Annotated in this window: 47 protein-coding genes; 14 read left to right on the top strand and 33 right to left on the bottom strand. The window is 64.2% G+C overall.

Annotation, left to right across the window (positions count from 1 at the left end):
- Positions 1 to 250 precede the first annotated feature (250 nt).
- The 5 genes from WEA80_00730 to WEA80_00710 all read right to left on the bottom strand — a co-directional run bounded on the left by WEA80_00730 (position 251) and on the right by WEA80_00710 (position 2151).
- A complete protein-coding gene (locus WEA80_00730; GenBank protein MEX1185099.1) occupies positions 251 to 715 on the bottom strand; it encodes a hypothetical protein in 465 nt (154 codons plus the stop codon).
- A gap of 146 nt (positions 716 to 861) precedes the next feature.
- Complete coding sequence (locus tag WEA80_00725) at positions 862 to 1149, bottom strand: hypothetical protein (GenBank protein MEX1185098.1); 288 nt, start codon at positions 1147 to 1149, stop codon at positions 862 to 864.
- Between the two features lie 6 nt (positions 1150 to 1155).
- On the bottom strand, positions 1156 to 1371 hold the full coding sequence (locus WEA80_00720; protein ID MEX1185097.1) for a type II toxin-antitoxin system HicB family antitoxin: 216 nt from the start codon (positions 1369 to 1371) through the stop codon (positions 1156 to 1158).
- A 279-nt stretch (positions 1372 to 1650) separates the two neighbouring features.
- On the bottom strand, positions 1651 to 1908 hold the full coding sequence (locus WEA80_00715) for a hypothetical protein (protein MEX1185096.1): 258 nt from the start codon (positions 1906 to 1908) through the stop codon (positions 1651 to 1653).
- Between the two features lie 24 nt (positions 1909 to 1932).
- Entirely contained in the window at positions 1933 to 2151 is a 219-nt protein-coding gene (locus WEA80_00710; protein ID MEX1185095.1) for a type II toxin-antitoxin system HicB family antitoxin, read from the bottom strand.
- 310 nt (positions 2152 to 2461) lie between these two features.
- Between WEA80_00710 and WEA80_00705 the strand changes: the two genes are divergently transcribed.
- From WEA80_00705 to WEA80_00675, 7 genes are all read left to right on the top strand, one after another.
- Positions 2462 to 3010: a hypothetical protein gene (locus tag WEA80_00705; protein MEX1185094.1), complete on the top strand. Its 549-nt coding sequence runs from the start codon at positions 2462 to 2464 to the stop codon at positions 3008 to 3010.
- Positions 3011 to 4041: 1031 nt separating this feature from the next.
- Positions 4042 to 4656: a BglII/BstYI family type II restriction endonuclease gene (locus tag WEA80_00700; GenBank protein ID MEX1185093.1), complete on the top strand. Its 615-nt coding sequence runs from the start codon at positions 4042 to 4044 to the stop codon at positions 4654 to 4656.
- Between the two features lie 52 nt (positions 4657 to 4708).
- On the top strand, positions 4709 to 7180 hold the full coding sequence (locus tag WEA80_00695; protein MEX1185092.1) for an SIR2 family protein: 2472 nt from the start codon (positions 4709 to 4711) through the stop codon (positions 7178 to 7180).
- A gap of 120 nt (positions 7181 to 7300) precedes the next feature.
- The gene (gene dut, locus WEA80_00690) at positions 7301 to 7768 is read left to right on the top strand and encodes a dUTP diphosphatase (protein MEX1185091.1); all 468 of its coding nucleotides are present in this window, start codon (positions 7301 to 7303) and stop codon (positions 7766 to 7768) included.
- Complete coding sequence (locus WEA80_00685) at positions 7765 to 8232, top strand: nucleoside deaminase (protein MEX1185090.1); 468 nt, start codon at positions 7765 to 7767, stop codon at positions 8230 to 8232. Before dut ends, WEA80_00685 begins: the two co-directional genes overlap by 4 nt.
- A gap of 3 nt (positions 8233 to 8235) precedes the next feature.
- Positions 8236 to 10119, top strand: coding sequence for a DUF2779 domain-containing protein (locus WEA80_00680; protein MEX1185089.1), 1884 nt, complete (start codon positions 8236 to 8238; stop codon positions 10117 to 10119).
- 412 nt (positions 10120 to 10531) lie between these two features.
- On the top strand, positions 10532 to 10729 hold the full coding sequence (locus WEA80_00675; GenBank protein ID MEX1185088.1) for a hypothetical protein: 198 nt from the start codon (positions 10532 to 10534) through the stop codon (positions 10727 to 10729).
- A gap of 20 nt (positions 10730 to 10749) precedes the next feature.
- Here the strand turns inward: WEA80_00675 and WEA80_00670 are convergent, their stop codons facing one another.
- From WEA80_00670 to WEA80_00660, 3 genes are all read right to left on the bottom strand, one after another.
- Entirely contained in the window at positions 10750 to 11073 is a 324-nt protein-coding gene (locus tag WEA80_00670) for an XRE family transcriptional regulator (protein MEX1185087.1), read from the bottom strand.
- A 277-nt stretch (positions 11074 to 11350) separates the two neighbouring features.
- Positions 11351 to 12274: a hypothetical protein gene (locus tag WEA80_00665; protein ID MEX1185086.1), complete on the bottom strand. Its 924-nt coding sequence runs from the start codon at positions 12272 to 12274 to the stop codon at positions 11351 to 11353.
- The gene (locus WEA80_00660; protein ID MEX1185085.1) at positions 12261 to 12836 is read right to left on the bottom strand and encodes a DUF6036 family nucleotidyltransferase; all 576 of its coding nucleotides are present in this window, start codon (positions 12834 to 12836) and stop codon (positions 12261 to 12263) included. Before WEA80_00660 ends, WEA80_00665 begins: the two co-directional genes overlap by 14 nt.
- A 156-nt stretch (positions 12837 to 12992) precedes the next feature.
- Here WEA80_00660 and WEA80_00655 point away from each other — a divergent pair, with 156 nt between their 5' ends.
- On the top strand, positions 12993 to 13250 hold the full coding sequence (locus WEA80_00655; GenBank protein ID MEX1185084.1) for a hypothetical protein: 258 nt from the start codon (positions 12993 to 12995) through the stop codon (positions 13248 to 13250).
- On the top strand, positions 13247 to 13654 hold the full coding sequence (locus WEA80_00650) for a type II toxin-antitoxin system VapC family toxin (GenBank protein MEX1185083.1): 408 nt from the start codon (positions 13247 to 13249) through the stop codon (positions 13652 to 13654). Before WEA80_00655 ends, WEA80_00650 begins: the two co-directional genes overlap by 4 nt.
- 51 nt (positions 13655 to 13705) lie before the next feature.
- Here WEA80_00650 and WEA80_00645 read toward each other — a convergent pair whose 3' ends face one another.
- The 11 genes from WEA80_00645 to WEA80_00595 form a co-directional block, all read right to left on the bottom strand.
- Entirely contained in the window at positions 13706 to 14038 is a 333-nt protein-coding gene (locus WEA80_00645) for a hypothetical protein (protein ID MEX1185082.1), read from the bottom strand.
- Positions 14039 to 14093: 55 nt separating this feature from the next.
- Positions 14094 to 14501: a PIN domain-containing protein gene (locus WEA80_00640; protein ID MEX1185081.1), complete on the bottom strand. Its 408-nt coding sequence runs from the start codon at positions 14499 to 14501 to the stop codon at positions 14094 to 14096.
- 13 nt (positions 14502 to 14514) lie between these two features.
- Positions 14515 to 14748: a hypothetical protein gene (locus tag WEA80_00635; protein MEX1185080.1), complete on the bottom strand. Its 234-nt coding sequence runs from the start codon at positions 14746 to 14748 to the stop codon at positions 14515 to 14517.
- A 110-nt stretch (positions 14749 to 14858) separates the two neighbouring features.
- Entirely contained in the window at positions 14859 to 16628 is a 1770-nt protein-coding gene (locus WEA80_00630; GenBank protein ID MEX1185079.1) for a glycoside hydrolase family 9 protein, read from the bottom strand.
- A gap of 12 nt (positions 16629 to 16640) precedes the next feature.
- A complete protein-coding gene (locus tag WEA80_00625; GenBank protein MEX1185078.1) occupies positions 16641 to 16985 on the bottom strand; it encodes a type II toxin-antitoxin system PemK/MazF family toxin in 345 nt (114 codons plus the stop codon).
- A gap of 9 nt (positions 16986 to 16994) precedes the next feature.
- Positions 16995 to 17234: an AbrB/MazE/SpoVT family DNA-binding domain-containing protein gene (locus tag WEA80_00620; GenBank protein ID MEX1185077.1), complete on the bottom strand. Its 240-nt coding sequence runs from the start codon at positions 17232 to 17234 to the stop codon at positions 16995 to 16997.
- A 152-nt stretch (positions 17235 to 17386) separates the two neighbouring features.
- Positions 17387 to 17713: a BrnA antitoxin family protein gene (locus WEA80_00615; protein ID MEX1185076.1), complete on the bottom strand. Its 327-nt coding sequence runs from the start codon at positions 17711 to 17713 to the stop codon at positions 17387 to 17389.
- A 320-nt stretch (positions 17714 to 18033) separates the two neighbouring features.
- Positions 18034 to 18273 (bottom strand): hypothetical protein, encoded by a 240-nt coding sequence (locus tag WEA80_00610; GenBank protein ID MEX1185075.1) that lies wholly within the window; start codon positions 18271 to 18273, stop codon positions 18034 to 18036.
- Positions 18274 to 18315: 42 nt separating this feature from the next.
- Complete coding sequence (locus WEA80_00605) at positions 18316 to 18690, bottom strand: type II toxin-antitoxin system VapC family toxin (GenBank protein MEX1185074.1); 375 nt, start codon at positions 18688 to 18690, stop codon at positions 18316 to 18318.
- Positions 18687 to 18959: a type II toxin-antitoxin system Phd/YefM family antitoxin gene (locus tag WEA80_00600; GenBank protein MEX1185073.1), complete on the bottom strand. Its 273-nt coding sequence runs from the start codon at positions 18957 to 18959 to the stop codon at positions 18687 to 18689. Before WEA80_00600 ends, WEA80_00605 begins: the two co-directional genes overlap by 4 nt.
- Before the next feature lie 186 nt (positions 18960 to 19145).
- A complete protein-coding gene (locus WEA80_00595; GenBank protein MEX1185072.1) occupies positions 19146 to 19628 on the bottom strand; it encodes a hypothetical protein in 483 nt (160 codons plus the stop codon).
- A gap of 287 nt (positions 19629 to 19915) precedes the next feature.
- Here WEA80_00595 and WEA80_00590 point away from each other — a divergent pair, with 287 nt between their 5' ends.
- Positions 19916 to 20647, top strand: a complete 732-nt coding sequence (locus tag WEA80_00590) for a CsgG/HfaB family protein (protein MEX1185071.1) — start codon at positions 19916 to 19918, stop codon at positions 20645 to 20647.
- A gap of 22 nt (positions 20648 to 20669) precedes the next feature.
- On the opposite strand, the gene WEA80_00585 is transcribed toward WEA80_00590, so the two are convergent.
- The 5 genes from WEA80_00585 to WEA80_00565 all read right to left on the bottom strand — a co-directional run bounded on the left by WEA80_00585 (position 20670) and on the right by WEA80_00565 (position 25188).
- Complete coding sequence (locus WEA80_00585; protein ID MEX1185070.1) at positions 20670 to 21002, bottom strand: metalloregulator ArsR/SmtB family transcription factor; 333 nt, start codon at positions 21000 to 21002, stop codon at positions 20670 to 20672.
- The gene (locus WEA80_00580) at positions 20999 to 22441 is read right to left on the bottom strand and encodes an MBL fold metallo-hydrolase (protein MEX1185069.1); all 1443 of its coding nucleotides are present in this window, start codon (positions 22439 to 22441) and stop codon (positions 20999 to 21001) included. Before WEA80_00580 ends, WEA80_00585 begins: the two co-directional genes overlap by 4 nt.
- Positions 22442 to 22457: 16 nt before the next feature.
- Positions 22458 to 23054: a rhodanese-like domain-containing protein gene (locus tag WEA80_00575; GenBank protein ID MEX1185068.1), complete on the bottom strand. Its 597-nt coding sequence runs from the start codon at positions 23052 to 23054 to the stop codon at positions 22458 to 22460.
- A gap of 259 nt (positions 23055 to 23313) precedes the next feature.
- Positions 23314 to 24549: a DUF1343 domain-containing protein gene (locus WEA80_00570; GenBank protein ID MEX1185067.1), complete on the bottom strand. Its 1236-nt coding sequence runs from the start codon at positions 24547 to 24549 to the stop codon at positions 23314 to 23316.
- A gap of 207 nt (positions 24550 to 24756) precedes the next feature.
- The gene (locus tag WEA80_00565) at positions 24757 to 25188 is read right to left on the bottom strand and encodes a hypothetical protein (GenBank protein MEX1185066.1); all 432 of its coding nucleotides are present in this window, start codon (positions 25186 to 25188) and stop codon (positions 24757 to 24759) included.
- Positions 25189 to 25516: 328 nt separating this feature from the next.
- Here WEA80_00565 and WEA80_00560 point away from each other — a divergent pair, with 328 nt between their 5' ends.
- Positions 25517 to 26110, top strand: coding sequence for a hypothetical protein (locus WEA80_00560; GenBank protein ID MEX1185065.1), 594 nt, complete (start codon positions 25517 to 25519; stop codon positions 26108 to 26110).
- Between the two features lie 177 nt (positions 26111 to 26287).
- Here WEA80_00560 and WEA80_00555 read toward each other — a convergent pair whose 3' ends face one another.
- From WEA80_00555 to aspA, 8 genes are all read right to left on the bottom strand, one after another.
- Positions 26288 to 27121, bottom strand: a complete 834-nt coding sequence (locus WEA80_00555; GenBank protein MEX1185064.1) for a cytochrome c oxidase assembly protein — start codon at positions 27119 to 27121, stop codon at positions 26288 to 26290.
- Positions 27121 to 28278: a M20/M25/M40 family metallo-hydrolase gene (locus tag WEA80_00550; GenBank protein ID MEX1185063.1), complete on the bottom strand. Its 1158-nt coding sequence runs from the start codon at positions 28276 to 28278 to the stop codon at positions 27121 to 27123. The genes WEA80_00555 and WEA80_00550 overlap by 1 nt, the downstream gene beginning before the upstream one ends.
- 327 nt (positions 28279 to 28605) lie before the next feature.
- Positions 28606 to 28998: a cytochrome C oxidase subunit IV family protein gene (locus WEA80_00545; protein MEX1185062.1), complete on the bottom strand. Its 393-nt coding sequence runs from the start codon at positions 28996 to 28998 to the stop codon at positions 28606 to 28608.
- A gap of 11 nt (positions 28999 to 29009) precedes the next feature.
- Complete coding sequence (locus WEA80_00540; protein MEX1185061.1) at positions 29010 to 29645, bottom strand: cytochrome c oxidase subunit 3; 636 nt, start codon at positions 29643 to 29645, stop codon at positions 29010 to 29012.
- A 147-nt stretch (positions 29646 to 29792) separates the two neighbouring features.
- On the bottom strand, positions 29793 to 31691 hold the full coding sequence (ctaD, locus tag WEA80_00535) for a cytochrome c oxidase subunit I (GenBank protein ID MEX1185060.1): 1899 nt from the start codon (positions 31689 to 31691) through the stop codon (positions 29793 to 29795).
- Positions 31692 to 31701: 10 nt separating this feature from the next.
- Positions 31702 to 33006 carry a cytochrome c oxidase subunit II gene (coxB, locus tag WEA80_00530; protein MEX1185059.1) on the bottom strand — a complete coding sequence of 435 codons (1305 nt, stop codon included), beginning with the start codon at positions 33004 to 33006 and terminating at the stop codon, positions 31702 to 31704.
- 96 nt (positions 33007 to 33102) lie between these two features.
- Positions 33103 to 35481: a protein kinase gene (locus WEA80_00525; protein ID MEX1185058.1), complete on the bottom strand. Its 2379-nt coding sequence runs from the start codon at positions 35479 to 35481 to the stop codon at positions 33103 to 33105.
- A gap of 56 nt (positions 35482 to 35537) precedes the next feature.
- Positions 35538 to 36956 (bottom strand): aspartate ammonia-lyase, encoded by a 1419-nt coding sequence (gene aspA / locus WEA80_00520; GenBank protein ID MEX1185057.1) that lies wholly within the window; start codon positions 36954 to 36956, stop codon positions 35538 to 35540.
- Between the two features lie 191 nt (positions 36957 to 37147).
- On the opposite strand from aspA, the gene WEA80_00515 reads away from it, so the two are divergent.
- On the top strand, positions 37148 to 38248 hold the full coding sequence (locus WEA80_00515; protein MEX1185056.1) for a N(4)-(beta-N-acetylglucosaminyl)-L-asparaginase: 1101 nt from the start codon (positions 37148 to 37150) through the stop codon (positions 38246 to 38248).
- Between the two features lie 248 nt (positions 38249 to 38496).
- Here WEA80_00515 and WEA80_00510 read toward each other — a convergent pair whose 3' ends face one another.
- Complete coding sequence (locus WEA80_00510; GenBank protein ID MEX1185055.1) at positions 38497 to 39528, bottom strand: isoaspartyl peptidase/L-asparaginase; 1032 nt, start codon at positions 39526 to 39528, stop codon at positions 38497 to 38499.
- 280 nt (positions 39529 to 39808) lie between these two features.
- On the opposite strand from WEA80_00510, the gene leuS reads away from it, so the two are divergent.
- Both leuS and WEA80_00500 read left to right on the top strand, forming a co-directional pair.
- Positions 39809 to 42262: a leucine--tRNA ligase gene (leuS, locus tag WEA80_00505; GenBank protein ID MEX1185054.1), complete on the top strand. Its 2454-nt coding sequence runs from the start codon at positions 39809 to 39811 to the stop codon at positions 42260 to 42262.
- Between the two features lie 233 nt (positions 42263 to 42495).
- On the top strand, positions 42496 to 43260 hold the full coding sequence (locus tag WEA80_00500) for a PDZ domain-containing protein (GenBank protein ID MEX1185053.1): 765 nt from the start codon (positions 42496 to 42498) through the stop codon (positions 43258 to 43260).
- Positions 43261 to 43417: the final 157 nt, after the last annotated feature.

Raw genomic sequence — 43417 nt, 5'->3', positions numbered from 1 at the left:
CGGGACTCGAGCGAGATCCACGTGGTGATGCCGACGATGAAGAGGAAGAACGGGAAGATGAGGTCGGTCGGCGTCCACCCGTGCCACTCGGCGTGCCGGAGCGGCGGATAGATCGCGCCCCAGGAGCCGGGCTGGTTGACGAGCAGCATTCCCGCGATCGTCATGCCGCGGAAGACGTCGAGCGCGAGGATCCGTTCGCGGGGTCCGGTGGGTGCTACCGTGCTGATGATTTCGGGCGTGGTCGTGGGGGTCAGAAGAGCTTGAGGCCGGCGATCGTGAGCACGGTCATTACCCAGAAGAGGAAGTTCCAGCGGACCTGCCTGGTTGCCTCTTGATGGATTTCCACGCGCAGGTTGGCGAGCCCGGTGCGCCCGTCGGCCAGACCGGCTGCCGTTTCGCCGCGGATGTTGGCAAATCCCGTCTGCATCTCAGTGCGTAGCTCCGCGAGGCCGGTACGCAGTTCCGTGCGCAGCTCCGCGATCTCGGCACGCAGCTCTGTACGCAGCTCCGCCAACCCACCGCGAAACTCGGCAGCCAGGCGCGTGCTCTGGGCGTCGAGTTCGGCGCGCAACTGGCTCCAGTTGCGATCGTTCGCGTCGCGGAGATCGTTGCGGAATTCAGCGTCCACGGCGTTCAGCCAGGTAACGAGCTCATTGGTGACATCGTCTCCGAGCTTCTCGTAGAAACTGCTGGACAGCTTTGCGGTGACCGGCATGCGGGGTTCCTGATGGCGGAGCCCGCAATTGAACTATAGGCCGAGCGGTGGCCCGCATCAACAACTTTCGCGGAGGAGCGTTCGACCGCCGAGCTGGTTTGCGCGCATGGCGCTACTACCCGGCTAGTGGCGACCGCGGAAGTCTTTTACAGAATATCCGCAGCCACTAAAGCCAGCACCGTAGTGGCCCAGAAAAAGAACATCCAGCGGCGTTGCTCACGGAAGCATGCTCTCATGTCGGCTTTGAACAGCTCTACCTCGTCGGAAATTGCGGATCGACCTGGGAGGATGGGGATCAGCTCCGAGCGTAATTCCGCCAGTCCCCTCCGGAATTCGGCGGTCAACCGCGCGCTCATTGCGTCCATCTCCGAGCGCATCCGATCCCAGTTGCGATCGTTCGCTTCGCGCAGCTCGTTGCGAAATTCCGGGTCCATTAGGCCTTATTCGGCTACGGTGACAAACGCCGCAGTCGAGGAAGCCTTGGGGATAGGCTGGCCCTCCTCACGCAAACCCTCGAGATGGAGCTCGATCGCCTCACGCGCATTTCGCTCCGCCTGCGCTTTTGTTCGACCTGTTGATACGCAGCCGGGCAAATCGGGGATGTAAACACCGTAGCCGGTTGTAGTACGTTCCATCACGACCAGATATTGATTCATCTCTACCTCCTTGGGAGGTCGCGCCTCAGTCCAGCTTTCTTGAGGATACTCCGCAGCATTCCCGGGGACAAGTCATCCCGCGGCCGACCCGGAATCGTTACTACGGCCGAGCGAGTTGGGTGTTTGAATTGCCGGTGGCTTCCTTTTGTCCGAACGAGCTCCCAGCCATGGGCTTCCAAAAGGCGAATGATCTCGCGAATCTTTGTTGTAGCCACGCCGCATGGTGCATGAACATCGCGGCGGGAGCGTCATCATTCTTCTTCGCCTATCAGCCATTGCCTAGCAACTGATCCCCTTTTGCTCAGCCATGAATTGCACGAGCTCCTGCGGACTCGCGCGTTCGAGTGGTGGAAGGCGCTCCTCCTCATAGGCAGCGATGAGGATGCCGAGAAGCTCCATCCTGTCGTACGCCGGGGTGCCCTCCTTCGGGTCCAGGTCAGCCAGGTAGTCGAGCTCGTTGACAGTCTCCTCGAATTCCTTTGCGGTACGAATGGGCCGGCAGATGGGACGTGCCGGGGCTGCGGGCCGAAGCGTCACGAGTTCTCTCCTCGATTCCGCACGTTACGCGGCGACGCTCACGTACGCCGCTATGGACTGCGGCTCCGGGACCGCGAGTCCGTCCTCGCGCAGTCCCTCGATGTGCATCTCGATCGCTTCCCGCATGCGCTTTTCGGTCGCCGCGCGGGTCTTGCCAGCGGCCACGCATCCCGGCACATCGGGGGAGTACGCGGAGAATCCGGTACCCGTCGGCTCGATTATCACGAGAAAATTCTTCGTCATGTTCTCTCGCTCACGCAGGTTTGCCTGCTTGAGAATACCAGCCAGCCTCTAAGAAGCCAACTCGGCGGTTCTCGGGCCGACGACCGAGGCCTTGCCGGGTTTGGACTGGTGCCGACGCCGCTACTACCTGTAGTAGTGGCGCCCTAGGTGCCGTTGGACGACTTTGATTTGGTTGGATCGTCCGGCGCGGCGTGGTCGAGCCATGGCTCCGAGCATTGCCCGCGGCAAGACGCCAGGCCGCCGCGGGTGGGCAATAAGGGTTTAGGGTCGCTAATTTGGGCGTTGGAACCCTAAAGACCCGGAGCACGCCATGGCCGTTGGGCACAGCACCTTTCGCGAAGGAATCTTCGCCGGCTTCCTCGGCGCGACGGTTATAGCGGTTTGGTTCTTCATTATAGATGCGATCAACGGGCAGCTGCTGTTCACGCCCGATCTGCTCGGCGCGGGACTGCTCGGGATCTTCGGCGTGCCGTCGGAGCTGGATTCGACGTTCATGCACGTGGCGATCTACACCGTGTTCCACTACGCGGCGTTCGCGCTGGTGGGGATCCTGGTGGCGGTGGTGATTCACCAGGCCGAGCGTACGCCGGGGATCCTGGCCGGGTTTCTGGTGGGGTTCGTGGTGGTGGAGATGGGGTTCTACATGTTGAGCGCGCTGCTGTCGGAGTCGCCGCTCGGGCGACTGGCTTGGTGGCAGGTGTTGGCGGGGAATCTGTTAGCCGCGGCGTTGATGGGGTGGTACATGTGGCGGCGGCATCCGAAGCTGGGTGGGGAGTTCAGGGATGCGTTGGAGGGGACGGATGAGCGGTCGGGCTTGAATGATAAACCGACAGGATCGTCCATTTCGACGCACCGATAGGCCGCACCTTCTCGATCACGGAGCGATCATTTCGATGCCTTACGATGCAATGAGTTTGCGTATGTCAGATACATGGCGACGCCTACTTCGGACGTCCAACCTCTTCTTGGGGATATCCTCGTCAGAGCGGAAGGAGGACACTCGATGAGGTCTTCAGCCGTTCGCCGCCTGCATCGAGACAAGGACGTTGTCATTGATTGTGCGGACAATCTCTCGTTTATGCGGCCGCTACCGGACGAGAGTTTTGAATTGATCGTTACGTCCCCGCCGTATGACATGGGGAAGGCCTATGAAAAGCGACGCAGTAGGCAAAACCCTCGTGCCCGCCTTGAGGCGTACGTCGCATCTCAAGCGCAAGTAATCGCAGAGTGCGTACGTTTGCTGTCTCCGAGCGGGTCAATCTGCTGGCAGGTAGGGAACCATGTTACTGAAGATGGCGAAGTCTTTCCGTTGGACATAGAGCTGTATCCCGCTTTTCGTCATCATGGTCTGGTACTGCGTAACAGAATTGTCTGGCACTTCGAACACGGACTCCACTGCTCGAAACGATTCTCGGGAAGGCATGAGACAATCCTCTGGTTCACTAAAACCGATCGATACACGTTCAACCTTGATCCTGTGAGAGTGCCTGCCAAGTACCCTTTCAAGAAAGCGTTCAAGGGGCCCCGGAAAGGACAGCTGTCGGGTAACCCCTTAGGGAAAAATCCCGGAGATGTATGGGTAATTCCCAACGTTAAGAGCAACCACGTGGAGAAAACCGTTCACCCTTGCCAGTTTCCCGTTGAGCTTGTCGAACGACTCGTCTTGTCGATGACCCACCCAGGAAACGCGGTATTTGACCCTTACATGGGAGTAGGATCATCCGTGATTGCCGCGATCAAGCATGACCGTCTTGGGTACGGCTGTGACACGGAGCAGAGTTACGTTGACATCGCATGGGAACGCATTCACGCGTTTCGCGCGGGTGAATTGAAGACACGTCCGATGGATCGACCGGTATATGACCCGCGCCTGCCCCGAGGGGGCCACAAGTGAGGCTTGTTGAGGTCTACTCGCACCTCAATGGAAAAGAACACATTCTCGTCCACAAGAAGCGTCTCTGGGGTGAGATTGAATCCGTTATAAACAAGGTCGACGCGAAAGAATGCCGCACGAAAATCTCAAAGGAAAAGCGAAAAGCTACGCGAGGCCTCCTTTATAGCCCCATCGAGTTGAATCGCGCGTTCAAGAGGGAATTACACGCGCGTGATTGGCATGAAGATCGGGTGTCCTATTGGGTGACTTCTAATGCAGAACTCGTCGTCCAGACAATGAACATGCCTCCCGAACAGCAGAAGGCGGAGCTTATCGCGAACGGAATCCAACCGATATTCTCATATAACCAGACCGACTTCGTTAAGAACAGAATCCACATCGAAGTGCAATTCGGAAAATACTCCTTCGTTGCGTACGATTTATTCGTCAAGCATGTGGCGTTCTTCGTTGGTAGAAAGATTGACGTTGGAATTGAGATTTTACCGATGAAGGAGTTGCAGGAATGCATGTCCTCGGGTGTGGCATATTACGAGGGCGAATTGTACAACCTTCTCCGCGGAGGGCGGTCGAATCCCGCGGTTCCCTTAGTGATGATTGGCGTCGCCCCTTAGACGCTGTCGCAAAGCGCGGAGCGGTACCGCGCGCCTCCTGTGGAGTAGTGTGATGTCGAAAGGCGACGCCATTCCGAGAGACGTCATAAAATATCTGCGTGAACGTGCGAGGCGCGGCGACACCATTTTGTTCCTCGGCGCTGGTTTCTCACAAGCCTCATTCAACGCTTCCGGGAAATCATTGCCTCTCGGACCCGAACTGCGAGCGGGACTTTGGGCCATATGCTTTCCGACCGAACCGTTTGATCCCGAGTCAAGGCTACAAGACCTCTTCGAACAAGCGCTAGCTCGGCATGCCAAAGACCTTAGGGCCTTTTTGGAACGAGAGCTAAGTGTGGAGGCAGCGACTCTACCGCCGTGGTACGCCAATTTCTTCGCACTTCCTTGGTACCGCGCCTACACGCTCAACGTCGACAATCTTCCCGATACCGTTAACCGCCAAGCAACCTTCGAACGCCCGTTACGGACGGTTTCTGCTATGAAGCCCTTTGAACGGGTTTCCAGTCGTACTCCAGCCGCTGAGCTCGAGGTCGTACATCTTAACGGCAAGCTTGAGGACGCTCCAGATGGTGTAACATTCTCGACCACTCAATATGCGGAGCGGCTGGCTGGCCAGGAACCGTTGTATGCGCAGTGTGCCGCCGACGTTCTCGCGCGACCGGTGGTATTTGTAGGGACGCCGTTGGACGAATCGCCGCTGTGGCAGCACGTGGAGTTCCGGCGCAAGGGCAAAACGCGTGGGCGGGAGTTCCGACCGCGTTCTCTGATCATTACACCATCGTTGGATCGCGCGCGGAAAGAACTTCTCGAAAGACAATTCAACGTCGAGCACCTTCCCGTAACGGCTGAAGAGTTCGCGTCGCTGCTCCAACAGGAGGTTGCCGACGTTTCTGCGGAAGGCTTGAGTGTTCTGCGCAGAAGCTTTTCCAGGAGTGAAGAAATCAAGGAGGTACCAAGGGTTGGACGCCTTTCTGCGGACGAAAAGAATGTTGTCGGCGAGTACCTGCTCGGAAGAGCTCCTTCGTGGGCCGACATAAGAGAAGAACGCGCAGCTCGACGGGAGATAGACGACGAGCTCGCCGATGTTGCAAGGTCGATGCTTACTGAAACAGATACGCCGCGTGGCGTTTTATTGCTCACGGGGACAGCTGGGTCAGGAAAATCGACGGCTGCTATGACCTTAGGTCTCGCGCTGACAAACACTGGGATGGAAGTTGGTTGGATAGACACTGACATAGATATCGCTCCTTCGAGTATCCGGGCGTCAATGTTGAATCGCCAACGACCGCCTCTGTTGATTATCGATGATGCCGATCGGTATGGAGCAGAAGTACCGAACATGGCTGCCGAGATAGCGCAGGGAATTGGCTTTCCCCTCGTCATGCTTTGTGTTCGATCTGGCCGAGCTGACCGAATCGCAGATCGGCTCGAGAGTCTCAATATTCCTACGAAAGAAATGAACATGCCGCATCTCGCGGACCGGGATATCGACGGGCTTCTGGAAGCGCTCCACGTACATCACCGGCTCGGCGTGTTGAAGGGAATGTCACGTAGGGAGCAAGTCTCAGCATTCCGTGAGCAGGCCGGACGGCAGTTGCTGGTGGCAATGCTCGCCGCGACCTCAGGCCGAAAATTCGAAGAGCGAATCTCTGATGAAATGCAGGGCCTCGATGTGGATGCGCGAGCAGTGTACGGTCTCGTAGCTGTGGCGACGGCTCTACGGTTTGGCTTGACGAGAGACGAAATCCTCTTGGCTGTTGGATATGTCTCAAACGCAACGCTACAAACGCTCGATACATTGCAACGCCGGGGCTTAATCATTCAGGTAGGATCCGGCGAACTCCGAGTTAGACACCGGGTTATCGCTGAAGTTATCGTCAAGTCGATGTCCGCTGACGGCACGTTAGCACCTACGCTGACCGGTCTATGTGTCGCAGCTGCAAGTAAAGTAGGACCTACTACGCGCCGAAATGATAAGGCCTATCGCCGCGTCAAGGCGATGATGAACCACGATTGGATATTTCATGAAATTGGTTGCTCATCCGCGAAGCAGCTCTACAATGACATCGAGACTTTGATGTCTTGGGATTACCATTACTGGTTGCAGCGGGGCAGCCTAGAGGTTGAATGCGGGGACCTCGCGCTTGCCGAGAACTTCCTCAACCAAGCGATGGCTTTGAACGAGGAGGATTTCCTCGTTCAAACCGAATATGCGTATCTTCAACTCCGATTGGCTGTGGGAGACCCATCTGCCGAAGGCGCGAGAAAGTCCCTGGGTGAGGGATTCGCGCTAATTGAGCACGTCATTCGCACACGCGGTGCGTCCGATCCCCACCCGTATCACATATTGGGGAAGCACGGATTAGCATGGAGCCGCAGGGGCGATGTCACCACCTCCGAGAGGGAAGAGCTGCTAATCTTCCTCGTTCGAATGGTGGATGCCGGCCACAAAAATCACCCTCGAGACGAGCGGTTACGCGAGCTTTATGTGGAACTGCAAAATGAGAGGCTAGGCGTGTCATAGGCGCGCACTTGATACGCCTGAGTAACGCCAAAACGCAATTGTACGAGGGCATCGCTATTGTCAGAGATTCGGAACGCACAAGTAGCGATCGCCATCGCATTCGACCCACTCGCCCCAGATGTGCAGCTCCCGCGGCGAGCGACGAATGAATCAGCAGGGTATGACTTGGCTGCTTACTTGTCGGGCGGTGCTGTCCGCGTTGCGATCGGTGGCAGTGAAGAAAGTCGTGAGATATCAAACGTCAACGGCCGGACATCGGTTACGCTCCAGTCTGGCGAACGGGCGCTGATTCCGCTTGGCTTCAGGGCCCGCATTCCCTCCGGGTATCACGGCGAGGTGCGCCCACGCAGCGGCGCGGCGTTCAGGAAGGGAATCGAGATTCCCAACTCGCCCGGGACGATCGACTCAGATTACAACGGCGAGTGGATGGTTCCCGTGAAGAACGGTGACACAAAGCCGATCACTATCGAGCACGGCGAGCGCATCGCCCAAGTGGTATTCGTGAAGCACGTCGAAGTCGAGTTTGAGCACGGCGAGGTGGGTCGGACGACGGATCGCGACGGGGGATTCGGATCCACGGGGAAATGACAGCGCTTGGGCACGACGAACAGCATGTCTTCATGCGGGCGGCGTACGAGCAGGCCCTCAAGTCATATGATGAAGGGGGGCTGCCCATCGGAGCGGCCATGGTTGAGAAGGGAGCCATCATCGCAGTCGGGCACAACCGCCGAGTGCAGGACGGAGACCCGATCGCGCACGGCGAGATGGATTGCCTGCGCAACGCCGGCCGGCGGCGGGACTACGCCGGGGTCACCCTCTACACGACGCTCAGTCCATGCATGATGTGCTCGGGGACCATTGTCCAGTTCGGAATCAAATCAGTCGTGATCGGCGAGGCGCGGAACTTCCCGGGCAACATCGACTTTCTGCGGCAGCACGGCGTGGACGTCGTCGTCCTGGACGATCCGGACTGCATCGAGCTCATGGCGCGCTTCATCCGCGAGCGGCCGGAGCTGTGGTACGAGGACATCGCCGGGCGCGATAAGTTCTAACGCATGAGCCCGACTGAATCCACGGAACGCGCTCCTCGGCCCCGTACGCTCTCGAAGTCCGACTTTACCCTCGCCCTCACCTGCGAGGCCAAGCTGTTCTTCCGCGAGAACGGCTACCCCGACACGCGCGACGACGACGCGTACATGCGCATGCTGGCGCAGGGCGGGTACATGGTGGAGGCGCTCGCCAAGGAACAGCATCCCGGGGGCGTGCAACTGGAATACCACCGGGATCCCAATCGCGCTTTTGAGGAAACGCGCACGCAGCTCGCGAAAGAACAAGTCACGCTGTTCCAGGCCACGCTTCTCTGGAACCGCAGACTGGCGCGCGTGGACATCCTGGAGAAGAGCGGCGACACGCTGCGGCTGATCGAGGTCAAGTCCAAGTCGTTCGACGGCGCGGAGCACTTCGCGAGTCTCGCTGAGGGCAAGAAGGGATGCTTCCGCACCACCAGAAAGCCGTTCGGTCTGCGATCCGAATGGAATCGCACCTTCGAGGACCTCGTCTACCAGACGCTGATTCTCGAGCGCCTCTTTCCCGATCTCAAGATCGAGCCGCACCTCGTCCTCGTTGACAAGAGCAAGCGGTCAGGCGTAGACGACGTCACCAGCCTGTTCGATATCGAGCGCCGCCTCGACCGGGACGGAACCTCGACCGTCCACACGGCCTGCTTCATCGGTGACCGCGCGTTGCTGCCGAAGCTGGACGTGTTGACTCAGGTGGAAGTCGCCGAGGAAGTTGACTTGCTGCGCGACGAAGTCGATCTCGCCGCGAGCCAATTCGAGCGGCTGTTGGACGAGCCGATCGAGAGCTACAAGCGGCCGCATGGCTCGCAATGCGGCAAGTGCGAGTTCAAGCAGGCGGATACGGTTCCGCTGAGCGGCTTTCGCGACTGCTGGGGCGAGCTCGCCGACGCGGAGCCGCACGTGCTCGAGCTGTTCAGCATCGGCAAGGTCAAGAGCGCGGACAAAAAGATGCCGATGATCGAATGGCTGGTGAGCGCGGGCAAGGCGTCGCTGTTCGACATCCCGGAAGATGCGCTGGTCAAGGCGGACGGATCGGTGGGACCGGTGGCGGAGCGCCAGCGCCGGCAGATCAGCTGCGCCAGGAGCGGAGAGATCTGGGTCGGGCCGGAGCTCGGTCAACGAGTGTCGTCTGTCACGTACCCGCTGCACTTCCTGGACTTCGAGGCGTCGCGCTTGGCTTTGCCGTACCACGCCGGCATGAGGCCGTACGGACTGGTGGCGTTTCAGTGGAGCTGTCACACGGTCGCCGCGCCTGGCGCCGCGCCGGTGCACAGCGAGTGGCTGAACGCCGAGCATCGCTGGCCGAACGAGGAGTTCGCGCGCACGCTGCGCGCGGCGATCGGCGACTCGGGGAGCGTGCTGACCTGGTCCGGCTTCGAAGGGACGACTCTCGAGAAGGTGGCCGAGGAGCTGCCGAAGTTCGGGGTGGAGGACCCCGAGCTGGTTGCCTGGCTCGCCGGCGTTAAGGCCGGGCGAATCGTGGACCTGGAACAGTGGGCGCAGCGGGACTTTCATCATCCCGGCACCCGCGGCCGCACGTCCATCAAGCCGACGCTCGACGCGATATGGCGCACGGACGACAGGATGCGCGCCGAGTTCGAGGGGTGGACTGGGATGCGCGCGGACCCCGGTGCGGATCCGTATGCTTCGCTCCCGCCCATCGAGATCAACGGCGTGCCGCAGGACGTGCACGAGGGCACGGGCGCGGTCCGCGCGTACGAAGCGATGATGTACGGCGTGGAGAAGAACGATCCGGCCGCGAAAGCCCAGTGGCGCGAGCTGCTGCTGCAGTACTGCAAGCTCGACACGCTCAGCATGGTCCTGATCTTCGAGTACTGGAGGCGTGAGGCATGCCGCTAGCTGAGCGCGGCTCGCTCAGCACGCGCATCGCATGAAGTCGCGACCAGGAGCAAGGGCGATCAGCGTCGGCTCAAGGATCTTGACGAAGGGACCAGAAAGTCGTACTGTTGGGGTGCGCGGTGATTTCACCGACTTGTTGGACCGCGCGGGCTACCACATCCAACTAAGTCGCGGCACAAGAGACCCGCGACGACGATTGTCAGACGCGGGTTTTTTTATTTGCAGTAACTGAAATTCGGCAGCCTCCGCCTTCGGCTGCCAGCATGAAGATGACGGGGAGAGATCGGCTTGATGATCCGTCAGCCAGACCGTAGTCCTGCTTCAATCCTGAAGCATACGGTGGCAATGCCGCCCGGCGCAGCTAGCCGGAACCATGCGCGATCAGGCGGGACCTAATCGAAAGGACGACATCATGAAAGACCCGGTCTCCGACGAGGCGCGCGAAGCCTATGCGCGTCCGCATCTCGCGCTCGCAGAGAGGGAGCTCCAGTGGGCTTTGGCGGCTACTGACACTCCACAGCTCGTAGAAGAGATCCTGGAAGCACGGATAACTTCAGCTCAGGAGTACCTCCAGCAGTGGGCGCAGTCCGCGATCACGTGGGTCAGCTGAGCTGAGCCCGAGCGGTGACGCTAGGCGCGAGTGTCCTCGAGATCGGCGAATTGTGTGATGCGTACGTTCCCCTCGGGAAAGTGGGCCACGATCTCCAGCGAGCCCCCCAACGCTTCGATGTATTTCCGAAGCGTGCTGACGTAGGTATCGGTGCGCTTCTCCAGCTTGGATATCTCCGGCTGGGAAACCTCCATGGCGGCCGCCAGCGTCTGCTGCGAGAGCTCCCGGGCTCGACGCAGCTCGGCCAGCGCCATGCTGTCGAGCATCGCGGCGGTTCGCGCCGCGGCGCGCGCCTGGCTCGCGGGGCTCATCTTGGCCCGCAGAACGCTGAATTTCCTAGTCATCGATCAACCCTCTTTCCGAAGCATCTCCAAATGATCCTCGTATAGCCTGACAGCCGCTGGGATCATTCTGCCGTAGAAACGATCATCTCCGGCCCGAAATCGTCGGTATGCTTGATGTCGCATGTCATAGAGAGAATATGTGCATAACGGCATAAATGCAATCACCGTTGTCACGCGTAAGGCATCCTTCGGGCGCATATCCGCGCCGAGTCTGCGCTCTTACATCGCTTGCGACGCTGGCGAAGTGAGAGTTGTGGTTGCGGTCGTGCACGGGCGTTTAAAGGTTGTTGAGCCAAACTGTTGTTGTGCCCGTTATTCCATCAAGCGAAGGCGTTTGGCGAATCTCGGAGTGATTGAAGAGCTCAGCTTCGGCTGTCAGGAATTGCGAGTGGTCCCGTAGCAAACGACTCAAGACCAAGTCACGCAGGAACTCCGGGCCCGATAACAAATCCTTGCGATTCTCGAGCAACGCGATCACCCACAGGAAAGTTTGGTGTGCGTACTTCCACTGCGGCAATCGATCGATCTCTTGAGACAACAGGTTGTAGGTTCTACTCCAGCCAATCGCGTAGCCCGGGTCGGCTCCCTCCGTCACACTTAGTGCCCCCGCCGCACCGAGCACGTCTAACGTGCGTTTGACCGCAGTGCGATTGTAACCGAGAGCGCGCGCGATCTCACCGGCGTCTGAATAATCTTGCGGATCTCCTTTACGGAGGAGAAACGCGACTATATCAGCTCTCAACCCCAAACCAAAAAGGGCGCGCATGCGAAGTAGGAAAGCCGAAGGGCGATCAAGTGGCACGACCGTGCTCTGTTTAGGGGCACGCCGCATGAGATCCGTGGGGGGGGTACCAGGTCCGGCAAGAGATCGCCAGCGAAAATCCTGGCCTTCCTTGACCATTACATGCGCCAATCCAGGTAGCTGCGCTGGAACGCCCGCCGGATAGTCGCGGGCCAGATTATTCAATCTTTGCACGCTTAAGTGCGCGCTGTTCGTCGCGCACCAGCTGACGAGCGCGTCCGCGAGGCGTGGCTCGCGTTCGACCATTGCGAGGGAACAAAGTACGAGGGCCTCCGGGTCGATGATGCTTTGCGTCGCAGCGGATTCCTGGCGAGCGGCCGGCGCACCGAGTTCGTGCCATTGGCGCCACAAGAGATCCAACAGGGCATCGGCGACCGCAGGGAAGCTAGTGGTGGACATCTTCCATCACGCTCGCAACCACTGCATCTATCAAGCGCGGGAACTCAGGCCCCGCGTCCTGAGTTTTCGCCCACTCCGCGGCCGAAAGTATCTCGTCGGATACCGGCGACAGCGCGACTAAATCGCTGTAATGAACGCCCCTCGCTGGCCAGTGATCGGCCGTTGCAAACAACTTCAGAGTGACAAGGTCCTTGCGGCTCGCGAGTCCGACACGGAGCGGCTTGAAGTCGAGCCACGTGAGTCTTTCACGAAACCCAGGCGGCAATCCATACCGCATCTGAAGTGACGGCCCAGTGTTGAGCCAATCCTCCGGGAGCCGGAGAGAGGCAGCGACTATGGCAACGCCTTCCAGTAGAGCAGGTGGGAGGTCGTTCGGCGCCACCAGCGCCCCGCCCTCCTCAACCGCGATAACGTCCGCGTCCGTAGTGGTGCGCGACACCAATCCGAGCAGATTGAGGGCGGCTCCTCCTACGATGACGAGACGGAGCTCCGCAGCTCCGACTGCTTCGAGATACTGTCCGAGGCGCCTGAACGCCTCTTCAAAATCGGAGCGGGTTCTCATGGTTACTATAATAGTAACGATAGCTGACTATTATAGTCAAGACTAACAACTATAATAGTGATAGCGCGCTTTGGGGATCGCTTGCCTGGAGGCTCTGGTCGAGATGGCAGAGACGCCAGGCTTAGTCTCCTGCAATAAGTATCTTATACTCATCACATGAGTAAGCGCCTGCAAGTCGTCCTCGAGGACGCCGAATACCGGGACCTGGAGCGATGGGCCCGCCGGCAACGCACGACCGTGTCCGCCGCGGTCCGCCGGGCGCTGCGCGAGCTGCAGCGGTCCGAGCCTACGCGCGAGCCGCAACGCAAGCTGCAGGTAGTGCGCGAAGCCGCGCGTCATGCATACCCGGCGCCCGACATTACACAGATGCTCGCTGAAATCGAGCGTGGATACGTGGGCGGTGAGGAGAAGTGATCTTCATTGACTCCAACATCCCGATGTACCTCGTCGGCTCCAGCGCGCGCCACCGCGCCGAGTCACAGCACATGCTCGAAAGCGCGATCGCGAACGGCGACAGGCTGGTGACGAATGCAGAAGTGCTGCAGGAGATCCTGCACCGGTACGCCGGCATCCGACGACTCGACGCCATTCAGCCAGCGTTCGACGCGCTGCTGGGCGTGGTGGACGAGGTGTTCCCTGTGACCGAAGTGGACGTGGACCGGGCGAAAACCATTTTGCTCGGGAGCGCCGGCGAGCGGTCAGCCCGCGACGCGGTCCATCTCGCCACGATGGAGCGACACCGCATCCCGCGGATCATGACATTCGACACCGGCTTCGATGGGTATCCAGGGGTGACCCGAATCAGCCCCGGCGCGTGACGACTGATCCGCGGTTCGCCCTGGCGCTGGCGTTGGGCCGGAAGTCTTCGCTTACCGGCGGCGCTTCTTCTTCTTTGCCGGCGGGGGCTCGTTGATGAACTGCATGTTGACCGCCGCGAGATCGTTCGCGAACCAGGCTATCAGCCGGCCGGTGAACTTCTCGGCGAGATAGAACAAGTCCGCGGGAGTCTTCGGCCGCACGTGCGCCACCAGCACTCCGTCCGCGTTCGAGATCTGGATGTAGCCGCCCTGCGGACGCTGCACGTGCTTGATGCGCGTCTTCGCCTTGTTGCTCCAATTCCACGTGGCCGCGTCCTTGATGCGCGAGCGCAGCAGGCGGTACGCATCCTGGCCGGGCGCGGGGATCACTTGCAGTACGAGCATTGGCAAGCCTCCGATGCTGAAGGTTGTACTGTGACGGCTTGAGCTGACACGGCACTCAGGCGGGAATGACCTTGATGCCCTCCTGGCTCCGGAAATCGTCGTCGAAAGTCGCGACGAAACCGGGGCGATTTCTGCGAGCGACTGCAAGGATCGCGGCATCCACGAAGCTCAGCTCGCCAGTTACCTGCTGCCGAAACCCGGAGAATGCCTCGAGAAAGATATCCGAGCAGGGAACGAACTCGACCTCTCGCGCCTGCAGGAGCGCGGTGCCCACTCCCGTCGCGACTTTCAGGTGGGTGCGCGCACGCAGCACGGTGACCACTTCGAGAAAAACGTACTCCAACAGGAGCGCTTGGCCCCACTCGCCGCCGGCGAGGCGGACCATCGCGCGCGCGGCCGCCGCATGATGCACGTCGCGCGTGTTGTGATACGCGATCAGAAAGCTCGAATCGAGAATAATCACGCGAGGGCCGAGCTCACCGGCCGTAGGCGACCGCGTCTATTTCGGTGCTCAGATTCTCGTTGCCGTCCGGGTATGGCTCAGGGACGAGATCGCGCAGGCTCCCGCTCCTGGGCAGCGCTTCGGGCCGCGCGAGATACACCCGAATGGCGTCCGATACCGCCTCGCCCATCGTCTTGCCGCCGAGCGCGGCCTGGGCCTTCAGCTTCCGGTACATGCGCTCATCGAGGTTCCGGATCGTCGTATCCATAGAACCATAGTAACACACTGATGTGTTACATGCAACACAACGCTGGGTGGCTCAGCTCGATAATTCAATCGGCTGTCGCGAGTAGGTGCGACGCCTATTCCGCTCCTACATCAACGTTTCGTTGTCGCCGCCATCGCCGCGAACAGGTACGACAGGTTCGCGGTCCCGTCCATGATCGGCTCGTTGGTCGAGTAGTCGCCGAGGTCGTCGTGGTACACGATGAACCCGGTGTTGAAGCGCGCGTACTCGTCCGGCTTGAGCAGCCGGATCCCGCGCAGGTTCTCATAGATGGAGCGGTACACGGGCCCGTCGAGCAGGCCGCCGAGCTGGGTCTGCACGCCGAGCAGGTCGGCGACCTGGGAGTGGGGCTTCTGCCCCCACACGCCGCCGTTGGGAAAGCCGATGATCATGGACGTGCCCCACGGATTCACGCCGAGGAGCCAGTCGAGCGCGGCGACTTCGTATTCGCGGAAGCGCTCGTCGCCGGTCATCTGCCGGTACAGCAGCGCCTGCGTGGCGAACGAGGCCATGAGGTTGTTGGAGCACCAGATGAACGGGATGCCGACCCTGAATCCGTTGCCGCCGCGATCCACTACGGCTTGGAGTCCGCGGCGGTAGTACTCCGCCATCGTCGCGCGATCGGTGGGTGGAGCGATAAGAGAGATCTCGTAGTGCCCGTTGTTGTGCCAGGGGAACCACTGGTAGTGCCGCGCGGTGTCGGCACCCATCCACGGCGTCACTGGCTCGCGCGTGGCGAAGCGCACCGCGTCCCGGATGTAGCGTTCCTCGCGCGTCAGCGCATGCAGCTGCGCTGCCGCGAGCTCCATGTCGTCCACCCAGTTGTCTTCCTCGTAGAAGTAGGGCGAGCGGCCGGGCGCGGTCTGACACACGCCCGGAAAACGAATGCCGACGTCGTACGCGAGGATTGCCTTGTTGCGCAGTCGCTCGGCGAAAGTGACATCGTGCTCTCGCAATAGTGACGCGCCCAGCGCGAAGGCTGACGCGTATTTGCCGGCGGTTGACGCGAGTCCGTCGGAGCGGTTCTGCCCGGTGAACAGCCCCTGCGGCTTGCCGGTGCACGGATACACGGGACGCCAACTGCCCTTCCCCCAGCCGTAGTCCGACGAATCGGTGTGCGGCAGATCCCAGTACGAGTGATCGCGATCGTCGGCGAGCTGGTTGAACACGATCAGCTCGTCCGTCGAATCCTCCGCGGGGAACATCTTCGCCAACCAATTCAGCCCGTGCCGCGCTTCGTCGAGCACGTCGGCGATGCCGTTGGCGCCAGGCCTCCCCCACGCGTCGAACTTGTCGGCGAACGCGTGCGGGTTGTCGCGGTACGCCATGAGCAGCATGAACGTCGCGTGAGCGGACGTCGCGACGTACTGCAAATAATCCGCGGCGTCGGCCCAGCCGCCCTGCACGTCCTGATATTGGCCGGTGCGCGTGGGGTGGTCCACGATGAGCGCGTCGTTGTTGTGCACCCACGTCTGGAACAGCGGGTTCCAGCCGGAGCGCTGCTGCCGCATGTAGTACAGCAGCGTGTCCGCGGCGCCGGCGTACGCGTCGCGCGCGATGCGCACGGGGCGCGACTCGATCCCGCCGGCAATCAGCCTGTACGTGCCTTCTCGCCGGAGCGCGGAGAAGTCGAGGCGGAAGGTCGAGCGGCAGGACGCGAACGAGCCGGTGGCGTGTGCCGGGCCGCTGTGCACACGACGGTTGCGAGCGTCGCGGACCTCGAAGGTGGAGAAGCTCGCAAAGTCGAGCGAGCAGATGACGGCGACTTTAGGAGCGTCGGGGAGGTAGCCGACCTGGTTGGTGCGGATGAAGCTGTTGCTGTCGGGTGCCACCAGGGAGAGAAATAGGAGAGCAGCGTTCATCGCGAAACGAACCTATTCCTGGTGAAGCAGCGCGGCGAGCTTCGCAATCACTTCATCGACTACGGGTTTAGGTAAGGGACCGGCGCGCACCACTGAGCGCCCTACCCAGTCGAAAGATCGGGGCTGATCGGCCAGAACGGCCCCCTCGATCGGAAGCCCACTCGGCAGCACGACCTCGAAAGGAAATCCCTTTATCCGGCTGGTGATCGGGCATACCAATGCCAGACCCACCCGCTTGTTGTATGATCGTGGAGAGATGACCAGCCCGGGGCGCCGGCCGAGTTGCTCGTGGCCGGACGTTTGGTCGAAATCCAGCCAAACTGCGTCGCCCCGCTCCGGCACGTAATTGCGCGCCATCCTTCGATCCTACCAGATCTCCTTGCCGACTCTGTCACCCCAATCCACCAAGGAGTGGCGATTGGACTCGGTAACCTTCTCGAGCATGTCCTCGAGTTTCCAGGCCGGCGGCGCAGGCCGGATCACGATCGCATCATTCTCGATGGCGATCTGCACCCGCGCATCCTCGGTCATGTCCGCCTGGGCAGCGAATGCCTTGGGGATCCGCACAGCCAGGCTGTTTCCCCAGCGTTGAATGGTGGTAATCATCGGGTCTCCGGCTGGTATCTACAATGAATATACGTAGCTGGATCCGCTCCCACAACCGTCACCGAGGGCGCGTCGAGGGAATCATTGCCGCGCGAAGTCGGAACTGTTCGTGTCGGGTGCCAGCGCGGCGAGAACCAGCTACGTCAGCTGCCTTACCGCGTCCGGGCATGACGCGCCGCGCCCTTCTCCAGGAGGTCGTGCATGAAGCTTTGATACGATTCGCCGCGGTCCGCGGCGATCGCGCGGATGCGCTCGAGCAGATTCGGGTTGATCCGGAACGAGATTGGCACCTTCGTGGCGTCGCCTACGGGTGGCCGGCCGATAGGCCGCATGGCCCGGAGCTGCTCATCCGTCAGTGGTGGAATGTCAGAGTAGTCGATCTCGTCGTCCGGAATCGGGTTCTCTTTGGTGCTCTCGCGCCAGGCGCTCGCGGCCGTTCGCCTGCCGCGCGCTGATGATCCTCGTAATTTCGCCTTCATCGCTCACCTCCTGGTGTATGCGACGGTGACTGTACGGCCATCCGAAAGCATTCCAACAACCAATCGACGCGGCTCTACCTGTGAATGTTTTTCGTCAGCCGCATCTAAAGCGCTCGGATCACTGAAGACTCGTGTAGCCTCCTCAAACGAGATCCCGTGCTTCCTGAGATTCCTCTCGGCCTTGGCCGGATCCCAGGAAAACATTACTTATGTATAGACGTAATAACAAGCGCGGGCATGCCGGGAGCATGGCCGCGAGGGCCTGAAGGGCCATCATAGAACTATTTCGCTCGGAAGCCATCACGAGGCAGCCTGGTTGCCTAGCTGAGCCGGTACAGAATGGAGAGTACCAGGGTCCCGGTCCCGATGGCCATCAGGTACAGCGGCCGCGCGAATTCACGATCCCGCTTGTCCGATTCGACGGCGGCCCGGATGGCGCTCAGCTCGCGGCTGATGTCCCCGAGGTGTCGGGCGATCGACGAGCTGTCGTTTGCGATGGTCCGCAGGTTGTCGAGCTCGTACACCGTGAGCGATGACTCATGCGATCTCGATGCGAGCATGCCGTTGGTGGCTCCGGGGATCCCCCGACAGCATCCCAGGAGCTAGATCAAAAGCAGCGGGACCTCATACCGCTCCAGCTGCCTGTCCCTCGTCATGAGTGTCAGCCCTCGCACCCGCGCCTGCGCGACGAGCATCCTGTCGAACGGATCGGGATGATGGGCCGGCAGGCTGGCGTATTCCGCGACATCCGCGAAATCGAGCGTGGTCGTAATGAGACCGGACTCCAGCACGGCCTCCTCGATATTGGCGGGAGCGCGCAGCTTCCCCGCGGCGGCGTTCAGCGCGATCTCCCAGACGGACACGACGCTCACCACTACGGTCCGGGCGCTGGTGAGTATCTCGCGGGACGAGCGCTTGAGCCGCCTGTCTCCGGCGAGCACCCACAGCAGGACGTGCGTGTCGAGCAGCAGCCTCACTCGTCGTCCGCGCCGCCGTCGAACCAGCGCTGGATGTCCGGCGGGAGCGGAGCATCGAAGTCCGCGGGCACGGTGAGCTTGCCCTTGAGAACCCCGAACTTGATACCGCGCCCGGGGAGGGGAGCGAGCCGGGCCACCGGCTTCCCCCGCCGCGAGATAACGATCTCCTCGCCCTTCGCCACCTGGTCGATCAGGTCGGAGAAGTGGGTCTTGGCCTCATAGATATTGACTGTAGTCTTGCGGCGGCGCGGAGCAGAATCCTTTCCCATGGTGGGAAAGCTATCTGCCGCGGGCAGAGTTGGTCAAGTTGGTCAGGTTACTGGAATGCGGAAGGGGAATCCAAGTAAGGAGTGTGGCAGTTAAGAGGGGTCAGTCGGGAGTACTCCGAACTGACCCCTCCAAACTGCCACACTCCTTACTTGGATTCCCTGTCAACATCCCCTGAAGCTTTGCTCTTAAGGCCGTGGCCTCGACTTGGGATCCGTAAGCGTATTCGAATCGATCGACAGTTTCTCCCACCACTCGTTCCCCGTCAGCTGCCGATCCCGGAGCTTACGCAGAGTCGGCTTCTCCCCCCGCTCCCTCGCCTCGCGGTAATCGAGAAACTCCTTGTTGGTCGCCGGGTCCTGCAGGTCCCGCGCGTACCCGCCGCGGCGCACGTGCGCCTTGAAGCTGTCCCAGCGGTCCTTGTTCCTGAACCGCTTCTGCAGCATGTCGTTCGCGCACGTGTCGCACACCATGTACTCGGCGGGCGGCTCCCACAGGTACGGCTTGGAGTAGTCCTCCACGTGCGGCTTGGTCGGCGTGTCGGGATCGCCGCACAGCTCGCACTCGGTGTGGCGCATCTGCAGGTTGCCGGACTGGAGCAGGCGCGCGCGCTCGGCCTCCTTCTCGTCCCGTTCCTTGCCGGAGTATCCGTTGTAAGGGTTGTAGCCCACTGAATGGCCTCATCTTTTGGAGTGTGCTGCGTAATATGCCTTAGGGGACGTCTGAGTGGTCAGGGTCCTGGGATTTGGACGGGGGATCCAAGTTTGGAGTGTGACAGTGGGGAGTTTGACAGTCAGAAGTAGTCACTCCCGACTGATCCCTCCAAACTGCCACACTCCGTACTTGGATTCCCCGTCCAAATCCCAGGGGTCCGCCCGCAAGGCTACGTAACCCTACGTATGGGCCGCCCTCTCCAATGGGGCTAATCTCCGGCCGCACCACTCAACCGGAGATGACAATGAGCTCGATTCGTACGCTTTTCGCCGCCCTCGCGCTCGCTCCCGCGGCGATTTTCGCGCAGGAGCAGCCGTCGCGCCCATCCATCACTGTCGGCGCGTTCGAGTACGGCACTGTCGCCGCGCAGATCGCGAGCGACCGCGGGACGCGCAGACGCCTCGAAAAAATGGGGATCCGCGACGGCGCCAACTTCGCCGAAGCACTCGGCATCGGCGCGGCCGACCTCATCATCGAAGAGCTGATGAAGACGGGCGCGTTCCGCGTCCTCGAGCGGAGACAGCTCGACGCGATCAGGCAGGAGCAGTCGATCCAGCCCGACTCCATCACCAGCGCGTCGCCGACCCGCGTCACGCGCGCCCGCTACATCGTGTCGGGCTCGGTCACCCGCCTCGGCTTCGAGGAAAAACACCTCGGCGGGCTCGCCGGACGCGCGGCGTCGTCGGTATTCCTCTACGGGCTCGGCGGCAAGAAGAACAGCACGTTCGTGAATCTCACCGCGCGCGTGATCGATTCGGAGACGGGCGAGATCATCGCGAGCTTCACCGGCGAAGGCAAATCCAGCAAGGGCTGGGGCGTCACCGTGTTCGGCATGGGCGGATGGGGACTCGGCGGAGCGAAGATGGGGACCAACAACGTGCGCGAGTCGGCGATCGGTGAAGCGACGGCCGAAGCCGCTGCTGGGATAGCGGAGCGAATCGGACAGCTGCGACCAACGCTGGCGGCCGGGGTGTAATCCGGCCGCCGGCACGGAGTCGCTATCCGGCGCGGAGCATGCGCTCGACGCCGCGCATGCGCGACTCGATCCGGCCGCACATCATGTCGCACAGCCGGAAGACGTCCTTGTCCGCGAGCCGGTAGTACACGAACAGCCCGTCCTTACGCCGCGCGACGAAGCCGAGCGCGTGCAGGATCTGGAGGTGCTTCGACACGTTGGCCTGGCCGAGCCCCGTCTCCTCGACGAGGTCGTTGACGGAGACCTCGCCGCCGCGGAGCGCGTGCAGGATCTGCAGCCGCGCGGGCTCGCCGAGCACGCGGAAGCGCGCCGCGACCAGCTCCATCAACTCGGGAGACATCTCGCCGTTCTTCACGCCGCGCTCCCGACCGGCACTTCGCGCTCCACGGAATTGCCCGCGGCCTCCCAGCCGACGATTCCGCCGGCGAGATTGACGACGTCCTTCACGCCGCGCGCCTGGAGCAGGCTCGCCGCGATCACGGAGCGCGCGCCGCTCTGGCACTGGAGCACGACCGGCCGGTCCGCGGGAATCTCGTCGAGCCGGTCGGTGAGGTAGCCGAGCGGAATGTTCGGCACGCCGGGGATGTGTCCGGCGTCCCACTCGGAGCGAGCGCGCACGTCTATCACGTTGACCGCGCCGGTTTTCATCCTCTTGGCGAGCCTGGACGAATCTTCCTGCGCGACGGTGTCGAGCTTGCGACCGCCGGCCGCCCACATCGCGACGGCGAAGCTCGGGAAGTAGCCGACGACGCGGTCGAGGCCGATCATCGCGAGATCGCGCGCGGCTTCGGCCGCGTGCGCGTCGTCGGCGATCAGATAGAAATTCCTGTCGTACGGGACGAGCCACCCCGCCCACGTGTTGAAGCTCTTGCCGAGCGGGATGTTGATCGTTCCCGGCACGTGTCCGCGAGCGAACACCGGCGCCGGTCGCGTGTCGATCATGAGCGCGCCCGCCTCGAGCGTCTTGCCCAGCTCTTCCGCGGGCAGCTGTTCCGGCTCGCGGAACCCGCCGAGCACCGGCGGGCCTTCCTTGTTGATGCGCTTCATCTGCGCGAAATACTTCGGCGGCTCGGGCTGGCCCTCGAGCACCGCGCTGACGAACGTCTCTTCGTCGTCGATGTCGAATGCCCAGTTGAAGCGGCGCTCGTAGCCCACGGTGCTGTGCGGCACCGCGCTCAGCCCCTTGCCGCACGCCGAGCCCGCGCCGTGCCCCGGCCAGATCTGCAGCCAGTCGGGCTGCTCGCGCTTGAACTTCTGCAGGCTGGCGAACAGCGTCCGCGCGGCGGCGTCCATCGTGCCCGCGACTCCGGCCGCCTTCTCGAGCAGATCGGGCCGGCCGACGTCGCCGACGAAGACGAAGTCGCCGGTGGCCGCGGCGATCGGCTCGTCGGCCGCGGCGGTGTCGGTGACGAGAAAGGTCAGGTGCTCGGGCGTGTGGCCCGGGGTGTGGAGCGCCATGATGACGACGTTGCCGACCTTCATCGTGTCGCCGTCGTGCAGCAGCTTCGCGCCGTCATGTTTGGCGAAGGCGTACTGCCAGTCCGCCCCGCCCTCGGCGGAGAGGTACATCGTCGCGCCGGCCGCGGCCGCAAGCTCGCGCGTGCCGGACACGAAGTCGGCGTGGATGTGCGTCTCGGTGACGTGCGTGATCTTCACGTTCTCCGACTCGGCCGCGCGGATGTACTGCGCGGAATCGCGGTTGGGATCGATGACGATGGCGGTGCCCCTGGCGCCGCAGCCGATCAGGTAGCTCGTCTGCGCGAGCTTCTCGTCGTAGAAGCGTTTGACGATCATGGCTGGTCTCCTGTGGTCAGCTCGTCGCCGGCGCCGCGGGAGCGCGGCCGGATGCGAGCGCTCTGACCATCGCGGGAACGTCGCAGGACGCGCGGTTGTAGGGAAGACGCGAGAGGAGCAGCGCCATTCCGCACTTGTCGGTCACGCCCGCGAAGACGAGGCCGGAGCCGACGCCCGCCGGGATCAGCGCGAACGCGGGGTTCACCAGGAAGCCGAGGATTCCGCCGGTGGCCGCGAGCGAGCCCGCGACGATGCGGACCTGGCGCTCGAGCGACAGGCGTCGCTTGCCGCCGCCGATCGGGAGACCGGCGCCGACCCACGCGTTCATCCCGCCCTCGAGCACGTGCAGGTTGGCCATGCCCGCCGCCTTCAGCGCCGCTTCGGCTCTGCGCGCGCGGCCGCCGGACTGGCAGACAAGGATCACCGGAGCGGACACCGCGGAGATTTCGACGGAGTGCTCGGACAGCGTATCGAGCGGAACGTTGTAGGCGCCGCGGATGTGGACGGACTCGAACTCGCCGGGGGTGCGGACGTCGAGCACGCGGACGTCCGGGCGGGCGGACGTCAGGGTGGCGAGGTCGGTCGGGGACAGTATGGGAGCAAGCGTCTGCATGGCGGGCTTCGGGATCGTGGGTAAATCAAGTATATCACTGAATAGTAATATAGATCGCGTGGGAAGGCAAGCAGGAGAAAAAAACAGGGTTGGGTGACAGGTTGTTGGTTTTGGTTGTGGTTAACTACTGGTTACGGGTTGACGGTTGGGCAGTGACGGCGGACCAACCGGCAACCATCGACCATCAACCGGTCTTCAACCAAAATCAAGACCTATAACCTGTCACCCAACCCTGTAGTTCAGCTCAGAACCGCATTCGTCAGCGGTACAGTCTGTACGGCTCCACCCGCTGCCGGAATCGCGCCGATTCCGTTTCCCAGCGGGCGAGCAGGTTGTCGATCGCGCCGGACTCGACCGCGCGGCGGAGCGCGGCGCTGCCGGACAGCCGCTCGATCCCGGTATCGCGCCAGCGGAAGTCGCGCGCGTGCCGCGCGTATATCGCGCGCAGCATGTGCGCGCCGACGTCCACCGGTCGCACGGCGTTCCGATCGGTGACCGTGACCTGGATCATCGGGATCGTCCGGCCGCCGAACTTGGCCGGCCGCTCGATCGCGCGGGACGTGGAGTCGAACCGTACTCCGGGCAGGCGCTTCGCGTTCAGCTCGCGCGCGATCGCGCCCGCGTCGAGCCACGGCGCGCCGATCAGCTTGAACGGCGCGTCGGTCCCGCGCCCTTCGTTGACGTTCGTCGCCTCGAAGAAGACGGTGCCGGGATACAGCAGCGCGGCGTCGAGGTCGCGGATGTTGGGCGACGGATTGCGCCACTCGAGTTCCGTCTCGTCCCACCACATCGACAGCCGGTAGTTCTTCATCGGGACGACAACGGCGTCGGAGTCTATCAGCCCGGTGCCGATCAGGTACCGCGCCATCTCGCCCGGCGTGAGGCCGTACCGCAGCGCGACCGGGTACAGTCCGGTGAACGACTTGTACCGCGGCTCGAGCACGCCTCCCTCGATCACGTCCGCCCGAATCGGATTGGGCCGGTCGAGCACGACGAACCGCTTGCCCGCCTTCTTCGCGGCCTCGGCGGCGAGCGTCATCGTCCACACGTAGGTGTACACGCGCGCGCCGACGTCCTGGATGTCGTACAGCAGCACGTCCACGTTCTCGAGCATCGCCGGAGTCGGCGTGAGCGTCTCGCCATAGAGGGAGAACATCGGAACGCCGGTGGCCGAGTCGACGGTGGACGCGACCTTCTCGCCCGCGCGCGCCACGCCGCGCACGCCGTGCTCGGGGCCGAAGATTGCGGTGAGCCTGACGCCGGGCGCGCGGTGCAGGAGGTCGATGGAGCTGGTGCCGGCGCGGTCGCGGCCGGAGTGGTTGGTGATCAGGCCGACGCGGAGTCCGCGGATGAGGTGGAGGGAATCGCTGAGGAGGACTTCGATCCCGGGGATGACTCCGGTCAGCTCCGCCGGGGCCGGCTCGGCAGCTTGTGCCGTGTTGAGAGTGGTCGGTTGACCGTTTTGAGTGGCGGGCGGAGTGCCGCAGCTCAGCACCCCGGCGGCGGCAAGGAAAAACGCTGCGTGCTGCGTGCTGCGTCCTAGAGAGTATGTCGCGCGGCGCGAGGGTGTGCGGTGCCACAGACTTCTAAACCCCGGTCTTTCGATGCCAGTGGGTTTCCGGACGCTGACGCTCGCCCGGAATCCTGCTAGGACGCAGCACGCAGCACGCAGCACGCAGCGCTCTTCCGTGCGGACTCGCCGTTACTGGACGGTGAATGTTGTGCTCATCCCCTTCTCCCGATGATTCCCCTGACTGTCCGTGATCGGGCAGTACACCGTGTACGTGCCGGGTGTGAGCGTCGGTGTCAGTGTCGCGGTGCCGCCGGGGGGGATGGGAGCGCTCTTCCACTCCTGACCGTTGCCCTCTATCTCGAACGCGTGCGTGTACGTGCCCTGGTTCATCGCATGGAAGTTGAACGTGCCGGGCGCGACGACGCCCTGGCTGACAACGACGCTCCATTCGGTGAGCGGGACGTGGATCACGGCGGTGTCGCTCGTGGCGGTCGGGGCGGGTGTCGCCAAGCCTGCCTGTGTGTCGATCGCCGCCGAGTCGGCGGCCGAATCGTCGGTCCCCGCGCACGCCGCGAGCGCGAAGGCAAGAGATAGTGCGGCGAGCTTGCTGGTGGTTCTCATCGTCCCTCCTGGAGGTTCGGAGCTGCTTCGGCTCGGTCGGATGCTCTGGTTCCACGCACGCATTCCATCAGCCCTTCAACGGAACGTAGTGCAACGACCGGCGTCACGGAGAATCCCGGGTCATCCGTGCTCCCGATCGCTTTCGGAAAGAACCGATTGCACGGATCGCACCAGTACGAGCTAGACTTCCGCCATGAAACAGAATCTGATCAAATGGGGCGCACCGCCAATCATTGCGGTGGTTATCGCGGGCTGCGGGGGCGAACGGAGCGGCCCGGACGCTACGAATGTCTCTACGAGCCACCCTGCGGGTCCGGCAACCGGCGCCGTGGCGGGCGGGTCCGACCTCTGGTGGCGGAACGAGACGCATCGCGAGCTCGACGGCGACGAGGAGAACGCCGAGCGGCTGGTCGCGACGGTGAGCAAGGGCCCGCTGGACTCGACGATGGTGCGGCTGGAGATCCGCACGTCGAAGGACCGCATCCTGTACCGGCACGAGTGGCCCGCGGTCTCCTACATGAAATACGACGCGCCCGGCTCGGCGAAGGATTCCGCGGCGGTGCTGCGCGCGGCCGAATTGCAGCTCCGGAAGATCTTCGCCGACTCGGCATTCATCGCCGGCTCGGCCGCGCCGCGCTACTCGGGCAAGACCGAGGCGGATCTGGACGCGATCCGGTACGACATTGCCGAGCACGAGTACCGCGCGGCAAAATCGCTGAAGCTGTGGGAGCCGCTGCCGGCCGGCGCGTACGACGAGCTCAACACGCTCGCGCGCGCGGTGCCGCCGGCGCGCATCCAGACCGTGGCCGCCGAGACGCGCGCGATGCCCGCGTTCTGGTACTACGCGGGCGGTGAAGAAACGTACGTGGTGGCGTGGAGTACGAGCGAGGGCAGACTGGTCCGCATCGCGTCCTGTTGCTGAGGGTTCCATGTGTCCCCCAGCGCGCCACCCTGACGGGCACGAGCGCAGTCGGGGCCAACGGACATCGGCGCTCCGAGCCGGACTCTCCGAATCCCCGCGCGCGCCCTAACAACCGAGTGGGTCGAGCGCGCGTAGAGGATGCCCGCCTCTCACCCCACGGACGCAGATCAAGACGAATCACTCGCTTTTACCGACAACCGGAGCCCAGCCGATCTGCGCGGCGGCGGTGGAGTCTTCGCCGCGCTTGACCCACTTGAAGAACACCACGGACATGATCGCGTAGAAGAACAGCCCGCCGGGGATCCACATGATCAGCCCGCCGATGTGCTGGTCGAGCATCGGCGAGATCCCCCAGATGCGCGGCGCGGCGGCGTAGGCGGGGTACAGCACCGTGTCGGCGAGCGCGATGTAGATCGCGACGACCGACATCGGGATCACCATCAGGAAGCAGTACAGCATCTGCCCGGGATACGACAGCCGCGGCAGCTCGGGCAGCGGGCTCATGAGCGGCCACCACATCAGTGTCGCGGTGATCATCATGGACAGGTGCTGCGTGATGTGCACGTTGTGGTTCGCCATCGCGGCGTTGTAGAACAGCGGCATGTGCCAGAGCGCGAGCACGACGTTGAACAATACGTAGCAGGTGATCGGGCGCGTGAGGAAGCGCGCGAGCGGGCCGACGCCGCGCACGGCCAGCAGGGGCCGCAGCATCCCGCCGCGCGTGCCCGCGATCAGCAGCGGCGGCACGGCGAGCGTGAGCAGGAGGTGCTGCACCATGTGCGCGCTGAACAGATAGAAATCGCTCAGGTCGTGGATGGGACCGTTGAGCGACAGGAAGATGATTGCGAGCCCGGAGAAGAACGAGACTTTCTCGGCGAGGTTCGGCCGCTCGAACCGCCACGCGTACACGTACAGGGCGCCGAGCGCGACGAGCCCGATGACGGTGCTCCAGTGGATGCTCCAATCCTGCCAGGTGAGCGCGGACAGGGGATGAAGGAACAAGACCGGCATCAACGCACGCCCGCGAGCGCCAGGGTGAGGAGCAGCGCCCACTGCGGGCCCAGATACGCGTCGGGCGTCGCGATCCAGCTCTCGTTCAGCGAGTGCGCGCCGCGACCGATGCCGCCGCCGTCGATCGTGATCGCCGGAATCCCGCGCGACATGGGGAGGTTCGCATCCGTGCTCGACGCCCCGGTCTCCGAGGAAAAGCCGAGCGTCCGTCCCGCTTCGAGCGCGGCGCGAACTATCAGCGCCGTGTCGGGCTGCGTTGCCGCGGGGCGGATTCCGATCGTGTCGATCTTTACGTTCAACGCGACGGACGACCGCGGCCACCGCGCGCGCTCGGCGGCAAGCGCGGACGCGACGGCGCGCATGAACGCGCTGTCGAGCGCCGCAAGCGCGGCCGGAGACTCCGACCGCAGGTCCACGTCCATCGCTGCGGACTCGGAGATGGAGTTGACCGAGGTACCGCCGCTCACGGCGCCCACGGAGAACGTGGTTTTCGGCTCGGCGGGAACCTGAATCTCCGAGACGAGCGCGATCGCGCGGCCGAGGGCGTGCATCGGGTTCGGCATGCCGAAGGCGCCATAGCTGTGTCCGCCCGGACCGGCGTACGTCACTCGATAGCGATTGCTGCCGACGGCGGCTGACGTCGTCCCCAGCCCGGCTCCGTCCACGGAGATGAAGTAGTCGATCCGGTCCTTCAGCGAGACGTCCACGAGGTGCCGCACGCCGCGGAGATTCCCCGCGCCTTCCTCGCCCACGGTGCCGACGAAGATGATGGTGCCTGCCGCGCGGACCTGCGCGTGATCGAGCGCGCGCGCGACGGCGAGCAGCACGGCGAGCCCGCGGCAGTCGTCGCCGATGCCGGGACCGCGCAGCGTGTCGCCGCTCCGGCGGACTTTGACGTCCGTGCCTTCGGGGAAAACGGTGTCGAGATGAGCGGAGAGAACCACGACGGGCTCACCCGGATCGCCGGGCCGCTCGGCGATGACGTTGCCTTCGGCGTCGATCCGGACGGTGGCATAGCCGAGCGCGCGAAAACGGGCGGCGAAATCGGCGGCGCGGCGCTGCTCCTTGAACGGAGGGGCTTCGATCTCGCAGATGGAGATCTGCTGCTCGATCAGCCAGGGGTCGTCGGTGCGGATCTGCTCGAGGGCGGAGCGCACGCGGGGGTCGGCGTCAGGGATCGCGACAGGCGCGAGCTCGCGGGCCGGTGGTTGGGCGGGGACGGCCGGGGTCGGGGCGCTCGCACAGGCGGCGAGAGCCACGGACAGGAACAGAGGGGATAGTCGACGGAAAGACATGCGTTAACTAAGCGCGAAGAAGGTGACGGCGTAAAGAGACTGGCTCCAGGCGCCGGGAAGGGGAATCCAAGAAATGAGATGCCAGAAGCGAGAAGCCAGATTCCCAGAAAATTGATCTCGCTTCTGGCAACCTGGCTTCTGGACTCTCACTTCTTGGTTTCCCCGTCAAAATCCCGGGGGCTAATGCGGCTACTGCAGTCTCAGCGCCACTTGGCCGAACAGGAACATCAACGCGATAACTGACGTGATCGCGATGATCAGCGGTCCGGTGAACAGCACGCGGAACAGCTTGTGATCGTACCGCAGGTGCATGTAGAACATCACCACGATCGCGAACTTGATCGCCGACATGATCAGCAGCGACGGCACGAACAGGCGCGAAGCGACGAAGGCGGGGATGTAGTAGATCCAGACCTCGACGATCGTGATGACCGTCAGGATGAGCGCGACCCACTTGTACTGCTTCCACGTGGGGTGCGGCTTCTCGTCCGGGTGGTGCGCGTGGCCCGCCGTGCTCTCGCCGGCGGGAGGCAGCGCATGCGAAGGATCGATCACCGGCGCGGGAGTGTGTGGGTCAGCCATCGGTCGCTCCGCTACCTGATGAGATAGATGAGTGTGAAGATCGCGATCCAGACAACATCGACGAAGTGCCAGTACAGCGCGCACAGGTCGACGACCATCTCGTCCCTGGCGGTCAGCCCGCGCTTGAAGTCGATGGCCAGCAGCGTGAGCAGCCAGAGCACGCCGGCGGTGACGTGCGCGCCGTGGAAGCCGGTCAGCGTGAAGAACGTCGAGCCGAACAGGTTGCGCCGGATCGTCAGCCCCTCGTGCACGAACGAGGTGAACTCGAACGCCTGAAAGCCGAGGAAGGTCGAGCCCGCGAGCGCGGTCATGAACAGCCAGAGCCGGGACGAGCCGAGAATGCGGTCGCCGGTCGTATGCTTGGGGACGTGCTTGTTCTGCACGGCCGCGAGCGCCAGCACCATGAACAGCGACGACATCAGCAGCACGAACGTCGACGCCGACGTCACCGGGATGTCGAGAATCCCGTGGAACACCCTGCCCGTCATCGGATCGGTCCACGCCTCGTGCGGGAACGGTCCGACTACGCTCTTCCCCTTGTAGATGAGGTAGGTGGAGATGAGCGACATGAAGAGCATGCACTCGGAGCCGATGAAGGCCCAAATTGCAATTTTTCTGTTATCCAGTCCGGTGGTGGTGTAATGCATCATTCGGTTACGCTGGGGAAAAGCGCTGCGTGCTGCGTGCTGCGGCCTGCGCCCTGGAAAGGTCGGTGCAGGAGGGACAGACAGTCTTTCAGCTCGGACGACGCGGCGAGGGCGCAGGTCGCAGGACGCAGCACGTAGCGTAGTTCCTCAGTGCCCATGATGCTCGGGCTCGAGCGGCGCCAGCAGCCAGGAGTACAACGCGCCGATCATGATAGCAGCTCCGGCGAACATCACCCACAGCACCGGCTTGCTCCCTCCGGTCGCCGGATCCCGGCTCGCGATCAGTCCCGAGAACATGAGCACCATCCCCAGCGCCACGACCAGCGGCTTGATGGTGCTGTACGGCATGATGATTCCCATCTGCTCCGGCGACTTGCCCTCGGTGAGGTTTACCTTCGGGTGGTCGACGTCGCTCGCGCGCTGGTCCCACATCGGGTAGCGCGAGTGCACCTCTGGCGTCTGCGCGAAGTTGTACTCGGGCGGCGGGGACGGGATCGACCATTCGAGTGTCGGCGCGTTCCACGGATTCGGGCCCGCGACCGCGCCGCGCTTCATGCTCCACAGGAAGTTCCAGACGAACACGATGACCGCGACGCCGAGCAGGTACGCACCGCCGGTGGACATCGCGTTGAACAGATCCCAGCCCTGCTCCGCGTCGTACGTGTAGATGCGGCGCGGCATGCCGAGCATGCCGGCGTAGTGCATCGGGAAGAACGTCAGGTTCATCGCGATGAACGTCAGCCAGAAATGGATCTTGCCGAGCCCTTCGTGCATGAGCCGGCCGAACATTTTGGGGAAGTAGTGGTAGATGCCGCCGAAGATCCCCATGATCGAGCCGCCGAACAGCACATAATGGAAGTGCGCGACGATGAAGTACGTGTCGGTCTGCTGCAGGTCGGCCGGCGGCGAGCTGTGCATGATACCGGAGATTCCGCCGATCGTGAACAGCGAGATGAGGCCAAGTGCGAACAACATCGCAGTGGTGAACTTGAGCTTGCCCTGCGCGACCGTGGCGATCCAGTTGAAGATCTTCACGCCCGTGGGGATCGCGATCAGCATGGTCGTGAGGCTGAACACGGTGTCGGCCACCGGCCCCATGCCCACCGCGAACATGTGGTGCGCCCACACGCCGAAGCCGAGGAAGCCGATCAGGATTCCGGAGTACACCACGACGGCGTAGCCGAACAGCGGCTTCTGCGAGTACGTCGGCAGAAGCTCGGAGACGAGGCCGAACGCGGGCAGGACCAGGATGTAGACCTCGGGGTGTCCGAAGATCCAGAACAGGTGCTGCCAGAGCAGCGGGTTGCCGCCGGCGGTGACCGTGTAGAAGTTCGTCCCGAAGAAGCGGTCGAACAGGAGGAACACCAGCGCGATCGTGATCACCGGGAACGCCAGCACCAGCAGGAACTGCACGACGAACGACATCCAGGTGAACATCGGCATGCGCATGAGCGTCATGCCGGGCGCGCGCAGGTTGATGATCGTCGTGAGGAAGTTGAACGCCGCGGCGAGCGACGAGACGCCGAGGATCAGGAGACCGATCACCCAGAAGTCGATGTTCATCCCGGGCGAGTACGCCTTGGTGGTCAGCGGCGTGTAGCCGAACCAGCCGCCGTCGGGCGCGAGCGCGAAGAAGATCGGGACGGTGATGAAGATTCCGCCGAACAGGTACACCCAGTAGCTGAACGCGTTGAGCCGCGGGAAGGCAACGTCGCGCGCGCCGATCTGGAGCGGTATCAGGAAGTTGAAGAACGCGGCCGACAGCGGCATGACGGCGAGGAAGATCATCGTCGTGCCGTGCATCGTGAAAAGCTGGTTGTAGAACTCCGCGCTCACGAGCGAGCGGTTCGGCCCGCCGAGCTGCGCGCGGATCACGACCGCCTCGAGCCCGCCCACCATGAAGAAGAAGAGCGCGGTGAACAGGTAGAGCTTGCCGATCCGCTTGTGATCGACGGTCGTGAGCCAGCTCCAGATCCCCTTCTGTCCGGTGTACGCGCCGGCCGTCTTGTAGTCGGTGACGTGGGGCGTGATTGCGGCTGTTGTCATCCCTGGATTCCTATCTCAGCTGCTGCAGGTACGCGACGATGTCGGCGATCTGCTGGTCGTCGAGTGACACGGGCGCCGTCCGCTTGAGGACGGGGTCGTACTCGCCCTTGCCGAGCGTCGGCATGAGGCTGGCGGGTTTCATCACGCGCGCGTTCTTGATCCAGCGCGCCAGGTAGTCGGTCGTGTTCGGGTAGATGCCGCCCGCCAGCGTATGGCGCGTGGCGAAGTGCGTGAGGTCGGGGCCGAGGATGCCGGCGGCCATCGGGTTGCCGCGCACGGTGTGGCAGCCGATGCATCCGCCCAGCATGAACGCGGTCTGTCCGCGCGCGGGATCGCCCGTGAGGCCGCGCGTGAAGCTGATGTTCGCTGGCAGCGGACGCTGCGGCACGGCGTACGCCGGCATGCTCTCGTGCGGGAAGAAATATCCGGGCGCCACTCCGCCGGCGAGCTGCGCGGTGCCGGTGCCGGTGCCGGTGGGCGGACCGATCGGCCGGGCCGGAGGATTCGTGTCGAGCGGGGTCGCGGCGGGCGGCTGGCTGTCCGGGGCCGAAGGGGCCGGAGCCGCCGGACCGGCGTTGAACGCGGCGGTGGCCTTCTGCCCGGCGATCCAGCTCTCGAACTGCTCGGGCGTCACGGTGAACACGCGAAAGCGCATGAACGCGTGCGACGTCCCGCAGTACTCCGTACAGAAGCCGTTCCACACGCTGGGCGCGATGGCGGTGTCCGGCGTGAACCAGATGTAATTGGTGCGGTTGGCGATGAGGTCGCGCTTGGCGCCCATCTGCGGGATCCAGAACGAGTGGATCACGTCCCTGGTGGTGAGCGAGAAGCTCACGGTGCGGCCGACCGGGAGGTACAGCTCGTTGGCGGTCGTCACGCCGTACTCGGGATACCTGAACTCCCACCACCACTGGTGGCCGATGACGTCGACCTTGAGCGCGTCGCCGGGAGCGGGGGCCTGCGTCTCGAAGATCGTCCTGACGGTTGGCACCGCTATGAACACGAGAATGATCGCGGGGATCAGCGTCCAGAGGATCTCGAGCTTGGTGTTCCCGTGGGTGTGCTTCGCTTCCTTGTTGTTGCGGTACTTCCAGACGACGAAGGCCAGGACGAGCTCGACGAGGACGAAGACGATCGTCCCGAGCAGGAGCAGGATGTCCCACAGGTCGTCGATGGCGCGGCCGAGCTCGGTCTTGGGCTCGAACGTGGAGTTGGGGTACTGGGTCGTCTCGCCGGTGCACGCGGCGAATATCATCGCGAGTGCGGCCAGAGCCAGGTATGGTGATAGCCGCCGCACGCGTACGGAAACTTTCATTCGTTGTCGATGTCCGAGCAGTACGGTATTTCGGTCGGGGACGCGCGGAAAGCTAACGGCGGATCAGTTCAAAGGTAACCGCGATTCGGACCGGAATCAGCGCCAGTCCGGCGACGACGGAGGGAGGCCCATCTTGCGCCAGAGAGCGATGAATCTCGGATCGGACCTGAGCGGGTCGAGGGCGGGGTCGAAGGTGAACTCGTACATTATTGCGTCGTTCATCTCCGCGCTTTTTTCCAGCGCGCCGAGCGCCAGGTCGCGTTCTCCGAGAGCTGTCGCCGCGAGCGCGATCGGAAACCAGAGCGCTTCTCCCTCGCGCGCGCGCCGCTGAAGATCCCGCAAGCCATCTCTCGCCTCTCCTGTTTGCCCCGCATGGGCCAGGGCGGCGGCAAGCCGGCCAAGGACGATCGGGCGTCCTCCCGAAAGTGGCACCGCAAGGCGGGCGTTTTCCAGTGCCCTCGTGTGATCGCCCTTCATCATGTAGGCGACACCGAGCGCGGTACGGAATCCGGCGAAGGCTGAATCGGTCTTCACGCTGCGGTTCAGGTGCTGAATCGACTCGTCGTAGCGGCGAAGGAAATAGAGGCCCCGTGCTATCTCGTAGTTGATTTGCAGCGAGAGAGGATCGAGCGCCTGGGCCACCCGCATCTCGGCGAGGCTGCGCTCCAACTGGCCGCGAGACGCCAAGTGGTCGGCGTACCATTGGTGGGCGGTTGCGTAGCGCGGGTTCATGCGGATCGCGCGGCGAAAAGCTTCATCGGCGGCGACCGCGTTTCCTTCGTGCATGCCGTAGCCGTACGCAAGAGCGGACTGAGCTTCGACGAGCATCGGATCGAGCTGCAGCGCTTTCAGGGCCGCGGCCTTCGCGCGCTGCCAGCTCGCGAGACCACTGGTCCGCCCGTCGAATATGGGGAGGAGTACGTAGCTTTCCGCCAAGCCGGAATACGCGCGCGCGAAGCCAGGGTCCTTTGCGATCGCCTCTTCGAAATAGGCGATCGCATTCTTCAGCTCCGCCGCGGATCGCCTGTTCCACGCAAACCGACCGCGCAGGTACAGATCGTGGGCTCCCGAATCCCGCGTGCCGGTAAAGAGAGATTTGCCCGCGCTCAACTGAATACGGAGCGCCGCCGCGATCGACCTGGCGATGTCCTCCTGCACGTCGAATACGTCCGCTCCACGTCGCTCGTAGGTCTCCGACCAGAGGATGAAGCCGTCCGAAGTGTTGCTGAGCTGCGCGCTGACTTTAAGGCGGTCACCCGATCTTCGAACCGTTCCTTCGAGTACGGCCCCGACATTCAGCGCACGTCCTACGGCGCGCGTGTCGACGTTGCTCCTTCCCTTGAAGGAAAACGCGGAGGTCCGCGAAGCTACGCCGAGCCCTTCGATTCGAGCCAGCGCAGAAGTCAGCTCGTCCGTGATTCCGTCGCTGAAGTACTCGTCGCTTTGTCCGCCGCCCAGGTTCACGAAGGGAAGCACAGCGACCGACTTCGGCGCCTCGGCATCGGTCTCCGAGCTCCTGTCGAGAGCGTACCAGGCGACGGATCCGAGCAGGGCGAGAACCGGAAGCGCAAAGAGGAGCGGCCGGAGGTAGCTTCGCCGAGCGCGTGTGTTCGGCGCACCCGCGCTGCTCGTGGACGCGACGCTGTCGAGCGTGGTTACCAGCTCTGTCGCGCTCTGCGGCCTGTCCGCGGGCCGTTTCGCAAGGCAACGCATCACGAGATTGGCGAGCACGATCGGGATTCCCCGGCGCCTGCGATCCAGCGCCTCCGGCTCCTGCATCGCGTGGGCGGCGAGGATCTGCTGCGCCTGGCCGCGGAAGGGAGCTTCGCCGGTGAGCAGCTCGTACGCGACTACGCCGAAGGCGTAGATGTCCGCGCGGTGATCGACGTGCGGGTCGGCGGCTGCCTGCTCGGGAGCCATGTACGCCGGTGTGCCGAGCGCGAACCCGGACGACGTCGCCAAGCTCGCTTCCGGCGCCGCGCGGTCGAGCGCCTTCGCAACGCCGAAGTCCGTGACGACGGCGGATCCGCCGGTCATGAGGATGTTCTCGGGCTTGATGTCGCGGTGCACTACGCCGTTGGAATGCGCGTGCGCTAGCGCCAGCGCCACGTCGCGCAGGACGTGCACGGCTTCGGCGACGGGTAGCTCGCCCTCGCGCGACAGCTTGGCCCGGAGCGATTCGCCTTTTACGAACGGCATCGTGAAATACGGCAGGCCGTCGGTCTCGCCGGCAGCGAGGAGCGGGACGATGTGCGGGTGCGAGAGGGTCGCGGCCAGATGAATCTCGCGCCGGAAGCGCTCGACGTTCGTCGCGCCGGGCATGTTGGGGTGCAGAACCTTGACGACCGTCTCGCGCTGCAGACTCACGTCCTCGACCACGAAGACGCGGCTCATCCCGCCGCCGCCGAGCTCGCGCGTCACGCGAAAGCCGTCGCCTAGCGATTTCTGAAGCGAATCTTTGATCTGATCAGCCAAGGTCGGCTCGGTTCAGAGCGAGCCCCAATGTAGGAATACGGGCGCACATCAGCCAATCAGCCCAGGCTTCGGGGCTCCGTCATGGAGTCGGGATTCAGGATGCGGTCGAGCTCCTCGCGCGTCATGAGGCCGCGCGCCTGCACGATTTCGTACACACCGCGTCCGCTGTCGAGCGCCTCCTTCGCGATCTGGGTGGCGACGTCGTAGCCGAGGACCGGGACAAGGGCGGTAACTACGCCGATCGAGTGCTCGACGAACCAGCGGAGGCGCGCGGGGTTGGCCTTGATGCCGGTCACGCACCGCTCCCGCAGGACCACGCAGCCGTTGGTGAGCGACTGCATCCCGTGCAGCAGGCGGTAGGCCATCACGGGCTCGAACACGTTGAGCTGGAGCTGCCCGGCTTCCGCGGCCAGGGTGATGGTCACGTCTCCGCCGATCACGTCGAAGCAGATCTGGTTCATCACCTCGGGAATCACCGGGTTCACCTTCCCGGGCATGATGGACGAGCCGGGCTGCATCGCGGGCAGATCGATCTCGCCCAAGCCGGCGCGCGGGCCCGACGAGAGCAGCCGCAGATCGTTGCAGATCTTCGACAGCTTGACGGCGCAGCGCTTGAGCACGCCCGACAGCTGGACGAAGGCGCCGGTGTCCGCGGTCGCTTCCACGAGATCGGGCGCGGTGATCAGCTCGAGCCCGGTGATCTCCGAGAGATGCCGGCGAACGCTCTCGGCGTACTCCGGCGGCGCGTTGATGCCGGTGCCGATGGCGGTGGCGCCCATGTTGATCTCGCGGATCAGCGCCTGGGCCTCGCCGAGCCGGTCGACGTCCTCGAGGATCGTGTGCGCGAAGGCGCTGAACTCCTGGCCGAGTGTCATCGGCACGGCGTCCTGCAACTGCGTGCGGCCGATCTTGACCAGGTCGGCGAACTCCACGCCCTTCGCCGCAAACGCGCCGGCGAGCTCGGCCATGGCCCTCTGCAACCCGGTGATGCTCGCGTGTAGCGCGACCTTCACCGCGGTCGGATAGACGTCGTTGGTGGACTGGCTGAGGTTGACGTGGGTGTTGGGGTGGATGGCCTGGTAATCGCCCCTTCGGTGGCCGAGGATCTCGAGCGCGCGGTTGGCGATGACCTCGTTGGCGTTCATGTTGGTGGACGTGCCGGCGCCGCCTTGGAACATGTCCACGACGAAGTGCTCGTGGTGCGCGCCGGCGCGAATCTCCCGGGCGGCGTCGACGATCGCGCCGGCGATCCCGGGCTCGAGCAGGCCGAGGTCGCGGTTGGCGAGCGCGGCCGCTTCCTTCACGGCGGCCATCGCTGCCACGAGCGTGGGGAACTCCCACAGCTGCACGCCGGTGATCGGGAAGTTCTCCACGGCGCGCAGCGTCTGGACGCCGTACAGGGCGTGCGCGGGGACGTCGCGCTCGCCGAGCAGGTCGTGCTCGCGCCGCGTGGCTGAGTCTGGAGGAGTGGTCACGTGGCGGGAAGGTAGTTATTGCTCGTACTTTGCTCCAGTTATAGAGTGTGGCTCACGCGCGGGGTCTGCCCCCTTCGCGCGCTACGCTCGCAAACTACGCGAGCTAAGACGCGCGCTATGGGGGCAGGCCCCGTGCGCGAGCCACTTTTACCGCATTGGAGCAGAGACAGCTTTCTCTCACAGGACGTTCCATGACCCTCAGCAGACGTGATTTCCTCGGCGCGGGCGCGGCGGCGGCCGCAACGGCCGTTGTTTCGGGCAAGGCTGCCGCTGGCTTGGTCGAAGTCGTTGATCGAAGCGTTGGCGCGCGCGCGCCGGCCGCCACTCGGCCGGTGGTCGTGGCGTCCAGCAACGGGCTGCGCGGGGTCGCGCGCGCGTACGAGATGCTGACGCGCGAGAATGCGGACACGCTCGATGCTGCGATAGCGGGCGTGAACATCCAGGAGCTCGATCCGGAGGATCAGTCGGTGGGGCTCGGCGGACTGCCGAACGCGGATGGAGTGGTGCAGCTGGACGCGTCGTGCATGCACGGGCCCACGAAGCGGGCGGGCGCGGTCGCGTGCATCGAGGACATCGCGACGCCGTCGCTGGTGGCGAAAGCGGTGATGGATTACACGGACCACGTCATGCTCGTCGGCGCGGGCGCGAAGAAGTTCGCGCTGCAGATGGGATTCACGGAGCAGAACCTCCTCACCGAGGAGAGCAGGCAGGACTGGCTCCGCTGGCGCGCGTGCCTCAGCAGCGGCGACAACTGGCTGGATCACACTGATCCGGTGGTCATCAAGTTCCACACGGGCACGATCAACATGATCGCGCTGAACGCGGCGGGCGACGTGTCGACGGTCACGACGACGAGCGGGCTGTCCTGGAAGATTCCCGGGCGCGTGGGCGACAGCCCGATCATCGGGGCGGGGCAGTACTGCGACAACCTCGTGGGCGGCGCGGGGACGACGGGTCGGGGCGAGGCCGTGATCAAGGCCTGCGCGTCGTTCCTCACCGTGGAGCACATGCGCCAGGGCATGGCGCCGGAGCAGGCCTGCCTCAAGACGCTCGAGCGGATCGTCGCGATGACGGAGGCGCGCCTGCTCGACGAGCGCGACCGCCCGCGCTTCGACGTGGACTTCTACGCGGTCAGCAAGGACGGGCGGTTCGGCTCCGCTTCGATCTACTCCGGCTCCCGCTTCGCCGTAGCCGACGCCACCGGCGCGCGCCGCGTGGAATCCGCGTACCTGTATCCGCGCGAGGAACGACCGCGCACGGCTCGTCCGGCCTGCGTGAACCAGGCTCGCTAGCCCTTCGGGGACGGCCAACTCGCACCCGGCTAGCAACTGCACCTTAGCGCTGACCTCGCGCGCTTGCAGATGGGCCGCCGTAAGTACGAACAAATCTCCCCGCCGTTCCGCGGTGAGCCGGCGAGCGGTACGAATGCAAGCCGGTGCTGCGCGGCGACATGTCCCCGTAGGCCGCGTCTTAGCGCGCGTAGTTTGCGCGCGTAGCGGCCGTAGCGGGACATGTCACCGTGCAGCACGAGGGAGGATGCTCATCTGAACATTTTCATCCAAGTGCGACCATCAGGCCCGACGTAACCGCGAGTCATGCCCTCGGCATTGAACGGCATGGCAACGTGGCCGCGGGAGTCGAGGGAGATGACGCCGCCTTCGCCGCCGGTTGCTTCCAGGATGTGCATGATGACGGTGTCGGCGGCGGAGGCGAGCGACATGCCGGCCAGCTCGGTGCGCGCGCAGATCGAGTGCGCGATCGACCAGCGGATGAAGTACTCGCCGTCACCCGTCGCGGATACCGCGCAGGTGGGACTCGCGTACGTGCCCGCGCCGATGATCGGCACGTCGCCCACGCGGCCGTAGCGCTTGTTGGTCATGCCGCCGGTGGTGGTGGCGGCGGCGAGACGACCCTGCTTGTCGAGCGCGACCGCGCCGACCGTGCCAAAGCGGAGAGTCGGATCGGGGACGACCGCGGAGCCGCCGGGGTTGGCGGCGCGCCGCTCCCTCTCGATCGCCTGCCGCAGCGAGCGCATGCGCCGCCCGGTGCGGAACCAGCTCGGATCCACCAGCTCGATCCCGTGCTCGGCGGCGAATCGCTCGGCACCGTCGCCGATCATCATCACGTGCTTGGAGCGCTCCATCACGGCGCGCGCGAGAGTGATGGGGTTCTTCACGCGGTGCAACCCCGCGACCGCGCCGGCGCGGTACGTGTGCCCCTCCATGATCGCCGCGTCGAGCTCGTTGATGCTGTCGTTGGTGAACACCGCGCCCCTGCCGGCGTTGAACAGCGAGTCGTCCTCCAGGATCCGCACCGCGGCCTCGACCGCGTCGAGGCTGGAGCCGCCGCGCTCGAGGATCGCGTGCCCGGCTCGCAGCGCTGCCTGGAAAGTCGCCTGCATCAGCGGCAGCTCGGCGGCGGTATAGCTCGTCCGCGTTACGCCCGCGCCGCCGTGGAGGACCATGCCCCATTCGAGGCGGGGGTGCTCCTCATCGATCGGGGCGGGGGCGTTGCGCGGTGCGATGGGCGCGCACGCGGAGGCGGCGAGAAGAAGTACGGCGATTCGGCGCATGACGATGGGCTCCTGAGGGTACACGCGAATGATAGCGCGGGAGTGGGAAAGGCGGAGCGCGGTGTGCGTTACCCGTTTGCGCGGTGTGTGTCAGGACGTGAAGGCGGGGGGATGCCTGGGGCGGAGCGGGCCAAGTGTCCCCACAGCGCGCGTCTTAGCGAGCGTAGTTTGCTCGCGTAGCGCGCGACGGGATACTTGGCCCGCTCCGCCCGCGCGAAGAGGATACTCGGCCCGCTCCGCCGGCGCGAAACTGTCCCGTCCCATGATAACTTACAAGACTATGGGCAAGATCCCGCAGGAGCCGGTCGACCGGTCGGATTTCTATGATCCGACGTTTGTCGAATCGAAGTGGCAGGAGCGGTGGCTGGTCAGCGGGACCAACCACACCGACCTCGCCGGCGCCAAGAAGCCGTTTTACGCGCTGATGATGTTCCCGTACCCGTCGGCCGAAGGGCTGCACGTCGGGAATCTGTTCGCGTTCACGGGCAACGACATCTACGCGCGGTTCCAGCGGCTGCAGGGATTCGACGTGTTCGAGCCGCTCGGCTACGACGCGTTCGGGATTCACTCCGAGAACTACGCGCTCAAGGTCGGCGAGCACCCGAGCGAGCTGATCCCGAACAACATCAGGAATTTCCGGCGGCAGCTCGAGCGCGCGGGACTGATGGTGGATTGGCGCTACACGCTCTCGACGACCGATCCCGAGTACTACAAGTGGACGCAGTGGGTCTTCCTGCAGCTGCTCAAGCAGGGGCTGGCGTACAAGAAGTCCGCCGCGGTTAACTGGTGCCCCAACGACAAGACCGTGCTCGCCAACGAGCAGGTGATCGCGGGCGCGTGCGAGCGGTGCGGCGCGATGGTGGAGCAGCGGCAGCTCGAGCAGTGGTTCTTCAAGATCAGCGACTACGCGCCGCGGCTGCTGGCGAACCTCGACACGCTGGACTGGTCGGACAGCACGCGCACCGCGCAGCGGAACTGGATCGGCAAGTCTACCGGCGCGGAAGTGGAGTTCGCTCTGGACATCGACGCGGACGCGCCGCTGTCGGTGAAAGTCTTCACCACCCGCCCGGACACGATCTTCGGTGCGACGTACCTGGTGCTCGCGCCCGAGCACCTGCTGGTGGACGTCGTCACGACGCGCGAGGAGTTCGACTCGGTGCGCGAGTACCGCGAGCTCGCAGCCAAGCAGGATCTCGTGTCGCGCAAGACGAGCCGCGAGAAGACCGGCGTGTTCACGGGCTCGTACGCGATCAACCCCGCGACCGGGCAGCCGGTCCCGATCTGGATCGCCGATTACGTGCTGATGGAGTACGGCACCGGCGCGATCATGGGCGTCCCCGGGCACGACGAGCGCGACTTCGAGTTCGCGACGAAGTACGAGCTACCGATCGTGCGCGTCGTCGCGGGCGAAGGGCAGGACGCGTCCACGCCGCTCGACGCCGCGTACGTGGACGACGCCGACGCGGTGCTGGTGAACTCCGGCGAGTTCGACGCGCTCCCCGTCGCCGAAGGGAAGCAGCGGATCACCGCGATGCTCGAGGCGAACGGGCACGGGCGCGCGGTGAACATCTACCGGCTGCACGACTGGTGCATCTCACGGCAGCGGTACTGGGGCCCGCCGATCCCGATCATCTATTGCGACGCCTGCGGCACGGTGCCGGTGCCGGAGGATGATCTGCCGGCGCTGCTGCCGTTCGTGAAGGACTTCAAGCCCGACGACAGCGGGATCTCGCCGCTCGCGCGGCACGAGGAGTGGTACCGCGTGGCGTGTCCCAGGTGCGGCGGCCAGGCGCGGCGCGAGACCGACGTGTCGGACACCTTTCTCGACAGCTCGTGGTATTTCCTGCGCTACCCGAGCGTCGGCGTGGACGACCAGCCCTTCGAGCCCGGGATGACGAAGAAGTGGCTGCCGGTCAACTCCTACATCGGCGGGAACGAGCACGCGGTGCTGCACCTGCTGTACTCCCGCTTCATCACGATGGTGCTGTGCGACGGCGGGCACTTCGAGTTCGAGGAGCCGTTCACCCGGTTCCGCGCGCACGGGATGATCGTGCGCGAGGGCGCGAAGATGTCCAAGAGCCGCGGCAACGTCGTAATCCCGGACGCGTACATCGAGCAGTGGGGCGCGGACACGTTCCGCACCTATCTCATGTTCCTCGGGCCGTTCGAGGAAGGCGGCGATTTCCGGGACCAGGGAATCTCCGGCGTGCGGCGCTTCATCGAGCGGCTCTGGTCATCCGTGCGCGCGAGCGCGACCGACGGCGACACCGATCCGCTCGTGCTGCGCAAGCTGCACCAGACCATCCGCAAGGTCGGCGAGGACATTCCCCGCTTGAGCTACAACACCGCGATCGCCGCGCTGATGGAGTACATGAACGTGCTCCGCCGCGGCGAGCGCACGCCGCACCGCGCCGAGGTCGAGCCCGTCGTGCAACTGATCTCCCCATTCGCCCCGCACGTCGCCGAGGAGCTGTGGGAGCAGCTGGGCCACACCGAGAGCGTGTTCGACTCCGGCTGGCCGGGCTACGATCCCGCGCTGGCGGCCGAGGAGACCATCGAGCTAGCGGTGCAGGTGAACGGCAAGCTCCGAGGCACTCTCCAGGTCACGCCGAGCATCGAACAGCAGGCTGCCCTGCAGCTCGCCCTCGCCGAGCCAAGCGTCGCGAAGTTCGTAACCGGCACTCCAAAGAAGGTCGTCTTCGTCCCCGGCCGCCTGCTCAACATCGTCGTCTAACCGGTTGCGGTTAGCCTGAGTCGGTGGCTCCGGGGTCGCGGTGCGGGCGGGGGTCGCCCTCGGCGGCTACGCTCGCTCGGGGAAACGGTGGAGTTCGAGGATCCCGTTTGTGCGAGCTAAGACGCCGCCTACGGGCGACCCCCGCCCACACGGCGGCCCCGGAGGCAGGGACCGGAAACCATCCCGAAAAGGCGCGTGACGTATAGAGTGAACCCATTTCGGATTGGAGAATCATGCGTACACTAGTTTTGCTCGCCTCGGCTTGCTTGGTCGGCGGTACGGTGGACGCCCAGGCGACGGGCGAGAGCCGGTCCCGGACGGTCGAGCGCGACGCGCGGCGGGCCGAAGAGGCCGCGACCGAGCTGCGGGATCGCGTGATCGAGCGCGTCATGGTGGCGGACAGCGCCATGCTCAACCGCGCGACCCTCGGACTGATGCTCGGCGGATCGCCGACCAAGCGCGACACGCTGGGCGTGTTCGTGGACGGCGTCGCCGAGGACGGTCCCGCGGAGCGCGCCGGCATCTATGAGGGGCACCGGATCGCGTTCATCAACAACGTGGACGTCCGCGCGAGCGCGGCCGACGCGGGCGACCCGTACCTCAGCAGCGTCGGCCAGCATCGCCTCATGCGGGTGATGCGCGACCTCACTGCGGGCGGCACCGTCACCCTGCGCGTGTGGACCGGCAGCGGCTACCGCGACGTGCAGGTCACCACCGCGAGATACGCCGACGTGTTCAAGAATCGGCGCTTCGGCGGCATGTTCCATCCCGGAACTCCCGGCACGATCAGACTTGCTCCGGCGGTGGAGGCGTTCCGAATGCAGAGCCCGAACATCCGCCGCCTGGAGCTGCGTCCGTCGGAGGTGCGCCGCATCGAAGTGCGCCCCACGCCGCTCCGCCTCTCAGCGCCGGCCGCGACTCCAAGCGTCACTCCGGGCGTGCTTTCGCTGCCGCGTGTCACTCCGACTCGCCCCGGGGTGCGTCGTTTCACCATCTGAACGGCGCTGCGTTCTGCGCCCTGCGCCCCGCGCCCCGCGCCCCAATGACTCGGCCGCCGAAAGGCGGCCGTTTCCTTTGCGGCTAGCGTGAGGGCGAACGCCGGGGGAGGGGGGGGGGGGGGGGGGGGGGGGGGGGGGGGGGGGGGGGGGGGGGGGG

This window comes from Gemmatimonadaceae bacterium (assembly GCA_040882285.1).
Lineage (GTDB): Bacteria > Gemmatimonadota > Gemmatimonadetes > Gemmatimonadales > Gemmatimonadaceae > JACDCY01.
The sequence above is the reverse complement of the archived record's forward strand: the minus strand, read 5'-3'. Positions and strand labels throughout refer to the sequence as shown.

Excerpts from the sequence above, each read along its gene's own strand:
- WEA80_00730 (MEX1185099.1), bottom strand. The coding sequence starts at position 715 with ATGCCGGTCACCGCAAAGCTGTCCAGCAGTTTCTACGAGAAGCTCGGA.
- WEA80_00725 (MEX1185098.1), bottom strand. The coding sequence starts at position 1,149 with ATGGACCCGGAATTTCGCAACGAGCTGCGCGAAGCGAACGATCGCAAC.
- WEA80_00720 (MEX1185097.1), bottom strand. The coding sequence starts at position 1,371 with ATGAATCAATATCTGGTCGTGATGGAACGTACTACAACCGGCTACGGT.
- WEA80_00710 (MEX1185095.1), bottom strand. The coding sequence starts at position 2,151 with ATGACGAAGAATTTTCTCGTGATAATCGAGCCGACGGGTACCGGATTC.
- WEA80_00705 (MEX1185094.1), top strand. The coding sequence starts at position 2,462 with ATGGCCGTTGGGCACAGCACCTTTCGCGAAGGAATCTTCGCCGGCTTC.
- WEA80_00695 (MEX1185092.1), top strand. The coding sequence starts at position 4,709 with ATGTCGAAAGGCGACGCCATTCCGAGAGACGTCATAAAATATCTGCGT.
- WEA80_00685 (MEX1185090.1), top strand. The coding sequence starts at position 7,765 with ATGACAGCGCTTGGGCACGACGAACAGCATGTCTTCATGCGGGCGGCG.
- WEA80_00680 (MEX1185089.1), top strand. The coding sequence starts at position 8,236 with ATGAGCCCGACTGAATCCACGGAACGCGCTCCTCGGCCCCGTACGCTC.
- WEA80_00675 (MEX1185088.1), top strand. The coding sequence starts at position 10,532 with ATGAAAGACCCGGTCTCCGACGAGGCGCGCGAAGCCTATGCGCGTCCG.
- WEA80_00670 (MEX1185087.1), bottom strand. The coding sequence starts at position 11,073 with ATGACTAGGAAATTCAGCGTTCTGCGGGCCAAGATGAGCCCCGCGAGC.
- WEA80_00665 (MEX1185086.1), bottom strand. The coding sequence starts at position 12,274 with ATGTCCACCACTAGCTTCCCTGCGGTCGCCGATGCCCTGTTGGATCTC.
- WEA80_00660 (MEX1185085.1), bottom strand. The coding sequence starts at position 12,836 with ATGAGAACCCGCTCCGATTTTGAAGAGGCGTTCAGGCGCCTCGGACAG.
- WEA80_00655 (MEX1185084.1), top strand. The coding sequence starts at position 12,993 with ATGAGTAAGCGCCTGCAAGTCGTCCTCGAGGACGCCGAATACCGGGAC.
- WEA80_00645 (MEX1185082.1), bottom strand. The coding sequence starts at position 14,038 with ATGCTCGTACTGCAAGTGATCCCCGCGCCCGGCCAGGATGCGTACCGC.
- WEA80_00635 (MEX1185080.1), bottom strand. The coding sequence starts at position 14,748 with ATGGATACGACGATCCGGAACCTCGATGAGCGCATGTACCGGAAGCTG.
- WEA80_00630 (MEX1185079.1), bottom strand. The coding sequence starts at position 16,628 with ATGAACGCTGCTCTCCTATTTCTCTCCCTGGTGGCACCCGACAGCAAC.
- WEA80_00625 (MEX1185078.1), bottom strand. The coding sequence starts at position 16,985 with ATGGCGCGCAATTACGTGCCGGAGCGGGGCGACGCAGTTTGGCTGGAT.
- WEA80_00620 (MEX1185077.1), bottom strand. The coding sequence starts at position 17,234 with ATGATTACCACCATTCAACGCTGGGGAAACAGCCTGGCTGTGCGGATC.
- WEA80_00615 (MEX1185076.1), bottom strand. The coding sequence starts at position 17,713 with ATGAAGGCGAAATTACGAGGATCATCAGCGCGCGGCAGGCGAACGGCC.
- WEA80_00610 (MEX1185075.1), bottom strand. The coding sequence starts at position 18,273 with ATGCTCGCATCGAGATCGCATGAGTCATCGCTCACGGTGTACGAGCTC.
- WEA80_00600 (MEX1185073.1), bottom strand. The coding sequence starts at position 18,959 with ATGGGAAAGGATTCTGCTCCGCGCCGCCGCAAGACTACAGTCAATATC.
- WEA80_00590 (MEX1185071.1), top strand. The coding sequence starts at position 19,916 with ATGAGCTCGATTCGTACGCTTTTCGCCGCCCTCGCGCTCGCTCCCGCG.
- WEA80_00580 (MEX1185069.1), bottom strand. The coding sequence starts at position 22,441 with ATGATCGTCAAACGCTTCTACGACGAGAAGCTCGCGCAGACGAGCTAC.
- WEA80_00575 (MEX1185068.1), bottom strand. The coding sequence starts at position 23,054 with ATGCAGACGCTTGCTCCCATACTGTCCCCGACCGACCTCGCCACCCTG.
- WEA80_00565 (MEX1185066.1), bottom strand. The coding sequence starts at position 25,188 with ATGAGAACCACCAGCAAGCTCGCCGCACTATCTCTTGCCTTCGCGCTC.
- WEA80_00555 (MEX1185064.1), bottom strand. The coding sequence starts at position 27,121 with ATGCCGGTCTTGTTCCTTCATCCCCTGTCCGCGCTCACCTGGCAGGAT.
- WEA80_00545 (MEX1185062.1), bottom strand. The coding sequence starts at position 28,998 with ATGGCTGACCCACACACTCCCGCGCCGGTGATCGATCCTTCGCATGCG.
- WEA80_00540 (MEX1185061.1), bottom strand. The coding sequence starts at position 29,645 with ATGCATTACACCACCACCGGACTGGATAACAGAAAAATTGCAATTTGG.
- ctaD (MEX1185060.1), bottom strand. The coding sequence starts at position 31,691 with ATGACAACAGCCGCAATCACGCCCCACGTCACCGACTACAAGACGGCC.
- coxB (MEX1185059.1), bottom strand. The coding sequence starts at position 33,006 with ATGAAAGTTTCCGTACGCGTGCGGCGGCTATCACCATACCTGGCTCTG.
- WEA80_00515 (MEX1185056.1), top strand. The coding sequence starts at position 37,148 with ATGACCCTCAGCAGACGTGATTTCCTCGGCGCGGGCGCGGCGGCGGCC.
- WEA80_00510 (MEX1185055.1), bottom strand. The coding sequence starts at position 39,528 with ATGCGCCGAATCGCCGTACTTCTTCTCGCCGCCTCCGCGTGCGCGCCC.
- leuS (MEX1185054.1), top strand. The coding sequence starts at position 39,809 with ATGGGCAAGATCCCGCAGGAGCCGGTCGACCGGTCGGATTTCTATGAT.
- WEA80_00500 (MEX1185053.1), top strand. The coding sequence starts at position 42,496 with ATGCGTACACTAGTTTTGCTCGCCTCGGCTTGCTTGGTCGGCGGTACG.